General features: G+C 61.7%; 60 protein-coding genes and 3 pseudogenes (2 of these 63 cut by a window edge). 33 read left to right on the top strand and 30 right to left on the bottom strand.

Annotated features, from left to right (window positions below; translation table 11 throughout):
• The 4 genes in view from ACCO56_RS16885 to ACCO56_RS16870 are tightly spaced (at most 47 nt apart) and all read right to left on the bottom strand, a layout consistent with a single transcriptional unit that may run on beyond the window.
• Positions 1–350, bottom strand: partial view of an arginase family protein gene (locus ACCO56_RS16885; RefSeq protein WP_433641942.1) — the start only. Its footprint begins 721 nt before the window's first position; only the first 350 of its 1,071 coding nucleotides appear in the window; its start codon is at positions 348–350; its stop codon lies beyond the left edge, outside the window.
• 31 nt (positions 351–381) lie between these two features.
• Complete coding sequence (locus ACCO56_RS16880) at positions 382–1,320, bottom strand: hypothetical protein (RefSeq protein WP_433641941.1); 939 nt, start codon at positions 1,318–1,320, stop codon at positions 382–384.
• Entirely contained in the window at positions 1,317–2,558 is a 1,242-nt protein-coding gene (locus ACCO56_RS16875; protein WP_433641940.1) for a Zn-dependent hydrolase, read from the bottom strand. The genes ACCO56_RS16880 and ACCO56_RS16875 overlap by 4 nt, the downstream gene beginning before the upstream one ends.
• A gap of 47 nt (positions 2,559–2,605) precedes the next feature.
• A complete protein-coding gene (locus tag ACCO56_RS16870) occupies positions 2,606–3,517 on the bottom strand; it encodes a polysaccharide deacetylase family protein (RefSeq protein ID WP_433641939.1) in 912 nt (303 codons plus the stop codon).
• 290 nt (positions 3,518–3,807) lie between these two features.
• Here ACCO56_RS16870 and ACCO56_RS16865 point away from each other — a divergent pair, with 290 nt between their 5' ends.
• Positions 3,808–4,389: a cupin domain-containing protein gene (locus ACCO56_RS16865; RefSeq protein WP_433641938.1), complete on the top strand. Its 582-nt coding sequence runs from the start codon at positions 3,808–3,810 to the stop codon at positions 4,387–4,389.
• A 204-nt stretch (positions 4,390–4,593) separates the two neighbouring features.
• Here the strand turns inward: ACCO56_RS16865 and ACCO56_RS16860 are convergent, their stop codons facing one another.
• Positions 4,594–4,845 carry a GlsB/YeaQ/YmgE family stress response membrane protein gene (locus ACCO56_RS16860; RefSeq protein WP_433641937.1) on the bottom strand — a complete coding sequence of 84 codons (252 nt, stop codon included), beginning with the start codon at positions 4,843–4,845 and terminating at the stop codon, positions 4,594–4,596.
• A 657-nt stretch (positions 4,846–5,502) separates the two neighbouring features.
• Here ACCO56_RS16860 and ACCO56_RS16855 point away from each other — a divergent pair.
• The 3 genes from ACCO56_RS16855 (at position 5,503) to ACCO56_RS16845 (ending at position 6,828) form a co-directional block, all read left to right on the top strand.
• On the top strand, positions 5,503–6,012 hold the full coding sequence (locus tag ACCO56_RS16855) for a lipocalin family protein (RefSeq protein WP_433641936.1): 510 nt from the start codon (positions 5,503–5,505) through the stop codon (positions 6,010–6,012).
• Positions 6,013–6,253: 241 nt separating this feature from the next.
• Positions 6,254–6,478: a toxin-antitoxin system YwqK family antitoxin gene (locus ACCO56_RS16850; RefSeq protein WP_433641935.1), complete on the top strand. Its 225-nt coding sequence runs from the start codon at positions 6,254–6,256 to the stop codon at positions 6,476–6,478.
• 167 nt (positions 6,479–6,645) lie between these two features.
• Positions 6,646–6,828: a hypothetical protein gene (locus tag ACCO56_RS16845; RefSeq protein WP_433641934.1), complete on the top strand. Its 183-nt coding sequence runs from the start codon at positions 6,646–6,648 to the stop codon at positions 6,826–6,828.
• A gap of 76 nt (positions 6,829–6,904) precedes the next feature.
• Here the strand turns inward: ACCO56_RS16845 and ACCO56_RS16840 are convergent, their stop codons facing one another.
• On the bottom strand, positions 6,905–7,051 hold the full coding sequence (locus ACCO56_RS16840; RefSeq protein ID WP_433642028.1) for a hypothetical protein: 147 nt from the start codon (positions 7,049–7,051) through the stop codon (positions 6,905–6,907).
• Between the two features lie 171 nt (positions 7,052–7,222).
• On the opposite strand from ACCO56_RS16840, the gene ACCO56_RS16835 reads away from it, so the two are divergent.
• The 7 genes from ACCO56_RS16835 to ACCO56_RS16805 all read left to right on the top strand — a co-directional run bounded on the left by ACCO56_RS16835 (position 7,223) and on the right by ACCO56_RS16805 (position 10,138).
• Entirely contained in the window at positions 7,223–7,528 is a 306-nt protein-coding gene (locus ACCO56_RS16835) for a DUF982 domain-containing protein (protein WP_433641933.1), read from the top strand.
• A 21-nt stretch (positions 7,529–7,549) separates the two neighbouring features.
• Positions 7,550–7,834 (top strand): DUF982 domain-containing protein, encoded by a 285-nt coding sequence (locus ACCO56_RS16830; RefSeq protein WP_433641932.1) that lies wholly within the window; start codon positions 7,550–7,552, stop codon positions 7,832–7,834.
• A gap of 109 nt (positions 7,835–7,943) precedes the next feature.
• The gene (locus ACCO56_RS16825) at positions 7,944–8,189 is read left to right on the top strand and encodes a DUF982 domain-containing protein (RefSeq protein WP_433641930.1); all 246 of its coding nucleotides are present in this window, start codon (positions 7,944–7,946) and stop codon (positions 8,187–8,189) included.
• Positions 8,190–8,239: 50 nt separating this feature from the next.
• Positions 8,240–8,518, top strand: a complete 279-nt coding sequence (locus ACCO56_RS16820) for a DUF982 domain-containing protein (protein WP_433641929.1) — start codon at positions 8,240–8,242, stop codon at positions 8,516–8,518.
• A 49-nt stretch (positions 8,519–8,567) separates the two neighbouring features.
• Positions 8,568–9,098 (top strand): DUF982 domain-containing protein, encoded by a 531-nt coding sequence (locus ACCO56_RS16815; RefSeq protein ID WP_433641928.1) that lies wholly within the window; start codon positions 8,568–8,570, stop codon positions 9,096–9,098.
• 182 nt (positions 9,099–9,280) lie between these two features.
• Positions 9,281–9,631, top strand: coding sequence for an MbcA/ParS/Xre antitoxin family protein (locus ACCO56_RS16810; protein ID WP_433641927.1), 351 nt, complete (start codon positions 9,281–9,283; stop codon positions 9,629–9,631).
• Between the two features lie 9 nt (positions 9,632–9,640).
• Positions 9,641–10,138 carry an RES family NAD+ phosphorylase gene (locus tag ACCO56_RS16805; protein WP_433642027.1) on the top strand — a complete coding sequence of 166 codons (498 nt, stop codon included), beginning with the start codon at positions 9,641–9,643 and terminating at the stop codon, positions 10,136–10,138.
• Positions 10,139–10,424: 286 nt separating this feature from the next.
• Here the strand turns inward: ACCO56_RS16805 and ACCO56_RS16800 are convergent, their stop codons facing one another.
• A complete protein-coding gene (locus ACCO56_RS16800) occupies positions 10,425–11,099 on the bottom strand; it encodes a transposase (protein WP_433641926.1) in 675 nt (224 codons plus the stop codon).
• Positions 11,100–11,855: 756 nt separating this feature from the next.
• On the opposite strand from ACCO56_RS16800, the gene ACCO56_RS16795 reads away from it, so the two are divergent.
• From ACCO56_RS16795 to ACCO56_RS16770, 6 genes and pseudogenes are all read left to right on the top strand, one after another.
• Positions 11,856–12,275, top strand: a complete 420-nt coding sequence (locus ACCO56_RS16795; RefSeq protein ID WP_433642026.1) for a putative toxin-antitoxin system toxin component, PIN family — start codon at positions 11,856–11,858, stop codon at positions 12,273–12,275.
• Positions 12,272–12,532 (top strand): toxin-antitoxin system HicB family antitoxin, encoded by a 261-nt coding sequence (locus tag ACCO56_RS16790; protein ID WP_433641925.1) that lies wholly within the window; start codon positions 12,272–12,274, stop codon positions 12,530–12,532. Before ACCO56_RS16795 ends, ACCO56_RS16790 begins: the two co-directional genes overlap by 4 nt.
• A gap of 107 nt (positions 12,533–12,639) precedes the next feature.
• On the top strand, positions 12,640–12,900 hold the full coding sequence (locus ACCO56_RS16785) for a recombinase family protein (protein ID WP_433641924.1): 261 nt from the start codon (positions 12,640–12,642) through the stop codon (positions 12,898–12,900).
• Positions 12,816–13,080, top strand: a pseudogene (locus ACCO56_RS16780) (VapC toxin family PIN domain ribonuclease); the annotation flags it as partial. The gene ACCO56_RS16785 and the pseudogene ACCO56_RS16780, both read left to right, overlap by 85 nt.
• 341 nt (positions 13,081–13,421) lie before the next feature.
• On the top strand, positions 13,422–13,631 hold the full coding sequence (locus ACCO56_RS16775; protein WP_433641923.1) for a heavy-metal-associated domain-containing protein: 210 nt from the start codon (positions 13,422–13,424) through the stop codon (positions 13,629–13,631).
• Positions 13,632–13,846: 215 nt separating this feature from the next.
• Positions 13,847–14,848 carry a cation diffusion facilitator family transporter gene (locus ACCO56_RS16770; RefSeq protein WP_433641922.1) on the top strand — a complete coding sequence of 334 codons (1,002 nt, stop codon included), beginning with the start codon at positions 13,847–13,849 and terminating at the stop codon, positions 14,846–14,848.
• 367 nt (positions 14,849–15,215) lie between these two features.
• Here ACCO56_RS16770 and cueR read toward each other — a convergent pair whose 3' ends face one another.
• Both cueR and ACCO56_RS16760 read right to left on the bottom strand, forming a co-directional pair.
• Positions 15,216–15,665, bottom strand: a complete 450-nt coding sequence (gene cueR, locus ACCO56_RS16765) for a Cu(I)-responsive transcriptional regulator (protein WP_433641921.1) — start codon at positions 15,663–15,665, stop codon at positions 15,216–15,218.
• Between the two features lie 58 nt (positions 15,666–15,723).
• Complete coding sequence (locus ACCO56_RS16760; RefSeq protein WP_433641920.1) at positions 15,724–18,228, bottom strand: heavy metal translocating P-type ATPase; 2,505 nt, start codon at positions 18,226–18,228, stop codon at positions 15,724–15,726.
• A gap of 133 nt (positions 18,229–18,361) precedes the next feature.
• Between ACCO56_RS16760 and ACCO56_RS16755 the strand changes: the two genes are divergently transcribed.
• Entirely contained in the window at positions 18,362–18,520 is a 159-nt protein-coding gene (locus ACCO56_RS16755) for a heavy-metal-associated domain-containing protein (RefSeq protein WP_433642025.1), read from the top strand.
• Between the two features lie 73 nt (positions 18,521–18,593).
• Positions 18,594–18,764 (top strand): hypothetical protein, encoded by a 171-nt coding sequence (locus ACCO56_RS16750; protein WP_433641919.1) that lies wholly within the window; start codon positions 18,594–18,596, stop codon positions 18,762–18,764.
• Positions 18,765–19,094: 330 nt separating this feature from the next.
• Here ACCO56_RS16750 and ACCO56_RS16745 read toward each other — a convergent pair whose 3' ends face one another.
• Together ACCO56_RS16745 and ACCO56_RS16740 are read right to left on the bottom strand one after the other, a co-directional pair.
• Positions 19,095–20,111 (bottom strand): 2Fe-2S iron-sulfur cluster-binding protein, encoded by a 1,017-nt coding sequence (locus ACCO56_RS16745; protein WP_433641918.1) that lies wholly within the window; start codon positions 20,109–20,111, stop codon positions 19,095–19,097.
• A gap of 10 nt (positions 20,112–20,121) precedes the next feature.
• Positions 20,122–20,388 (bottom strand): glutaredoxin family protein, encoded by a 267-nt coding sequence (locus ACCO56_RS16740; RefSeq protein WP_433641917.1) that lies wholly within the window; start codon positions 20,386–20,388, stop codon positions 20,122–20,124.
• 277 nt (positions 20,389–20,665) lie between these two features.
• Between ACCO56_RS16740 and ACCO56_RS16735 the strand changes: the two genes are divergently transcribed.
• From ACCO56_RS16735 to ACCO56_RS16720, 4 genes are all read left to right on the top strand, one after another.
• A complete protein-coding gene (locus tag ACCO56_RS16735) occupies positions 20,666–21,115 on the top strand; it encodes an ArsR/SmtB family transcription factor (RefSeq protein ID WP_433641916.1) in 450 nt (149 codons plus the stop codon).
• Between the two features lie 363 nt (positions 21,116–21,478).
• Entirely contained in the window at positions 21,479–21,838 is a 360-nt protein-coding gene (locus tag ACCO56_RS16730; RefSeq protein ID WP_433641915.1) for a VOC family protein, read from the top strand.
• 200 nt (positions 21,839–22,038) lie between these two features.
• Positions 22,039–22,281 (top strand): hypothetical protein, encoded by a 243-nt coding sequence (locus tag ACCO56_RS16725; protein WP_433641914.1) that lies wholly within the window; start codon positions 22,039–22,041, stop codon positions 22,279–22,281.
• A 51-nt stretch (positions 22,282–22,332) separates the two neighbouring features.
• Positions 22,333–22,527, top strand: a complete 195-nt coding sequence (locus ACCO56_RS16720; protein ID WP_433641913.1) for a hypothetical protein — start codon at positions 22,333–22,335, stop codon at positions 22,525–22,527.
• 77 nt (positions 22,528–22,604) lie between these two features.
• On the opposite strand, the gene ACCO56_RS16715 is transcribed toward ACCO56_RS16720, so the two are convergent.
• The 5 genes and pseudogenes from ACCO56_RS16715 to ACCO56_RS16695 form a co-directional block, all read right to left on the bottom strand.
• Complete coding sequence (locus tag ACCO56_RS16715) at positions 22,605–22,973, bottom strand: hypothetical protein (protein ID WP_433641912.1); 369 nt, start codon at positions 22,971–22,973, stop codon at positions 22,605–22,607.
• 318 nt (positions 22,974–23,291) lie between these two features.
• On the bottom strand, positions 23,292–23,663 hold the full coding sequence (locus ACCO56_RS16710) for a PRC-barrel domain-containing protein (protein WP_433642024.1): 372 nt from the start codon (positions 23,661–23,663) through the stop codon (positions 23,292–23,294).
• A gap of 231 nt (positions 23,664–23,894) precedes the next feature.
• Positions 23,895–24,185: a hypothetical protein gene (locus ACCO56_RS16705; RefSeq protein WP_433641911.1), complete on the bottom strand. Its 291-nt coding sequence runs from the start codon at positions 24,183–24,185 to the stop codon at positions 23,895–23,897.
• A 758-nt stretch (positions 24,186–24,943) separates the two neighbouring features.
• Positions 24,944–26,131 carry an MFS transporter gene (locus ACCO56_RS16700; protein ID WP_433641910.1) on the bottom strand — a complete coding sequence of 396 codons (1,188 nt, stop codon included), beginning with the start codon at positions 26,129–26,131 and terminating at the stop codon, positions 24,944–24,946.
• A gap of 11 nt (positions 26,132–26,142) precedes the next feature.
• A pseudogene (locus ACCO56_RS16695) lies at positions 26,143–27,167 on the bottom strand (chemotaxis protein CheB).
• A 179-nt stretch (positions 27,168–27,346) separates the two neighbouring features.
• Here ACCO56_RS16695 and ACCO56_RS16690 point away from each other — a divergent pair.
• Together ACCO56_RS16690 and ACCO56_RS16685 are read left to right on the top strand one after the other, a co-directional pair.
• A pseudogene (locus tag ACCO56_RS16690) lies at positions 27,347–30,368 on the top strand (CheR family methyltransferase).
• Positions 30,343–30,738, top strand: a complete 396-nt coding sequence (locus ACCO56_RS16685) for a response regulator (protein WP_433641909.1) — start codon at positions 30,343–30,345, stop codon at positions 30,736–30,738. The pseudogene ACCO56_RS16690 and the gene ACCO56_RS16685 overlap by 26 nt, the downstream one beginning before the upstream one ends.
• A gap of 70 nt (positions 30,739–30,808) precedes the next feature.
• Here ACCO56_RS16685 and ACCO56_RS16680 read toward each other — a convergent pair whose 3' ends face one another.
• Complete coding sequence (locus ACCO56_RS16680) at positions 30,809–32,242, bottom strand: amidase (RefSeq protein WP_433641908.1); 1,434 nt, start codon at positions 32,240–32,242, stop codon at positions 30,809–30,811.
• A complete protein-coding gene (locus ACCO56_RS16675; protein WP_433641907.1) occupies positions 32,239–32,877 on the bottom strand; it encodes a helix-turn-helix domain-containing protein in 639 nt (212 codons plus the stop codon). Before ACCO56_RS16675 ends, ACCO56_RS16680 begins: the two co-directional genes overlap by 4 nt.
• 96 nt (positions 32,878–32,973) lie before the next feature.
• Between ACCO56_RS16675 and ACCO56_RS16670 the strand changes: the two genes are divergently transcribed.
• From ACCO56_RS16670 to ACCO56_RS16655, 4 genes are read left to right on the top strand one after another with little or no spacing between them, the layout of a single operon-like run.
• A complete protein-coding gene (locus tag ACCO56_RS16670; protein ID WP_433641906.1) occupies positions 32,974–34,296 on the top strand; it encodes a TRAP transporter large permease in 1,323 nt (440 codons plus the stop codon).
• Between the two features lie 38 nt (positions 34,297–34,334).
• Entirely contained in the window at positions 34,335–35,330 is a 996-nt protein-coding gene (locus tag ACCO56_RS16665) for a TRAP transporter substrate-binding protein (protein ID WP_433641905.1), read from the top strand.
• The gene (locus ACCO56_RS16660; RefSeq protein WP_433641904.1) at positions 35,327–35,869 is read left to right on the top strand and encodes a TRAP transporter small permease; all 543 of its coding nucleotides are present in this window, start codon (positions 35,327–35,329) and stop codon (positions 35,867–35,869) included. Before ACCO56_RS16665 ends, ACCO56_RS16660 begins: the two co-directional genes overlap by 4 nt.
• On the top strand, positions 35,850–36,803 hold the full coding sequence (locus tag ACCO56_RS16655) for an ornithine cyclodeaminase family protein (RefSeq protein WP_433641903.1): 954 nt from the start codon (positions 35,850–35,852) through the stop codon (positions 36,801–36,803). The genes ACCO56_RS16660 and ACCO56_RS16655 overlap by 20 nt, the downstream gene beginning before the upstream one ends.
• 28 nt (positions 36,804–36,831) lie before the next feature.
• On the opposite strand, the gene ACCO56_RS16650 is transcribed toward ACCO56_RS16655, so the two are convergent.
• Positions 36,832–37,755, bottom strand: a complete 924-nt coding sequence (locus tag ACCO56_RS16650) for a LysR substrate-binding domain-containing protein (RefSeq protein ID WP_433641902.1) — start codon at positions 37,753–37,755, stop codon at positions 36,832–36,834.
• A gap of 175 nt (positions 37,756–37,930) precedes the next feature.
• Here ACCO56_RS16650 and katG point away from each other — a divergent pair, with 175 nt between their 5' ends.
• Positions 37,931–40,105 (top strand): catalase/peroxidase HPI, encoded by a 2,175-nt coding sequence (katG, locus tag ACCO56_RS16645; RefSeq protein ID WP_433641901.1) that lies wholly within the window; start codon positions 37,931–37,933, stop codon positions 40,103–40,105.
• A gap of 80 nt (positions 40,106–40,185) precedes the next feature.
• On the opposite strand, the gene ACCO56_RS16640 is transcribed toward katG, so the two are convergent.
• Positions 40,186–40,362: a hypothetical protein gene (locus tag ACCO56_RS16640; protein WP_433641900.1), complete on the bottom strand. Its 177-nt coding sequence runs from the start codon at positions 40,360–40,362 to the stop codon at positions 40,186–40,188.
• A 280-nt stretch (positions 40,363–40,642) separates the two neighbouring features.
• Here ACCO56_RS16640 and ACCO56_RS16635 point away from each other — a divergent pair, with 280 nt between their 5' ends.
• A complete protein-coding gene (locus ACCO56_RS16635) occupies positions 40,643–41,665 on the top strand; it encodes a LacI family DNA-binding transcriptional regulator (protein WP_433641899.1) in 1,023 nt (340 codons plus the stop codon).
• 29 nt (positions 41,666–41,694) lie between these two features.
• Here ACCO56_RS16635 and ACCO56_RS16630 read toward each other — a convergent pair whose 3' ends face one another.
• The 9 genes from ACCO56_RS16630 to ACCO56_RS16590 all read right to left on the bottom strand — a co-directional run bounded on the left by ACCO56_RS16630 (position 41,695) and on the right by ACCO56_RS16590 (position 51,026).
• Positions 41,695–42,513: an ABC transporter ATP-binding protein gene (locus ACCO56_RS16630; protein WP_433641898.1), complete on the bottom strand. Its 819-nt coding sequence runs from the start codon at positions 42,511–42,513 to the stop codon at positions 41,695–41,697.
• On the bottom strand, positions 42,510–44,300 hold the full coding sequence (locus ACCO56_RS16625; protein ID WP_433641897.1) for a dipeptide/oligopeptide/nickel ABC transporter permease/ATP-binding protein: 1,791 nt from the start codon (positions 44,298–44,300) through the stop codon (positions 42,510–42,512). The genes ACCO56_RS16630 and ACCO56_RS16625 overlap by 4 nt, the downstream gene beginning before the upstream one ends.
• A gap of 36 nt (positions 44,301–44,336) precedes the next feature.
• On the bottom strand, positions 44,337–45,281 hold the full coding sequence (locus tag ACCO56_RS16620) for an ABC transporter permease (RefSeq protein WP_433641896.1): 945 nt from the start codon (positions 45,279–45,281) through the stop codon (positions 44,337–44,339).
• 100 nt (positions 45,282–45,381) lie between these two features.
• Complete coding sequence (locus ACCO56_RS16615; protein ID WP_433641895.1) at positions 45,382–46,884, bottom strand: ABC transporter substrate-binding protein; 1,503 nt, start codon at positions 46,882–46,884, stop codon at positions 45,382–45,384.
• A 188-nt stretch (positions 46,885–47,072) separates the two neighbouring features.
• The gene (locus tag ACCO56_RS16610) at positions 47,073–47,420 is read right to left on the bottom strand and encodes a cupin domain-containing protein (RefSeq protein ID WP_433641894.1); all 348 of its coding nucleotides are present in this window, start codon (positions 47,418–47,420) and stop codon (positions 47,073–47,075) included.
• On the bottom strand, positions 47,417–48,448 hold the full coding sequence (locus ACCO56_RS16605; protein ID WP_433641893.1) for a quinone oxidoreductase family protein: 1,032 nt from the start codon (positions 48,446–48,448) through the stop codon (positions 47,417–47,419). Before ACCO56_RS16605 ends, ACCO56_RS16610 begins: the two co-directional genes overlap by 4 nt.
• Before the next feature lie 37 nt (positions 48,449–48,485).
• A complete protein-coding gene (locus tag ACCO56_RS16600; RefSeq protein WP_433642023.1) occupies positions 48,486–49,379 on the bottom strand; it encodes a 3-keto-5-aminohexanoate cleavage protein in 894 nt (297 codons plus the stop codon).
• Positions 49,380–49,390: 11 nt separating this feature from the next.
• Positions 49,391–50,143: an SDR family NAD(P)-dependent oxidoreductase gene (locus ACCO56_RS16595; RefSeq protein ID WP_433641892.1), complete on the bottom strand. Its 753-nt coding sequence runs from the start codon at positions 50,141–50,143 to the stop codon at positions 49,391–49,393.
• 7 nt (positions 50,144–50,150) lie between these two features.
• Complete coding sequence (locus tag ACCO56_RS16590; RefSeq protein WP_433641891.1) at positions 50,151–51,026, bottom strand: dioxygenase; 876 nt, start codon at positions 51,024–51,026, stop codon at positions 50,151–50,153.
• Between the two features lie 316 nt (positions 51,027–51,342).
• On the opposite strand from ACCO56_RS16590, the gene ACCO56_RS16585 reads away from it, so the two are divergent.
• Entirely contained in the window at positions 51,343–52,716 is a 1,374-nt protein-coding gene (locus ACCO56_RS16585) for an amidohydrolase family protein (RefSeq protein ID WP_433641890.1), read from the top strand.
• A 21-nt stretch (positions 52,717–52,737) separates the two neighbouring features.
• A complete protein-coding gene (locus tag ACCO56_RS16580; RefSeq protein ID WP_433641889.1) occupies positions 52,738–54,105 on the top strand; it encodes an amidohydrolase family protein in 1,368 nt (455 codons plus the stop codon).
• A 255-nt stretch (positions 54,106–54,360) separates the two neighbouring features.
• Here the strand turns inward: ACCO56_RS16580 and ACCO56_RS16575 are convergent, their stop codons facing one another.
• A protein-coding gene (locus ACCO56_RS16575) for a peptidoglycan-binding protein (protein ID WP_433641887.1) crosses the window boundary here: on the bottom strand, positions 54,361–55,411 show its 3' portion. It continues 122 nt past the right edge of the window; only the last 1,051 of its 1,173 coding nucleotides appear in the window; its start codon lies off the right edge, out of view; it ends in the stop codon at positions 54,361–54,363.

Genomic DNA, 55,411 nt, shown 5'->3' with positions numbered 1-55,411 from the left:
TAGCTTGTCTCGACAGGAATATCGGCATCACCGAAATCGACGACCTTGAGATGTTCGAAGACATCGAGATCGAAATCCTGGATGTAGCCTGACCGGTAGCGGATCGACTGCTGCCGCACACGGCGCGTCGCGGAAATCCACTCCTTCTTGTCGACCCCGCTGTATTTCTGTCCCCAGCCGGCAACGAAAGGCGCGCCTATGATGACAACATCCGCGCCCTGTATATCCTCTTCCGTAAGTGCGTGACGCACTCCCAGAAAAGTCGGCATGTCTTCCTCGATCCGAGGAAAATGCGTCGTCCGCCAGACCTTGCCTCGAAATGTTTCGTCCCACGTCGGATAGTGCGGCATCGCGCGTTCCCTTTCTTGCATGACCGAGCCGCTAACGGCGCTCGCTTCGTCCAGAAAATATGTCGATAAGGTCCGGCGCCTTGCCGAGCCCTTCGCCGATCAACCGGTCAACGTGACGTTTGGTGCCCGCCGCCGCCGCGGTGCGCAAACCGGACAGCACGGAAGATGGAAGCCGGTCGAGACTATGCCCTTTCCCCTGGGCAAGGGCCCGGCCAGGAGCAGACCACGATCTCCAGAACGCGCCAAATCGTCTGGTCAAATCGGCGCCGGAATGGCCGTGTAGCGCTTGCCGCTCCTCATCGGTCAGCCGGGCGTGGCTGTCCGGGTTGATCACCAGATAGAGCGGCGAGACATAGAAGATATCTTCGTAATGATGCCGGAAAATATCTTGCGTCTGGGTATAGGCGAGGACGTCCCATGCCATGATGGCGCCATCGATCTCGCCGGCCCGCGCCGCCTTGCCTATGGCAGGCGGAAGCAGGTGTACGGGCTCGGCGCCAATTACAGAAATGGCATCGGCGATCGCGCCCGCGGGAGTGCGGATACGCTTGCCCGCAAGATCGTCGAGCGACCTGATCTCCGTGTCACGCATGTGAAGAACGCCGCCGCTGTCGGCATGCAGCGCAAGAACGCGGAGCGGCCTGAACTCTTCTTCGAGATAGAGGGGGTGGGCCGCCCACAGGCGGTCGCTCGCCTGCTGCGAATCTTCGACGAGGAACGGCATGTTCATCAGATTCGTCAGCGGAAAACGGCCTGCGGGCAGAGCCGCCGGTGAATGCGCGATATCGACGACACCGGTCGAAACCTGGCTGAACTGATTCTCGAGCAGTCCGTATTCGTGCCCTTCGCAATGCAGCTCGAATTCGAGCGACGGACAGGCGGCTTGCACCCTTAGCGTCCAGGGGACAATGAAATCCACATGCGTACCGTGATCGGCGGGCATGTAGTGGCTGACGACGAGGCGAGTCATTGACCCGGCTCTCCGGCCAGAGCCATCACTGTTTCAACAAGGACCTGTGTGCCGTGGATGATATGATCCGGCGCACAATATTCGTTCTCGTTGTGGCTGATGCCCCCCCGACACGGGACAAAAATCATTCCGGCGGGGCAGAGAGCCGCGACATGAGCCGCGTCATGGGTCGCGCCGGAAACGATCCGGCGTGAACCAAGCCCCCGATGCTGCGCGACAGTCTCGATGGTCCTGACGATCTCCGGATCGAATGGGATGGGTGCCTGGTAGATAAGCCGTGTGAATTGCGCTCGACCACGAAAGCGTTCGATCTGCTCCGCAGACCTCGTCAGCACGTCGGATTCCGGATGCCGCACATCCAGTGTGAATTCGGCCCTGGCGGGGATTGTGTTGATCGACCCCGGCGCCACGTCAATGCGGCCGATCGTGAAGCGCAAACCATCGATAGCCGCTAGTTCCTTGTCGATATCGGCCATGAGGGCGCGTGCACGCGTGAGAGCGTCCTGGCGTCCTTCCATCGGAACGGCGCCGGCGTGACCGGCCATGCCGGACACTTCGACCCTATACTGAACCAGCCCCTGGATATCGGTGACGACGCCGATGGCGGAGCCTTCATTCTCAAGAACCGGCCCCTGCTCGATATGAAGCTCCACATATGCCCTGTACTTCGCCGCAAGTTCGCGGGGCGCCAGGCTGATGCCCGCTGCACGCAAGCTGGCGGTGGCCTGCCGCAGCGCTGCCTCTACCGATTGGCCGCCCGCATCAGTGATCGCCAGCGCGTCCGCCAGCGGGAAATGCCCCGCATGCACCGCGGATCCCATAGTGGTCGGATTAAACCGCGCCCCCTCCTCGTTGCACCAGATGGCAATCTCGACAGGTAAGAACGCGCGGTCGGACTGACTGGACAGGACCTCGACGCATTCGAGCGCTGCGATGACGCCCAGCACGCCATCGAAATTCCCGCCTACCGGCTGCGTATCGAGGTGAGAGCCGACCAGCACAGGGGCCTCATTAGAACCGACATTCCCGAAACGAAGGAACAGGTTGCCGATGGCGTCGGCGTAGGCGACACAGCCCAAGGCTTGAGCCCAGCCGATCAGTCTGGCCCGCGACTCCGTTTCCTCCGGTGCAAGCGCGAGCCGGCAGACGCCACCATTCTCCAGCGCGCCAATCCGGGAGATTTCCTCCAGTCGACCCAATACCCGGGCGCGGTTGACCGCGCATTCTTGATTTGACATTTCGTGAATGGAATCCTGCGAGCTAAATCGGTGAAGCGACCGTGGGATCAGCCCGGCGTTCCGGGAGGCAGCGGGCCGGCGCTAAACGGGATGCGGTCTGTTCTCGGGTTCCAGGTTCCAGCGTCGATCAATCCACGGCAATGCCGTGCGATTTCAGACAGCGTCGCGAACCATACGCCGCCCTTTTGCTGCATGTAGCCCAGCAGTTCGTCGATGATCTCGGCACGGGCCAGCCTGCCCGACAAGAACGGATGCCAGACGGTGACCATCATGCCATGATGACGCCACGCAGCATCGAACTCCGCCTTGTACATCTCAAGGGCTGCGCTCGGCGAGGCAATCGGCATCATGTAGCCGAAGTCAGGCAGGCATGCGAACTTGGTCCAGTCGTCAAGCGTGATGTCAGTCGGCAATTCGATCAGCGCGCCCGTATCATCGCCGATGAGGTAGGGCACGTCATCGCCGAAGAGCGAGGAGTCGTACTCGAACCCTTCGTCGAGGAGATAGGACACCGTATGGCGCGAGTGCTGGAACGCCGGCGCGCGATACCCCACGGGACGCGCGCCAGTCGCCCGCTTGATCGCATCAATTCCGGCCTGGAGACTCTCCCTTTCCGCCTCAGGTGTCTGCATGTTCGGCCGCGCATGGGCATAGCCATGATGGGCAATCTCATGCCCACCTGCGAGTATCTGCTCGATAGTCGCCGGGTAGCGGTCAATGCACCAACCTGGAACGAAAAAGGTTTGGCGGATTCCGTGCGCGGCGAAGATTCTGAGCAGCCTCGGCATCGCCACCGCAGGCTCGTAGCGAAACTGCGCGGCCAGCGCCACCTGATTTGGCGCGACATCCGGAAACCGGCGATGCACCAGTGTTTCGCCATCCATGTCGAATGATATGCACACCGCGCAGCGTGCGCCGTTCGGCCATTGCGGAGCCGACTCGATCAGTTTCAATGTCATGCCCGGCAACGCTCCTGCACGTATGAGCCACTAAAAGAGCCCCGTCCCCAAATGCCTCTCGCCCCCTCGGCCCGCCGGCGATCGCCGAGGCGCTCTGTGGACTGCGAGAGATACCTGCCGCGGCAGGCCCGAGCTGCAACGCCTCCCGAACGTGGTCTTGGCTCCACAGCGATGACAGACAGAACCGACAATTGCACTGTTGTCAAGTGACTTTACTCTCAGTACAGCTCGTGTACATATGCGACCGCGGACGCGATTCATCTGCGTCGGCAACCAGGAGATCGTTAGACGTGGGCCAAGACGTTGATCAGATTCGCATCGGCGGACGGTTGCGACATGCGCGCAAAATCAAGGGCTTGAGCATGAAGCAGGTTGCCGAACAGGTCGATTGTTCGGAAAGCTTCATTTCGAAGCTCGAGCGCGACAAGGTCCAACCCTCCCTCACGCTGCTGCACCGGCTGGTTGCGGTATTGGGCATCAATGTGTCGAACCTGTTCGACACGGATCAGGGGAATGAAGAGCCCGTCTTCATCGTGCGCAGCGGGAGCCGTCCTCGTATCCAGATGAATACGCGACCGAACTCAAGCGGGGTATTGCTGGAGCAGGTCGTACCCCTCGGGCCGAAATCACTGCTGCAAGCCAATATTCACATTGTCGCCCCGCAAGGCGGAGGCCACGACGCGATCAGTCATGTCGGTGAGGAAATGGGGTTTGTCCTCGAAGGGACGATCGATCTGCACGTCGGGGATAAGACGTACCGCCTGACGGCAGGCGACTCCTTTCTCTTCCACTCCGAACTGCCGCACGCTTACAACAATCCAGGCGATACAGCCGCCCGCGTGCTCTGGGTAAACACGCCACCTACATTTTGAGAGGCTACTGGATATCCCCTATTTCCCTTGTGTATCCAGGGGTATCCGCTTTCCGCCAACCAACTGCAGGCATCAGCTCAAGTTGCATCTGCCGAGCATTCGGCCTGCGTCGTCGGTCCAGCAGCTTAGGCTGTGATATCTCAGGCGATCACGGTGTTCAGCGGCGGCCTTCTGGCTGTGGCTGGTTGAGGTTACCGCCTTGGATTAGCGCCTCACGGCGCGGCCAATGGCGATGAGCAGGCAAGCGCCAATGAACCCGGCGATAAGGTAACCCAGCCAGCCACCCAGACCGATACCCACAAGACCCAAAAGAAAATTGGCCACAACGGCACCAACGATGCCGAGAACGATGTTCATGAGCACGCCCATGTTGCTCTTCATGAACATTTCTGCCAGCCAACCGGCGATACCGCCAATGATGATCGCGGCGATCCAACCTATCTGTGCGTCTTCCATTTCATACCCTCTCGCTTAGCAGTATTTCGCCTCGGCAGAATGCACGCGCTGGGCGATTTGTTCCCGTCATACTCACGACGGCAGCAGGGGCAGAGCGGCCGCGATCGTTCGCCGGCAGACGTCGCGCCGCTGTCGACCACCGCACAGGCACCGACGTTCCGGCCCTTACCGGCTCCTGGCTTTTGCTCAGCGCGGTCATGGGTCTTGATGCATGCCCATCATTTGCCGTGGAGCTCGCCCGGCTGACGACACGGCTAACGGTCTCGATAGGGATTGGTTTACCGTCTCGGATGACAAATGTGATCGTCCGATCGAAACACCTATCTCGCCGTGCTCACGCCAGATAGCTTCGCGACCGATCGGGCTCGCCGGACAACAGCTCTCGCCGGGCTCGGGCAACGTATTGGGCTTGAGCTGCGGTGGGCCCGATCACCCCGCGTGCTGCGGATTCCCTCCCGACGGCTGCCACCACGCAGTACGAAGGCGTTCGGCGTGGGTAGCTAACAGGTCCTCGATGATATGGGGGTTGAGCAGGTTATAGAGGTTACATCCTCTCGCCGTATCTGAGCGTTGGGAATCTTCGTTCAGCGCGACGGATTGCTGCCGGAACTTCAGTCGCTAGCGTCACGTTGATGTCGTTCAACGGAAACCCAGGGCATGACCGATGTAGCCGCCGTACCTAGTCTTGATCTCGATCGTTATCTGGGCTGCTGGTACGAGATCTGCCGACTCCCTCTGAAGTGGGAGGATGAAACCGCGACCGATATCACGGCCAACTACTCCCTCGCTGATGATGGAAAAGTCCGAGTTGATAACCGCTGCTTCGACGCGGAAGGCAAACCGACACAGGCGGTCGGTGAAGCCACCCCTGTCGATGAAGCAAACTCCCGGCTGAAGGTCACGTTTCTGCCCAGAGGTTTGCGCTGGTTACCCTTTACTGAAGGCGACTATTGGGTCCTCAAGATCGATCCCGACTATCAGACGTCTCTCGTCGGAACTCCCGACCGAAAGAACCTCTGGGTCCTCTCCCGCGAGCCGAGCTTGGCGGACGAGATGCTCCAGGATTATTTGGCGGAGGCCCGCAGGCAGGGCTTTGATCTCGCCGAACTGATCACCCCTCGACATACGGGCCGAGAGGTGACGGATTCGATGGTCGAAGAGGAATAGTCATTCCGCCCCAATTGGTGAGGACGGGCGGCCTTTTTTACAGGGCTGGCGGAGCCGCTCGACTGTGGCTGATATTGGTCAGGTCTGCGGAACCGCTGTCGACCGTCCAAGGCTAGGGACCGGGAGCGAGGCGAGGCGCTTCAACTTGACGTTGCCCTGCCTGCTCTTGCCGAGCAGCGTCGTGGCGCCATCCTACATTTCAGGGTAGAAATCCCTCGGTATGATCACCTTGGAGTTAGCGATGAAACCCACTCCTTACGAACATCATCACAAAGACGGCTCCCTTTGGGCTAAGGGTCAGATGCTCGATGGCGTTGCAACAGGCTACTGGGAATGGTTTCGAAGGGACGGCACTAAATTACGTTCGGGCTACTTCGAGAATGGCGAACAAGTCGGTGAGTGGACGACCTACAACGCTCAAGGGGACATTCACAAAGTGACGACCAAGCGGCGGAAGAAGAAATAGCCGATCTGGCCACGCAGATCACACCCGATGACCGCGGCCGCACGGCGCCGCACTTCGGCTGAGCGACAACCCGCGCCGATGATCGACGCGAGCGGAGTCCACTCCGCCCGATTGACGCGCCGGCGAACTGGCTTGCATGCGAGAACAGTCGTGATATGAGCCGCCATATGACGGATGACGATCGCGAAGCTCTTCAGAACCTATGCAGCCGTTTGCGCGCCGAGCAGGCTGAGTTGCTACTCTCCACGGCGAAATCCGGCGCTCTGCCGACCAACAGCACCTTACAGCGGGTTGCCCAGCTTGAACTAAACATAGCAGCGATCGAAAACACGCTGTCTGACCACGAGTAGCGGCCATAGCACGCGGCAACCCTGCGAGCGACTTTCCATGACCATGATCGGCGAGCGACGCCATCCGATGCCTTTATCAGCCACCATACGCGCCTCCGGCTGAAGTGAAGCGGCCGGCATTCAAACGCCCGCTGAAATCCTCTGCGCCTATCTTCCGATCGATCGTCACAAAGGCGGTCACGTTTATCATGACGGCGCCGACCAGGGATTGCTCCGCCTCAATAACGTCAGGCGGCGCCGAACGGATGCCGCGGGGGACAAACGCTTCCGCAATGTCCTAATCCGTCTGATCTTGAAGACGAAAACGACCGATCACATATCGATTGCGGGCCGTTGCCGCTGTGGGCTGTGGCCCGCTCCGAAACTCAAGAATTCGTTCGACCTGGAGGATCTGATGAGCGATCGGATGTTCGAAAGCCCCGTTTTTGTGAAGGCGGGAAAGAACCTTATCGAGGAGATTGCGTGCCTGGAGGACGCCCTCGAATTTCTCTACGAATGGCCGAAAAACCGGCGTGGAGTGATCTATGAAACGGCGCGCCGTGCCTGCCAGAAAGCGTTCGAAGGCGATTATCCGCTGTCTGCTGCCAGGCAGGCGTTTTGCGGCTTCGCCCAGACGGTCAACATCCTTGAGGATATCGCGACGCCGCTGCCCTGGATGACGGGCACCAAGCCCGGACAAGGCGGCGGGGTGACCGCTTAGCAGGAAGCCAGGGAGGTCACGATGCTTGCCAAACCTTTTGAAAAGCCAGTCCGCGTGTGGGTCGGATTGGGCTTCCCTCGCCAGATGAATACGGTCGTTGATGCCTATCAGTTCCTTTTGGACTGGTGTGGCAACAGCCCGGAACAAAAGGCGGCGATGCGCGCCTGCAAGGCCGCGTTGGCCGGTGACATTGATGCAGGCACTGCTCGAGGTGTTTTCGTTGCCTTTGCCCGCAGGAAGAACATTCTGGTGGAAGACGGAACGATGCCACCTCCCATGGCCGGGGAAAGCCCACGGCACGTGTGATCGTCATGGGGCATTCGGGGCGGTAGTCATGCTGCCGCCCTCCATCATCTTGAATGCAACCGCTGTGGGCGAGGCGCGTTGACCGTGGGCGAATTGACGGAACCCGGTCATGAGTGACAAGCCTTTTGCTATTCCCGTTCGGATTCGGTTCGGACCTGGTGGCGTCTGCCAAGTGTCGACGACCATGGAGGCCGCCGAACTGTTGGCGAACGTTGATTGGCCCGGTGAGCGTGGTCGCAAGCACGAGGACGCGGTCGAGGCTTGCCTTAAAGTTTTGGACGGCCATCGTTCGACGATTGATGCTCGCGATGCCTTCGCAGAGGTCGCGCGAGAGGCCGGCATCCTTCTTGAGTAAGTTCATGCCGCTTCGCGCCGAGCAAGGCCTGCTCAGCCTCGACAGTACGGATGTCGGGGTCTGCAACCCTCTCCGCCCTGCGCACGTTGGTTCTGATGGAACTCACCCCGACCATATGGATCAAGGAGACCGACTTTCCACGACGGGAGATCACGACGGTTCTTGATGCCGTGCAGTTCCTCGAAACCTGGCCCGACGACAAGCGCGATCCGTTCTTCGATCTGGCCAAGAACGCGCTGCAGGGCGCTATAGACGGGGCTATTCCGATAATAGAAGCACGAAGCGCATTCGAGACGTTTTGTCGGGGAGCGGGCATATTGGCTGACTGAACGGCATGCCTCACGCAAAGTTGGCCGTCACACGACCGCCCTCGCCTTTATGTTCTTGAACGACTGCGTGGCCTTGCATGCCATTGGCGATGCCGACCGGGTCGGCCGGGCCCGCGTGCCTGCCGACCTCGATACCCCGTGCCGCAGCCGCACTCATACCAGGTCAAACCTCCGGCGGTGGCAATATGGAATCCCAAAGCGATCATCCGCCGGAACATTGGGTCCGCCTAAAGGTTCAGTTGACCCAAACAAGGAAAGGGCGAGCATGCCAGACAAACGATTGGTGGAGCCCGTCGAGGTCGAACTCGGAGTGATCCGGTCGGTCAACAGCGCAAGAAGCGCGGCACAAGCCTTGCTGGACGTCCGCTGGCCGCGCCGAGGCCGACACCACCGAATAGCAGTTGAAACGTGCCTAAGAATCCTGAACGGGCAACGCCCGTTGATCGACGCACGTTTTGCTTTCGTTGCAGCCGCGCGAGAAGCGGGCATTCTGCTTGACCAAGCTCCCGCTGCCCGGGACCATAATTCGGCGGGCCGAAGGAAGCTGCTTGAACGGAGACCAGCGGGTGCCAGCAACTGATTGACCGAGGGGAAGATGATCCTGCTGCCACCCAATCTATTTTGGCTGGAGACTGAAGCATCAAGACGGTCCGACGACCCTTCTGCATCCTTATTCCAACTGGCGACTTGATATCTTGAATGTCGCGCCAGAAGACGCTATTTTCCGTCAGAATTTGCGGCAAATTGCGAACGGGAATTGAGATGGCGCTGGTTCAGTATGCAGACAACGGCTTTTTCGCACCGCGCAAGATCGCGGAGGCTTTGCGCACGACCAGCGAGGAAGTGGCCCGTACGGCCGGACTTGGCCGCGACGCGATCCAGCGCAAGGACCGGGTCCGTTCCGCAAGGACCCAGAAACGGTTGCGAGAGATGCTCGAGATCATCAACAAGGTCGAGCCGCGTTTTGGGTCGGACTTGATGGCCTATGCGTGGTACCGCTCCGAGCCGCTGTCGGGGTTTTCGGGTCAAACCGCCATGCAGCTGGTGCGCAGTGGCCGGGCCGACGAAGTGCTTGACTATGTCGATGCCGTGGACGCCGGCGTGCATGCATAGCCCATGTCGATCCGATATGTGGGGAAGCTCTATCGAGCGCTCAATCCTATCTATGCGCGCGAGCAGCTCTCCGGCCGCGGCGCGCAACTCTATGGCGGACGCTTTAACCCGAAAGGCGTGCACGCCCTCTATACGTCGCTGTCCGTAATCACAGCGCTCCGCGAAGCCAACCAGGTCGGCAATCTCCAGCCAACGACCCTTGTATCCTATGATGCCGAGGTCGAGCGCGTCTTCGATTCCCGCGACGTGGATGCGCTCGGAGCCGAGGAGATGGACGCCGCCGCGCTCGCCAGTTCAACTTGGCGGGACGAAGTGAAGGTCCGCGGCGAGGCTCGAACGCAAGGTTTTGCACTCCGGTTGATTGCCGCTGGCTACCACGGCCTGCTTGTGCATAGCTTCGCCCCGGGCGCGACGAACAACGATATGAATCTTGTGCTTTGGAAATGGAGCAATAGGGGGCCTGCACGCCTCATCCTGATCGATGACGAGAAGAGGTTGTCGCGATAACCTCTCCCGCCCGGCTCGCAAACGAAGAGAACAAGGGCCGCCCTCCCCTTGCGGAGATGAATGAGGCCTGCACAATCCGGCCGTTCCAAGCGGCTGATCCGGGTGCGTTCCAATGAACGGGCTCCGCGGGCCATGATCGCCGGTTATCGCAACCGGCACGGCAAGCGGCCTGACGAGATCCGCGCCCAGAGGCGGATCGCGCCACGATTTATCCTAAGCGACCGGCGACGGATGCCGGGGTGTGGTGCGTGTCGGTCGTCAATCCGAATAGAGTGACAGCGGTGGCCTAGCCTAACCCAAGCTTTTTCTTCAGCTCCGCATTCTCCTTGCGGAGGCGCTCGGCCAGCAAGCTCTTGAGCCGGGCATTCTCTTCCTCAAGAGCGAGAAGATCCTTCAAGTCGCCGCTTTTTGATGTCGATGCGGCAGCCTTCTTCCACTGATAGTACGTCTGTTCTGAGATACCAGCCTGTTTTGTGGCGGTCTTTATACTATCGCCGCGACCGATCGACTGTTCGATCTGGCCGAGCTTCTGCACGCGCTCCTGGTCGGAATAGATCTTTCGCGCCGTCCGAGCAGGAGTACGCGATATAGCCTCGGAGACTTTCGGGTTGCCGGCTTCCTTCGCGGGCGGCCGCTTTGGTTGCGGCTTCGCCCTTTTCGGCCGCGAGGCTTTCTTCTTGGTTTCAGGTGCTTCCACCGTCACAGTGGATTCGGTGGGAGCCTGCAACAATTCAGCTTCCTTAGGGTCGGCCATAAGATGCTCCGTTTGCGATATATGCGCATCTTCAGCATCAACGGGTATTCCATTGGAGTCAATAAGTTGAGGCTTTGACAGATCCAACTCCTCGACTTCGGCGGCAACAGCCGACAGGTCGAGATCGCCCCAGATCGAGCGGCCTCGCTTGAGATTTCCACGCTTCTGTTTGACCTCCACGACAAATGGCCGAGCCTGTCGTCTCATAAACTTTTCCTTGATGAGAGCGACTTGCACAATAAGTCGCTGTTTGTGTCATCTGGCGAGAAACCGACCTCTTGATCGTCTCGCTCCCCGCTGAGCATTATCGGACAAGCCGGTCTATGAGCAAGGATGTTTCAGCCTTTTTGAGTTCGGACGAACGGCAAGCATCGCCGCGGCTGCGAAGGGGCGGCAGGAAGCGGCACGAGTCCTCGCGCTTTGCCGGTCCGACATGATCGTCTTCGTCGTGGCGCCGCAAAATGCTACGCGGCATCGCCGCCCATGACCAACCATTTCGTCGATCCTGAGGCGACACTTTATCCCCGGCGCTCTCCGCTTCGCCAAGCGTAAAAACCTTCGTTGGAGCTTGGGGTCGACGATACGTCGGCCCCACCGCGCATTCGTCCAGATCGCAAACCAGGCGGCGGCGGGGAGGAACAAGCCTAGCGTATATGTCCCGATAGCAATCACACGACTGGCTGACTTTCGATATAGTCGACAAGGACCCGGGATAGACTGCTCAACCGTCTACAACTACGGCGTTGCCTCCGCATCTTGCCTGCGAGGTTGGCAGATTGCGCGACGTGGCGCTTTGATTGTAGGGCGCACGCGACCATTCCGAGGTGTTGCAGGCCGTCAACGATAACAGGCCCGCGAGAGAATGGTGCCGGAAGCCGAAGCTGAGGATTGACCAGATAGCGATAGGCGCTTCCGTAATGCGAAACAATTGACATCTTATGAGATATCTTTACGTTGCTCGCCATGAGGCTGGTTCTGGACACCAACGTGATCGTGGCTGCGTTCCGCAGCCGCAACGGAGCGAGCAATCTGCTCCTCCGGTTGGTTGATCGAGGTGTGGTGACGCCACTTTGTTCGACGGCACTGTTTCTCGAATATGAAGCAGTGCTGAGCCGGGAGGACACCCGGAAGGTGACGGGGCACAGTCTGGAGGATGTCGCTTCGCTTATGAGTGCGCTCGCCGCTGTGTCCGAGGGTGTCGATATCTCGTTTCGGACGCGGCCCATGTTGTCCGATGTCGCCGATGAGATGGTGCTGGAGGCAGCGCTGAATGGACAAGCCGATGCTATCGTGACGCATAACGTCAGAGACTTCCGCCTGGCGCTCAAGCTGGGCGTCACCATTGCAACACCGGGAGAGATCGTCAGGAGGCTGAACAAATGACCCAGACCCAACGCTACAAATACCCGCTGCAACTGCCGCAATCGCTCAAGGAGACGGCGGCGCGTCTTGCCATGGAGGACGGTGTGTCGCTCAATCAGTGGATTGTCTCGGCGGTCGCGCAGAAGATCGGCGCAGTGGAGACAGCCGCCGATTTCCTCAAGGCACGCGCAGGCACGGCGAAGCGCGGCGAGCTGACGCGGCTTTTGGATCGAGCGCCGGACGTGCCGCCTATGCCGAAGGATGCCATCAAGGACTGACCGAACCAAGGCCATCGCCATGACCCGCGCAGCCCTTTCCGCCCGCTATTCCTCCGACAACCAGCGCGAAGCGTCGATCGAGGACCAGTTCCGGCTTTGCCGGGAACATGCGCAGCAGGAGTAGTGGAAGTTTGTCGGTCCTTACGAGGGACGCGGCCATATCAGGATCGAGCACGATTCTACGTCAGGACATCCAGGGGCTGATGCGCGATGCGCAGCATGGCGAGTTCAACATCCTGCTGGCCGAGGCGCTGGACCGGATCAGCCGTGACCAGGCAGATGTCTCGACGCGTGGTTTACCGGACCGGAGCGGCCGCAGGCACTGTTCACGGGTCGTATCCTCGCCTTCGATGACAGGGCTGGGTTGATTTGGGCGCGGTTGATGGCAGAGGGAAAGATCGCTGGCCGTCTGCGCAGTGCGCTCCGATACGATCATTGTTGCTGGTGCTGGAGCGAATGACTGCGTAGTGGTGACGGATAACGAAAAAAACTTCACCGGGCTCCAGATCATCAATCGATTGTGTGGCGGCTTGGAAGGGAGAGAATGATGGGTGCGCCGCCTGTACCTATCGAGTATCAGCTCATGGGTTGACCGAAAGCGGCAACGTCGGCGATTTCTGTTTGGTCTGGACCAGAAACGAGGGCGTGTTCGCCTCCAAGCCCTGAGTTCCGAATGGTTTGCGGGTGGAAAGCCTTGTCGTTCTGACGAGTTCCGACACGTTGCTCTCGAAGGCGGCAAGACCATGGCGAATCTTGAGACCACTGTCTTTACGACAATCGAAGCTCTTCCTGATTGCCCACCTCAAAGTGCGAAATTTTTGCCTTCGTGCCTTGACCTTACAACGATGGAAAGCTCCATTTGTCATGGAAGCCAACCAAGGAGGCTTCCATGTATCTCTTTACTGTTCCCAACATGACGTGCGGCGGTTGCGCCAAATCGGTTACCAAGGCGCTGCAGAGCGTCGATGCCGGTGCGAAGATCGAAACGGATCCGCCGAAGCGTGAGGTGCGCATTCAGTCTTCCGCGACCGAAGCCGACCTCCGTGCAGTTCTGTCCGAAGCAGGTTATCCGGTCGAGGATAAGCCAGCTGCCGCCTGACATTCGCTCGTTTCACGGCAACCTTGCGCAGCTAATTTAACCCAGGCGGCGGGTCGTCACGCCCGCTCCGCCAATCCGAGAGACCACGATCTGGCCGGATAGATTATCGGCGCACTCAGACGAGGCGCCGATTTTTCCTTGCGCAGACGGTTGACGCACAACATATGAATATTTATTCAACTGTTTGATTTAAAGTCAGCCGACTGGACCACCCCATGGCACACCGCTCTCCCTCCCACAGCGACCATCACAATCACGCCCGTGGGCACGATCATGGCCACGACCACGATCACTCGCATGTTCCGACGGTCACGAAGGACAATGAGCGCAAGATCCTCATTTCCTTTCTGATCATCTTCTCCTTCATGGTCGTCGAAGCCATCGGCGGTGTTATCTCCGGCTCACTCGCCTTGCTTGCGGATGCCGGCCATATGCTGACCGATGGGATCGCGCTCGGTCTCGCTTATGTTGCCTTCCGTCTTGGACGACGGGCCGCAGATGGACAGCGCACCTTCGGCTACGCTCGCGTCGAGGTGATCGCGGGCCTCGTCAATGCTCTAACGCTGTTCGGAATCGTCGGCTGGATCGTCTATGAGGCCATCGAGCGGTTCCAGAAGCCCCATCCAGTCTTGGCCGGTTCGATGTTTGTCGTTGCCGTCATCGGCATGTTCGTGAACCTCTTCGTGCTCTGGTATCTGACGCGGGGCGATTCCGATCACGTCAATGTCAAGGGCGCGGTACTGCATGTGATGGGCGACCTGCTCGGGTCGGTCGGCGCGATTGTCGCCGCCATCGTGATCTGGCACACGGGCTGGGCTCCCATCGATCCGATCCTGTCGGTGTTCGTGTCCCTGCTGATCCTGCGCAGCGCTTGGAGCTTGCTGAAAAACACGCTGCATATCCTGCTCGAAGGTGCTCCCGACAACGCCCGCAGCCCGCAGATATCCGAACATCTTCGCAAGACCGTTCCGGGCATTCAGAACGTTAGTCACATCCACGTCTGGTCACTGACCTCCGGCCGCGTGCTGGCAACTCTCCAGGTGCAGCCGATCGATGGCGCCGAACTTCGTAATGTTGTCAGGCAAGTCGAGCACGAACTGAAGACGACGTTCAATATCGAGCACCCGACAGTCGGCATCGATTGGGATGCAGACACCGTTTGCAGTCTGGAGCAGCCCAGCAACGCGACGGTTTCCCATGCCGGCCACTCACATTGAACACCGCTCCTCATGGAGCATTCGGCAAATTGGGAAGTTTGAACGTTGTACCAGGTAGACACCCTTCACCGGTAGCCAGAACGAGCTTAAAGGATCGATGACAATCAGCGGCGGCAGGAACAGGGTCGGTGGTTTAGGGGACCGGCCAAGAAATCTGCCTGAAAGGAGTCCTGCCGTTCCCCTGGCCATCGAGCGAGCAGAATATCCTCACTACGCCACACCGCCCTATCGTCATCAGAACACGACGTTCCGCAAGCCCGAAGCCTTGAAAACCAGGAGCCCCTGCCTCCCTCTGGCAGGGGCAAAACACGCGCCAAATTGCATCGCTTTGCCACAAGCTCAGCCGTGCTGGCTGCGGGATCTGCTCTCACTGCATGGCACGCTCTATAGCACCGGCGCGCGGTTGGACCGAAAGGTCTTCCCCTTCCTGATCCGTCTCGAGCCGCTGCAGGATCGGGCAATGCGGGCGATGGTCACCGTGGCAGGCATTGACCAGCATCGTGAGCGAAGCGGACATGTCCTGAAGATCCTTGATCTTCTTTGCCAACGCGTTGATATGGCCTTGCGCCAAGCGTTTGACCTCCGCACTTTGTCGCGTTTCGTCACGCCAAAGGCCGAGAAGTTCCCCGATCTCGGCAACGGAAAAGCCGAGGTCGCGCGCGCGGCGGATGAAGCGCAGCATATGGACATCCGTGTCCGAATAGTCGCGGTAGCCGGACGACCTTCGATCGGCAGCCGGAATGAGGCCGGTCTGCTCGTAGTAACGGATCATCTTGGCCGACACGCCAGATGCTTTGGACGCACGTCCGATGTTCATGCATTCTCTCCGTAAGAACGACAGCCGACCCTGAATATAGGATCGGCTGTCCTGTTTATCAGCTCTGGACCTTGAAGGTCTTGAGCCTGAGAGCATTGCCGAGCACGAAGACGCTCGACAGGGCCATGGCGCCGGCAGCGAAGACGGGCGACAGCAAGACGCCGTAGGCTGGATAGAGCAGACCCGCGGCAACCGGGATCAGAGCCGTGTTGTAGGCGAAAGCCCAAAACAGGTTCTGCCTTATGTTGCTGATCGTCGCCTTGGAAAGCGCGATCGCGTTGGGCACTCCTTGCAGGCTGCCCGACATCAGGACGACGTCGGCCGCCTCGATCGCAATGTCCGTACCCGTGCCGATGGCGAGGCCCACATCCGCTTCGGCCAGAGCCGGGGCGTCGTTGATTCCATCGCCCACGAAAGCGACCTTGCCATGCTCGGCCTTGAGGCGGCGAACCGCATCGACCTTGCCGTCCGGCAGCACTTCCGCCACCACCTCGTCGATTCCCAGACGTGCCGCAATGGCTTTGGCCGTGCGTTTGTTGTCGCCGGTGATCATCGCGACCTTGAGGCCGAGATCGTGCAGCGCCTTGATCGCGGCGGGCGTGGTCTCCTTGATCGGGTCAGCCACGGCGATGATCGCCGACAGCTTGCCGTCGATCGCAGCATAAAGGGGCGACTTGCCCTCGTTTCCGAGACGTTCGGCGATCTTCGAGAAGGCTGCTACGTCATGGCCAAGTTCGACCATGTAGCGGTCCGCGCCAATCTCGACATGCTCGCCGTCGACCACGGCTTTGACGCCGAAACCCGTCACCGATTCGAAGTCAGACACGGCCGGCAGAGAGATGTTCTCCTTGGCCGCAGCGTCCACGATCGCACGGGCGATCGGATGTTCCGACTTGGCCTCGACAGCAGCGACAAGGCCGAGCACGTTCGCCCGTTCAAATCCGGCGGCCAGTTCCAGGTCGGTCAAGGCCGGCTTTCCTTCGGTCAGCGTGCCTGTCTTGTCGACCGCGACGACCTTGGCGTCCTTCAGCAACTGGAGCGCTTCACCCTTGCGGAAGAGCACGCCCAATTCGGCGCCCCGGCCGGTGCCCACCATGATCGAGGTAGGCGTCGCCAGGCCCATGGCGCACGGGCAAGCGATGATCAGGACGGCGACGGCATTGACCAGCGCGAAGGTGAGCGCAGGCGACGGCCCGAAATAGAACCAGGCGCTGAAGGTGAGAGCCGCCAACGCGAAGACTGCCGGCACGAACCACATGGTCACCTTGTCCACGATCGCCTGGATCGGCAGCTTGGACCCCTGCGCTTCCTCGACCATGCGGATGATCTGCGAAAGCACGGTGTTGCCGCCGACCGCCGTAGCGCGGATTGCGAAAGCGCCCTTCTGGTTCACGGTTCCGGCCACGACCTCGCTGCCGTTCTTCTTGGAAACCGGAATCGGCTCGCCGGTGATCATAGATTCGTCGACATAGCTCTCGCCTTCGACGACTTCGCCGTCTACCGGGATGCGTTCGCCAGGGCGAACGTCGACGACGTCCCCCGAGAGCACCGAGTCGATCGGCAGTTCGACCGTCTTACCACTCCTGCGCACGCGCGCCATCTTGGCCTGAAGGCCGACCAGGCGCTTGATCGCTTCGGACGTGCGTCCCTTCGCGCGGGCCTCAAGCAGGCGGCCGAGCAGGATCAGCGTCACGATAACCGCGGCTGCCTCATAATAGACGTTGATCGTTCCGGGCGGCAGGAAGCCGGGCGCGAAGGTCGCGACCAGCGAGTACCCGTAGGCAGCGAGCGTACCGACAGCGACAAGCGAGTTCATGTCGGGAGCAAGACGCCAGAGCGCTGGGAGCCCTTTGTCATAAAAACGAATGCCCGGAATGAAGAGCAAAAGCGTTGTCAGTGCAAACTGAATGTACCAGTTCCACTGCATGCCAATCGTCGACTCGATGAGGCCGTGCACGCCCGGAATGAGATGCGATCCCATTTCCATGAGGAAGACCGGCGCGGTGAGCACGGCCGCGATGGTGAAATCGCGAGTCAGTTCCCGGCGCTCGGCTTCCTTCTTCTCGGCGCGATCGTCCGTCTCCGCCTGGGTGGGCCCGGCTGCCGCTGCGATCACCTTGGCGTCGTAGCCCGCGTTCTCGATTGCCGCCACCACGGCGGCCGCATCGGCAGTTCCCTGGACAGTAGCCTTCTCGGTAGCGAGATTGACGACGGCGTTGGTGACGCCGGGTATGGCTTTGAGGGCCTTTTCGACACGACCCACGCAGGAAGCGCAGGTCATGCCCTCGATCGCGACCTCCAGCGGGGCCGCCGCCGGCGCGGTGAAGCTTGCCGAAACCGTATAGCCTACATCCTCCACGACCTTGATGAGCGTGGCGCGATCGACCGGAGCGTTTGTGGTGATGCTTGCCTTTTCGGTCGCCAGATTGACGACCGCGTCCGCAACGCCGGGCAAGGCCTTGAGGGCCCTTTCGACACGACCGACGCACGACGCGCAGGTCATGCCCTCGATGGGTAGCGACAGTGTTCCAGACAGGTCTGTTGCTCGAACGGGGGCATTCATAGCCGCCTCCTTTCTCGTTCCAAAAATCAGCTTCGGACGAAAATGGGGTTTCCAACGATGGGAAGGTCAATAGCAGGAATTCCTTTTGGCGCCACTTGACCTTCCCATCGTTGGAAACCCCACCTTCAGCGTCATGAGATCAACGAGGAGAAATCCCATGAAACTCAAGATCGAAGGCATGACGTGCGGCGGTTGCGCCAAATCGGTCACAGAAGCAATCCAATCCGTCGATCCGAATCCAGGATCGAGGTCAATCTGGCCGCACGCACGGCCAAGCTCGAGACGACCGTGACGCCGCCGGCCCTTCAGCAGCTTCTTGAAGAAGCCGGCTATCCGGCGACCGCGAATTAAATGAGAGCACGATCATGAACAAGCTGACCCCAATCTTCATCGCAGGCGCCCTCGCTATCAGCGCGGGCTTGGCGATTGCACAGAGTCGGATGAACACGAACAACACGATGCCCGGCCACGACATGCAGGACCACTCGATGCCGGCCACCGACAATCCGTCGAAGTCTACGTTCAAACCGGCATGATTTACCGAGTTCAACGTCTCGGCATGATGGTTCAACCGGCGCCGCTACAATAGCGGCGCCGGTCTCGTCGGTAACCGGTTCAGATGCCTGCGGCAGCGCTCTTGGTTTCGCTTGCCCACTCAAACGATCAAGCAGCGCTCGCAATTGGCCTTCGTCCACCGCATCCGCGACCATCAGGGCGCGGACCAAGGGATCGGAGAGCAGCTCTTGAACGGTCGGTTCCGAATCCCAGTCGGTACTTTTGCACATGTGACTCTCTCATGACCTGTCGGACCAGCGTTGATTTCTGCCGGCGATCCCGTCGCGCCGGATTCGTCGATCCCGAGCGTTTCAATCCTCCTGACCTTCGGACGTGAAGAACACGTCGGCATGCATGTCGCCGCTACGCAGCCCGCGTGCAAACGCCACCTCCATTGCCGCATCGACCATGGGCGGCGGACCGGCGACGTATGCTTTCCATCCGTCGAGATCCACGAGATCCTCGGCCACCGCCTGGGTCACGAAGCCATGTCGGTACTCAGCGGCCCTTGCCTCGGACAGCACGACCGAGAAGGTGAGATTGGCATTGCGTTGGGCCAAGGCTTGAAAATGCTCGACAAGGTAGAGGTCGCGCTCGCCGCGTGCGCCGAAGTAAACACGAATAGGCTGCTTCATGCCGTGGGCGAGTGCGGTTTCAACGATGGATTTGATCGGCGCAAGCCCGGAGCCGCCAGCAACACACAGGATCGGTCCGGAATGATGCTGGCGCAGATAAGAAGAACCCAATGGAAATTCGAGCGTAACCTTGTCGCCGGCCTTCAGCACGTCATGAACATGCTCCGAGGTCACGCCACCCGGAATGCGGCGAATATGGAATTCCAAGCTGTCATCGCCATGCCGGTTAGCCATGGAGTAGCTACGGGCGGGCGCTCCAAGGAACTCGATCTGCGCATATTGCCCCGCCGTGAACGGCAAGGGAGCAGCGTCCGCAGGCGCAACCCGCACCAGCTTGATATCGCGGGTGAGATCATCGAGCCCGATCACGATTGCGTCCAGGCGTCGTGGAGGCTCGACGCCGGCGTCGTCGTCGCTGCCCAGCCAGGCGACAGCCGCCTTCGTCTGAGGCAGCGCGCGGCACGCCAGGATCAAGCCGTCGGCTTTCTCTTCCTCGGTGAGCGCAAAGCGCGAGTGCTGGAGCAATTCCACCTTGCCCTCGATCAGCCGGGACTTGCAGGAACCGCAGCGACCGGACCGGCAACCGTGGGGATAAGGAATGCCGGCGGCAAGCGCGGCTTCGAGAATGGCCTGCCCCTCCTGGACTTCGATACTGGTCCGCGCCTGGCGGACATCGACGAATTTGGCTGTCATGTCCGCTTCCTCACGCACCCTCTGTCAGCCCAAGCGCTTTGATCAGGCCCGGCTTCTGGCTCGGGAATGTTCCGTAGAAGACCTCTGACCCGACGATGGTGATGGGGGCCACCCGAACGCCGGTGCGCGCCTTGGCCTCCTCGGCGATTTCTGGGTCGGTCAGGTCGCGCTCCTCGTAGGCGAGCCCTTGCTGGGAGAGCCAACGCTTGAGGGCATGACAGTCCTGGCAGGTCGGCGTCGTGTAGATGAGGATGTGCGGCACGCTTGTTTGCGTCATGTCCTTGCCTTTCGCTGATGCGGCGTGGTTTCGCTCCCGGCCGGCCGTCAAATGGTCCCTGCAATGAGCGAGATTGTCGTCAGCGTGCCGCTTCCAACGCTTGTAAGGTCAAGGCTGTTGTTGCACGGAAAAGAACATTATCGGCCAGGGAAGCAGAGCCGGCCACGACATACGGGGATGTTGCCGGTTTCAGCGGCGCCAAGGCTGTCAATCGACAGTGACCGCGTCGCACATTGTGATTGCTTGCTCATTCGGTAGATTGGACATGATTAACAATGTGGACAGCATCTCGCCGGCAAACGAGGCGGGCCCCGTCCCCGGTACAGGTATTTTATGCATGACTGCTCTCAAGCCGAAAACGAAGGTCGACAAACAAGCAGCGGCAAAGCCGGCCGATGTGGAGACGCACCACCATCTGGACTATTCCTCGCTCTCGCAAAACGAGATCACGATTCTGGCGGAAACCTTTCGCCTGCTCGGCGATCCTTCACGGCTGAAGATTCTCCTGAGTTGCGTGTCAGGTCCCATATCCGTCGGCGACATTGCTGAAAAGCTTGATCTGTCACTGTCGCTCGTCAGCCATCATCTGCGTCTCCTGCGTGGAGCGCGTCTCGTGAAAGGCGAGCGCCAGGCCAAGCAGGTATTCTACGCGATCGCTGACCAGCACGTCAGCCAGGTCCTGCAGGATATGGCGACGCATATCTCGGAAGATCATTCGGATGAGTGATCTTCCGGCATCGACTGGCTGCGAGCGCCTGGCTACACTGATCCGTCTCAAGGCCACGGAACCCTATGGGCGGCCTTGAGAACGCCGCCGAGCCGCCGAATATATGGACAACCTATGAGGCCAGTTCTCGTCCAGAAGACGGCGTGTATCAAATCGCTTCCGACTTCATGGCTGCGTTGGGCCGTTAGCAGTCATTGGTGGCACTTGCCACATAAGACCGGATGATTTCACGGTAAAATTCACCGATCCGGCTCTGCGGATCTCGATACCGGATGGCGGGACGGCATCAGATTGAGCGCGCTCGGCCCCCGGAACCTTAGCGGTCAAGCAGGCGTTCATTCCGGTCGGCTGGAGGAGAGACAAATGAACCTGCAGAAGATCTATACAGCATTGCTGACCGCAGATCTTGCGGCGGCCGAAGACTGGTATTCAAAGGTGCTCGGTCGAGGCCCGGATTACCGGCCGATGGACACGATGGTGCAATGGGAGCTCTCCGAGCAGGGCGGACTCGTGCTCTCAACCGACAACGAGATCGCCGGCAGAGGCATGATGTTTCTTGTCGTCGGCGATGTCGCGGCCGAGCGCTACAGGTTGCAGGGACAAGGGATCGTGCTCGGGGATGACATTGAAGGCGACTACTCGACGCTGGCGCAAGTGCCTGATCCCGACGGCAATCTGCTCACGTTGGCTACGCCGCCCTCGCGACCCTATCCGCCAGCATGACCACGGGAGGCTCCCATGTCCAAAACAGCGAAACCGGATAAGCCCCCCAAACCGACACCGCCCTGTCCCAGCGACAAACCGCCCAGGGACACCCACGACAGCCCAGCGCCGAATCCGGACGGAAACAACACGCAGGAAAAGGTGGAGAGGGTTCGGCCCAACCTGAAGCGTTAGGTCACACGCCAAGCTCGAGACTATCGATGATGAGCGTGTCGGTGAGTACGGGCTCGACCTCGGGGCACCGCGAAGGTGACAATGTCTCGGGTCTCGACGAGGACGACGCCATTCTCATGGCGCTGGTGCAGCTTCTTGACCGTGGCCGACACCGGCCAGGTTTGTTCCGTCTCCGTCGGCGGGGCCCCTGGGCTCTGGCCCGGTACCGAGGCGATGCGCTTCAGGCCAACCTGCCCCTGCTTGAACTTGCCGCCGCACGCCATGTTTGATTACCTTGATCATTTTCATAACCGAGCCATCAAACTCTGGGAGGGTAGGCCGTGATCATAGACTATATCGATCAGATCATCATGTTTTGCGCGGGCGTTTGGGTCACCGCAGTCGGTTTCGGATATTTACCCCTACCAGGGAAAGCTGCCGCCCAGCCGCCTTGGGTTACGGTGGCCGCCGGGCATTTCAAGTGGATGGGTCCACTACTGTTGGTAATTGCCGTCGCGTTGGCGATAGCCAGATGAAGTGCGGCGCTACGCGTTGAGGAGAATTGGCATATGTCTCAGGAGCACTTCGGCACGATAAGGTGAAGCCGGCCGTTTCATTCGGGGAAACCAGGCAATCCGTGGCTCCAAGATTTGGTGTACTGTCGAAATTCGATCTCCCGACTCCCAACTAACAACCGCTGCTCTTTCAGGAAACGCCGCCATGTCACGGCCGATGCGGTGAGGATCAGGCCATGCCGCGTCCGCTCCGGCCTCACAACGCGCAGGCCATCTTGCGCATATTTCTCGACAGCACGTATCACCGCTGCCTCAGCATCGTTCCACGCTTGCGCTCGGACTGCCTCAGCGGCGCGGCCCCGATCCCCCAGATAATCAAGTGCAGGCTCAACTAGCCGTACTGACAGTTCAATCTGCCGGCGGCTCCGGGCCGTATCGATAAACTTCAGAGTCTCCGTATCCAGCATAGGCGCAATTCTCACGCGGGATGCGCAACCGTCAACCCGGTGCAGCAGCGCGAGATTCGTCAAACAGAAGAAATAGCCCAGTCCGGCGGACCGCTCGCTTCCCACCTCGGCTTGGCGATGGCTTCGGGCAGCGACTTGTGTGAAAAATCTCGCGACGTGCGTTTGGGAGGGGCGCAACCTATGACTTGGCCAATGCACGAGTCAAAATCAAACCGTCCTATTAGGCAGGAGGCAATCCCGGATAAGGGATCGGCTCGAGCGTCGGGTGCCCGCCGGTTAAGGGCAAGCAACCCGATAATATTGTCCGCCACTGTTGGCCTAGACCCAGTACGGCGGCACGCCGTAGTAGTCGTAGATGCGCCGGCCGTTGTCGGCATTCCAGTCGTATTGCTGATCAGGCGCGTAGTGAGGTGCACCTTCAACTTGTTCTTTGGTGACATCGACCCGGAAGCCTTCCAGGGTCGTGTCGTATGTCAGCTTCTGCCACGGCAGCGGATAGTGGTCGTGCCCAATGCCGAGAAAGCCGCCGAAGCTAAGAACGGCGTAGGATACACGCCCGCTGCGCTTCTCCAGGATCAGCCTCTCAACCTTGCCGATGTGGTCTCCATCCCTACCATAGACGTTCGTCCCTACGACCATGTCGCTGGCAATGAGGTCGTGGGTTTCTTTCACGTCGGGGTCTTTGTTCATCATGTCGTGGCTCCATGCGTTTTGCATGGCATCAACGCTGTCAGAGCCTTGGCGTTCCAAGCTGGTCCGCGCCCTTCGGTGGCGAGAAGGCCCCTTCTCCACACCGGCAAAACTGCTGCGAGGCTCGGGAAAGCGCGTGTACCCCGTCGACCACAGCCGCACAGGGCCGGACCAGACGCTACATGGTCCGCTTACGGTCAATCCTCTTTCTGCCTCGCCCGCCTGATTATCCTAGTATAAGCCAACCGCGAGATGCGCCCAGGTGGCGACGACTGCAGCAGCAATCATCAATATCGCGATCACCTTGTTTGCTGCACCACTCACGAAGCGCAAGACGAACTCAACTGCCAGCCACACGCCGCCGAGGAGGACAGCCGCAGCGCTGAAATCTTCTGCGCCCCAAGCCACTTCATCCGTGAACTGCATCGCGACGGCCGGCATAAGCATGACCGCTGCCGCGAAACCGGCAAACATCGAGCGCCATTTGAGCGTGAGCTGATGACTATCGCCTTGCTTGAACATCCGAGTTTTTCCGACCATTTCAAGACCGTCGCCGGGGAATGCGGCGACACTATGCCGTTCCCGCCCGATCTGGGTGCAGGCCAGGCAAGTCGAACGCTGCCGCCGGTTTGTGAAACCGGGCGGGCTCCGAAGCCTGCCAGAAAATATTGAGCTTGCTAGACCAGCTTAAGGACTGAAGGTTCTTTTCGGCTGCCGTCTGTGGTCCGGAAGCCGCCGAAATCCCTCCATCGCGCCGATGCCGTATCGGATAGGATCGTTGAAAGGCAAGAATCGTTTAGTGCTATCGTCCGTCCTCCCGGTCCGCGACGGCCGCATTTCGAGGCGGATTTGCCAAGACTGTGAGGGGTGACGCCGGAACAGAAAAATGGCCGAACCCAAAGGCCCGGCCAAAATGTGAAGGTCAAAACCTTCAGAGGGGAACGCGTCGGGCGCAATGGGAGGAGAACGTCCGACGCATCTTGGAGATAGGAGCGAATTGGCACAGTTTCAATTGCTACACAGCGACTTCATTCGACCATGAAGAGGAATCCATTGCGCCAGCCACTTTGTGCCAGTTGGCCGTCCTCAAAAGCCAGCATGCTGGGAGGACACTCTGCTGATCGGTGTGCAACTTACTTCATGAATGCATCCCTGGTCGACAAGACGCGCTATTCAAGACTGCTCGCCAACGATCAGTTCGTGGCACTGGTTGGATGACGCAGCTGTCGTTCGGCTGTCGCAACACACGCACAGGCGACGACCACCGTCTTACAAAGGTTTCAAACGGATGTCGTCGACCTGTCTCGCAGTCTCACAGCCAGCGGCAATGACAAGGCACACAGCGCCGCCATGATGAGGAAGCCGCGCGGGCCATAGGCTCCGTAGAGCCGACCCGAGATCCAGACGAGGCTCGCGGTCGCCAGCCCGGGCCCGACCGCATAAAGGGCCTGCGCGGTGGCCGTCAGATGCGCCGGCACCCTGTCGGCGATCAACCGCATGCAGGCGAGATGCATCAGCGCGAAGGTGAAGCCGTGGAGCGGCTGCACGGTCGCGAGCATCCAGATCGCCGTGGTTTGTGCTTCCACCATCCAGCGCAGGATTCCGGCCCCCGCTGCCAAAGCGGCGGCCCCGGCGACACCGAGCCGGCGCAGCAGGATCGGCCCGACGAGGACGAACACCACCACCTCGGCGGCGACGGCTTCCGACCACAACAAGCTGCTCGCCGCCGTGCCGACCCCGGCCGCCGTCCAGCGGATTACCGAAAACGTGTCGTGCATCGCATGGCTGCCATAGACCAGCGCTGCGATCACGATCACGCGCCGGAAGGTCGCAAGGCCGAGCAGCTCGCGCACACCGCCGATCATGCTTTCCCCGATCGGGTCTGCGGCCCGCTCGGCGCGGGTGTCGGATTCGGGCACCAGCACAGCGCCGAGCAAGGCGCCGGCGAGCAGTGCCGCATGCATCCACACGATCGCACTCAGGTCAAAATGGCCGACCACCTGGCCGGCCGCCAGCGTGCCGGCAATAAAAGCCGCCGACGCCGCGCCACGCACCCAACCATATTCGAAGCCGGGTCTTCGCACTGACGCGCGCACCGCAAGCGCATCGGCCAGTGTCGGGATCGGGGCCAGCGCAGCTGCCTGCACTAGGTGCACGATCAACAGGAGCCAGAAGCCTTGCGCGCCGATAAGTCCAAGCGCCGCCATCACAGCAATCACGATGCAGGCCGCCAGGATGGCTCGGAGAGCGCCGAGAATATCGGCAGCGCGATTGGCGAACGGTCCCGCGATCAGCCGTATCGCGGTGCCTAGCCCGAACAGCAAGCCCAGCTCTTCGGGCGTCAGGCCACGCGCTTCGAAATACCGCGGCCAGAACGGCGACGCTGCCCCGAATGCCGCATACATCGCGGCATAGAGGCCCAGGAAGGTCGATAGCGGGCCGATGCGAGACATGCGAAAGCTTGCCACGGAGCAGCTCCTTACTCCGCAGCTGTCGCGGCGATGGCCTCCATGCGCAGGATCGCATCACGCACGACATTCAGCTCGTGCTGATATTCGCGCACCCTTTCGGCCCAGGTGTCCTGTACCAGATTATGGCCGCGTTCGGCTGCCTGCTGCTGGAGCTTGCGCGCCAGCACGACCTTCTCTTCAAGGGCACGGACCGCGCTGGCGAGAGCGCGGCGGAGGTTCTCGTCGACCGCGACATCCATCAATACGGCCGTGTAGGTATGGCCGACGTGGCAGCGATAGCGGGTGAGACCACCCTCGTCGAGCTCCCACATTACCCCGTGGCAGTCGGGGCAGGCCAGCACCGAACGCCGGCCGAAGCGATCCATCTCGTCCATATCGCTACGTCCCGTCTTGGCGATCTCCACCTCGAACCTGATCTGCTCCGGCACCGCGACCGGCTCTCCGGCGGGCTGGTGCACCAAGCTCTCCAGCAGGCGCGCCATGTCCTTGAGACAGACGACGTGATCCGGCTCCACCATGCGCAGTGCGTTTTCGGGCATGTCTGGAAAGGCCGCATCGTCGGGATGCTGAACCACACTCATTCCACCGCAGGAGCTGATCGCCCACAAGCCGGAGGCTCCGTTGCCCAACGTGCCGGTGAGGACGACGCCCACGGCTCGCGCCCCACAGCACGCCGCGACGGACGAAGCATCGGGTCGATCGCGGGGCGGGCATTGTTCTCGCGTGGGCCGGCGCCGAGCAGCAGCCGGTCCTCCTCGACCAGAAGATGCCGGTCGGGCGGAGCGATAAAGATTTGGCCCTTCCTGAGGCGCACGCCATCGGTGGCGAAGGCTGCGGGCAGCGGCCCTGCACGCGTGAGCAACTCGTCGAGCACCGAGCGGTGCTGGTTCGACAAGTGGATCGTGACCAGCAAGCAGGCGGGAAACTCGGGAGGCAATCTTTCAGTCAGATACTGCAGCGCCGCCACCCCCCCCCGGCAGAAGTACCGATCGCCACGATGTCCCTGTTGGCCATGTGCGCATCCGTCCAGCATCGCCCCGCACTGGGAAAACGTCCTCGGCCGGGCAATGTTCCTCCGAGTCCAAGGCGAAAAGAGGCGATCAGGCTGCTTCTGCTGTTTCGGAGTTGAAACCACACTGGACATTGAAAAGTTGAACGTCTTTGGGAGTCCTTAGATCATCAGATCCGCCGACATAGCCGGGGACGCGTGCCATGGATGAGTCCGAAGAACTACAACATAGCACGGAAGCTAATCCGATCATCGTGGGGATCGGCGCTTCGGCGGGCGGGATCAAGGCGCTTCAGGACTTTTCGCGGCCCTGCCGGAAACAACCGGTGCAGCATATATCGTCATCGTTCATCTGGCTCCCGATGTCCAGAGCGAGCTGGCCGCGGTGCTGGCAACGCGCACATCCGTGCCGGTTGTGCAGGTCAGCGGATCGGAAAAATTGCGGGCTAACCGTGTCTATGTGATCCCTCCGGACCGGCGACTCGAGCTTGACAATCACGAGGTTGCCTCCGCGGCCTTCGGTGAGCCTCGAGGCCGGCGTGCGCCGGTCGACCTGTTCTTCCGCTCGCTCAGCGAACTGGGGGACGGCTTTGCCGTCATCCTCTCGGGAGCGGGTTCGGACGGTTCTGTGGGTGAACGCAAGGTCAAGGAAGCGGGCGGGATCATCCTTGTCCAGGATCCGAACGAGGCAGACTATTCTTCCATGCCGCGCAATGTCATCGCAACGGGCGCCGCCGATTTCGTGCTTCCCGTCCGGGAATTGGCCCCGAAGCTGGCGGACCTGATCCGAACCAAGAGCGGCGGCGGGAGCGGCGAAGGCCGACACATGGACGAGGAGCTCCTGCGGCGGGTTCTTGCCCATGTGCGGGTGCGTACCGGCCACGATTTTTCGAAATACAAGCGATCCACGGTTCTTCGTCGGATCGCACGCCGGATGCAGGTGACCCGCGCCGATGATCTGCTGGCTTACTACGAATATCTGCGCGACAATGAGGAGGAAATCCAAGCGCTGCTCGGCGACCTCCTCATCTCGGTGACGAGCTTCTTCCGCGATCGAGACGCCTTCGAGACGCTCAGGACGCAGGTGCTTCCCCAGCTGTTCGAAACTAAGGGCGCGAAAAAAACGATTCGCGTCTGGGTCCCCGGCTGCGCGACGGGCGAGGAGGCCTATTCGGTCGCCATGCTGCTCTCGGAGGAAGCCGCGAGGCAGGACGAGCGGACAGCCATACAGGTCTTCGCCTCCGATATGGACAGTCGAGCCCTGAACATTGCGCGCGAAGGACAATTTCCGGCCGCAATCGAGCCGGACGTCAACGAGGATCGGCTGCGGCGCTTCTTCACGCGCGAGAAGGAAGGATACCGCATCCGGCAGGAAGTGCGGGATCTGGTCCTGTTCGCTAGCCATGATCTTTTGAAGGACCCACCCTTCTCCCGTGTGGACCTGATCTCGTGCCGCAACCTGCTCATCTACCTCGATCGTGAGTTGCAGGAGCAAGTCTGTACCACTTTCCAGTATGCGCTGAAGCCCGGCGGTTATCTGCTTCTCGGCTCGTCGGAGGCAGCCGATAACCCGCCAGGTTTGTTCCGCGTCGTCGACCGCAACGCCCGTATCTATCAATCCACCACCCTCAGAGGCGAACGGCCACGGCTCCTGCCACGATCGCTTGGCAATTACGCGCTGCGTGACAGCGGCGTGCCGGGGGTACGCAACCATTCCCCAGGGGCAGTGCTCGGCGATGCGGTCGTGCACCGGAGGGCAATCGAGAGGCTCGCTCCACCCAGCATCCTCGTTGATCAAGGTCACAAGGTCGTCCACCTTTCCGAGCATGCCGGCCGCTTCCTTCAGCCCTCCGGCGGCCCGATGAACACCGACATCGTGGAGCTTGTGCGACCGGAGCTCCGGTTCGAGCTTCGGTCGGCGCTGCATAGGGCGTTCGACCAGCATCAATCCACCCTCAGCCTACCTATCCCGGTGCGTTTCAACGGCTCCGTGCATCGGGTCATACTCCATGTCCATCCGATCGCGGACGGGAATGGCGAAGAGTCCAACGCGGCCCTGGTGCTATTCATCGAAGGGCAAGCCGCAACCGGCCGTCAAGCGGGTGCGTCCGAGGATTCCTCCAGTGACGATACAGTGCGCCGCCTCACGGAGGAATTGGAGCTGACGCAAGCGCGGCTGAGAACGGTGCGCGAGGAATCGGAAGCCGCCAATGAGGAATTGCGGGCCGCCAACGAGGAATTGCAGTCGATCAACGAGGAATACCGTTCGACCTCGGAGGAGCTGGAGACCAGCAAGGAGGAGTTGCAGTCCATCAATGAAGAGCTTCAGACCGTCAACAGCGAGCTGAAGCTCAAGCTGGAGGCGATCTCCAGGGCGCATAGCGACCTTCAGAACCTGATGGCCGCGACGGATTTCGGCACGTTGTTCCTGACTCCAGACTCCGTATCAAGCGCTTCACGGAGCAGGTTACGCGGCTGTTCAGCGTCACCCCGAGCGACGAGGGCCGACCAATCACCGATTTCGCCCACCAGCTGGAATATGTCGGCCTGATCAAGGACGCTCGCGCGGTGTTGTCGGACCTCGCTCCGATCAGACGTGAAATCCGCAGCCAGGATGGGCGCTGGTACGACGTGCGCCTGCGTCCTTATCGCACCGTCGATGACAAGATCGACGGTGTCGTCATCACCTTTGTCGACGTCACCGAAAGACGCCAGGTCGAAGAGGCGCTGCGCGCCAGCGAACAAGAGCTCAGGCAGCAGAAGGCGCTGGTCGAAGTGTCGCGCGCTCCGATCTTCGTGTGGGATTTCGATGGCGGGATCATCGATTGGAACCGCGGAAGCGAGGAGCTGTACGGCTACAGCCGGAAGGAAGCGCTAGGGCCACCTGTTGCTCTGAAAGCCGACTTGGCGACGCCGGTCGGGCTGGTGCTTCACGAACTCGCCACCAACGCGGCCAAGTATGGATCTCTTTCCGTGGCTGGGGGGCGCGTGAGCGTGAGATGGGCAGTCGATCGCGGGAACAACCCCGCATTCAAAATGGTTTGGGAGGAGAAGAACGGTCCGCAAGTCGGCTCCCCAGAGAAGACGGGCTTCGGAACATTGCTCATCGAACGCGGCATTCCGGGGGCGATTATCAGGTGCGAGTTTGGTCCGGCGGGCTTTGCTTGTTCGATCGAGATACCGCTGGATCAGCTATCCAGTGACGGAGGCGGCAATAGGGGATGACCAATTTCCCTACCTGAAGGGCGCTCGAGTTCTTGTCGTCGAGGATGATCCGCTATTGCTGATGGAACTTGAGGCGATTCTCCTGGAAGCCGGTGCTGACGTCATTGGTCTTTGTCGTTCGGTAAACGAGGCAATGCCGATCTTGGATCGTGGCGGCATTGATGCCGCGGTGCTCGACTTCGGTCTCGGCACGGAAACAGCCGCGCCAATAGCGGAACGGCTGACGGCCGACGGGACCCCCTTCTGCTTCTACACCGGACAGGTCCCCACCGATCCGCGGCTTGCGGCCTGGAACACCTGCGTGATCCTGCAGAAACCGGCCCATCCGCAGACGATCGTCACCACAGTCGCCGCATTGATAGCGGGCTGAATGGAGCTTGTGCTGGCTGAACGTAGTTCGCGCCGACAGGTGACGCGCATTGAATGACCCGGAGCGCCCCTCACCCCAGCTGCGGACGCCGGTGTGCCCAAGGTTGAGCCTGCTCCATCTGTGCGGCGAGCGCCAGCAGGGCGGCGTCTTCGCCATAGCGGCCGGCAAGGTGCACGCCAACCGGCAGGCCATCGGCTGAACAGTGCAGGGGCAGGTTGATCGCCGGCTGGCCGGACGCGTTGAATGGGGCCGCGAAGGGGGCAAGCGCCAGGAGCTTGGCGAGGAAACGGTCGATGTCTCCGTCGTCGGTCGGAAGGTGGCCGAGCAGCGGCGGTGGCATTGTCATCGTCGGGGAGAGAAAGACGTCGAAGCTCTCAAAGAAGGCGGCCATCCGGCGCACCTCGAGCTGCATCCGCGTGAGATTGCCGAGATAATATTCAAGGCTCGCTTCGCGCCCGCGGGCAACAACCGCTGCGGTCTGCGGTTCGAGTTCGCCCTCAGCCAACGGCCGGCCGCGTTGGCGTTCCAGCATTGCCACCATCGGTCCGAGGCTCGTCATCAGCACATTGAATTGCGAATGAACGACGGCGCTCCAATCGAAATCCGGTCGCGACTCCTCAACCCTATGACCGAGGCCCTCCAACAGTCGGGCCGCCTTCTCGACCGCGATCACGCATTCCTCGTGGATCGGCTCGTCCTGAAGCGATTTCTTCCAGAAGCCGATGCGAAGTCGCTTCGGCGGACGTTTGATTGCCGCGACGAAACCGCCTTCCGGCGGCCGCACGAAATAGGGCGCTCCGACGTCCGGACCCGCAGTGATGTCGAGGATCGCCGCGGTGTCGCGGACCGTGCGGGTGACGGCGTGCTCGTGGCTAATGCCGTGCGCGGCATCGCCGCGATGCGGCCCATAGGGGTTCAGCCCACGGGTCGGCTTCAAACCCACCAGTCCGTTGCACGATGCCGGTATCCGGATCGAACCACCGCTGTCGGTGGCGTGGGCCGCCGGCAGCATGCCGCTCGCCACCGCCGCACCGGCGCCGCCGCTCGAGCCGCCGGCGATATGTTTAGTATTCCAGGGGTTGCGCGTCGCGCCGTATCGATGGGGCTCGGTCGACGCGCTCAGGCCGAACTCCGGCGAATTGGTACGGCCGAGCATGACGAACCCGGCGGCCCGAAGCCGGGCGATCAACGTTGAATCGAAGGGTGCTGGCGGATCGACGAACATGCGGCTGCCGTTGGTCAGCGGCAGCCCTCGCACCGGCGCATGGAGGTCCTTGACGAGGTAAGGCACGCCCAGGAACGCCGGCCGGTCAGTGCGGTTTTCCACTTCGTCCAGCGCCTGCTCATAGGCCTTCAGGATCACCGCATTGACCAGCGGGTTCAGTACCTCGATGCGGTCGATCGCCGTCTCGACAAGCTCGCGTGGACTGATCTCGCCGTCGCGGACCAACTCGGCGAGGCCTGTCGCGTCGTACGACTCGTAGTCGGATCGGGAGAGTGTCATCGCTGCGCTCCAGGAAGTTCGACGGGCGGCACGCCACCCGTTCCGCAAACAATGTTGAGAATCGTCGCGTCTTCGGGGCTGACCGAGATGTAGGCATGGCCCATCGTCGCGTCGTAATAGGCGCTGTCGCCGGCTTCCAGACGGATCGGCGCGTAGAACTCGGCGTGCAGCTCCACCGTGCCCGATATGACGAAGACCAGCTCCTCGCCGGGGTGTCGGATCAGGTCGGGAAACTCGTCGATGCTGCGGGCGGTGACCCGGACGACCGTGGGGTCCATTCCCTTGCGGGTCAGACCGGTAGCGAACGGCTCGTAGACATAGGTCCCGGTCGGGTGCTTCCGGCGCTCGGCCGCTCGCGTCACGTCGAGCCGGCCGCTCGCTTGCACGGTCGCAGGGCCCTCCAACAACGACGACAGGTCGATTGCGAGGCCGGCGGCAAGCTTCAGCAGCACGTCATAGGTCGGCGACATGCGGTCGTTTTCGATCTTGGAGATCGTCGAGGTTGCGAGCCCGGCCCGGTCGCTCAGTTCCTTCAAGGTCAGCCCCGTAATCTTCCGCAGGCGGCGCAGGCGCGGCCCAAAAGCTGCCGCCTCGCGCGCATCTTCGGGGGAAACAGACTTCACCGCCGACAACATCGACCACTCCGTAATCATCCTGCCATGCGTAACATCGGAAAATTCGTTTGACAAATTTTCCTAAAGGAAAACACTAGGGCGAAAAATGGGTGATTAATGGCCTGGTTGCTCGTCATCCTCATCACCGCGGCCTCGCTCGCCGGCGGCGTAGCTATTGCCTACGTGACCGGCGCGGCGGCCGTGCTGAGCTTCATTGCGGCCGACCAGACGCGCCACCTCGCGATCCTGCCGCAACGCGTATTGTCCCAGCTCGACGTCTTCACCTTCCTCGCCATGCCACTGTTCATCCTGGCCGGCGAACTGATGACCCGGGGCGGCATCACGCGCGCGCTGATCGATCTGGCCATGCTCATCGTCGGCAGACTCAAGGGCGGTCTCGGGCATGTCAACGTCGCCACGGCGATCTTCCTGTCCTCGATGTCGGGCTCCGCAGTCGCCGATGCCGCGGCGATTACAAGCGCGCTCGTGCCGGAGATGGAGCGGCGGGGCTATAAACGAGAATATTCGTCGGCGCTGACGGTCGCCTCTTCGGTGCTGGGTCCTCTCATACCACCCTCGATCGTGATGATCTTCTACGGCGCGTTGATGAACGTCTCGGTAGCGGCATTGTTCGCAGGTGGCGTGCTGCCCGGCCTGCTGCTGGCAGGCGGTTTGTTCGCTTATAATGGCTGGGCCGCCAGGCGCTACGACCATCCCGGGGGGCGCGGCGCCGAGATGCCTCCGCTGCTGCCGACGATGTTTCGCTCGATGCCGGCGCTCACTGTACCCGCGATCCTGCTGGCCGGGATCATCTTCGGCGTGGTGACCCCGACCGAGGCGGCTACGTTGGCGGTCATCGCAGCGCTTGCCATCGGCTTCGTCTATTCCTGGTTGGAGCCCGGCGCAACGCCGGCTAGTGCGATCGCAAGCCTCGGACGGCATCTGAACGGCGCCTTGGAGCGCGCCGCAATGCTGACCGGAGCAATCTTCGTCATCCTGTTCGCGGCGGCGATCTTCGGCTACCTGGTCGCGATCGAGGGTCTGCCTGACGTGGTGCTGCACTTGGTCGAGACCGCCGGCCTGTCGGGCCTCGAGTACATGCTGCTGATCACGGTCGTCTTCCTGCTCGTCGGCATGGTTATGGACAACACGATGGCGCTGGTGCTGCTGGTACCGTTGCTGGTGCCGGCCGCAATCGCCGGGGGCGCCGATCCGGTCCATGTCGGCGTCGTCACCTGCCTCAACCTGACGATCGGCTTGATCTCGCCGCCCGTGGGAGGCTCGCTGATGGTGGTCTCGGCGATGAGCGGCGTGCCCTACCTGAAGCTGGCGCGCGCGGTGCTGCCGTTCTTCGCCATTGAGATAGCCGTTCTCCTGGTGCTCGTCATCTTTCCGGAGATCACGCTCTACCTTCCGCGCCAGGCCGGCCTAGTTCCATGAATCAAATGCCTGCAGAACAACGAGGAAAGGGGAATAACATGGTGAGGAAACATCTGACGGCCTGTGCTGCCGCGCTTCTAGCATCGGCCGCGCTGTTCGCCGCCAAGGCCGCATCGGCAGAGGAGATCCGCCTCGCGGTGGGCTGCCCGGCGGTTCCGCAATGCGCCGACTGGGTCTGGGCCGAAGACGTCGCAAAGCAGCTCAACGAGGCGGGGCTGGAAGCCAAGGTTTATGTCGGCGGCGCACTGGGCAAGGACCCGGAGCTGGTCGACCAGCTTTCGCAGGGTCTGCTGCAATTCGCCCTGACCAACTTCGTCATGATCAACGAAGTCGATCCTCGCGTGCAGGGTTTCATCACGCCCTACATGTTCGACGACATGCCGCACATGTTCCGCGCCTTGGAAGAGACCGACCTGCTGGCCCCGATCTCGGCAAAAATGGAAGAGCAGGGCGTGAAGATCGCTGCACTGACTGGTCTCGGCGGCACAGTCGGGTTCTTCAACACCAAGAAGCCAATCGAAAAGCCGGCGGACTTCGAGGGCCTCCGGATGCGCGCGATCGATTCCTCGCAGATGGAACTTTTGAAGAACTGGGGGGCATCCGGCGTCGTGGTCGACATGCCCGAATTCACCACAAGCGTTCAGCAGGGAATGGTCGACGGCTATGTGAACCCGCCTGCCGTCGCCTTCATCTTCAAGCACACCGATTTCCTGAAATACTACACCGACGCCGGTGCGGGCACGCCCTTTCGCTCGGCGCTGATGTCGAAGGATTGGTATGACGGCCTATCGGCCGAGGACCGTGCCAAGGTCGACGAAGCCGTCAGGCAGGCCAACCTCCGCAATCGCGAGTGGACCGAGAAGGCTGCCGCGCAGGAACTGACGCAGCTCGAGAAGCTGGGTGTCACCGTAACCGAACTTACGCCGGAAGCGCGCGCCGAATTCGTTGAGCGCGCCAGGAAAACCTGGCCGCTGCTGATGCCGGCAGACTCCGTCGACGCCTTCGTGGCGGCCGCGGAGAAGACCCGGAAATGAACCGTGCCGGTCGCGCGATCGTCGCTGCCAGCAACGCCGTCGACCGCCTCTGCCTGACGCTGGCGAAGGCGGCGTTGGTCGGCATAGTCGGGTCAATCGCTCTGCAGGTCGTGGCGCGCTATGGCTTACGTTCACCGCCGAGCTGGACCGAGGAGCTCGCCCGATACCTCATGGTGTGGGGTGGGCTTCTCGGCGCCACCGCAGCCTTCCGGCGCGGCATCGACCCAGCGGTCACGCAGCGTCCCGAGACAGGCAGAGGCTGGTCCGTACAGTTCGCCAGAGCGACCCTGACCTCATGCGTGCTGCTTTTCCTCGTGCCTATCCTCTACTTCTCTTTCTTCGGGCCGGGCTTCGATCCTTCCCGCAGCTTTCTCATGCGCAACCTTGCTCGCACCTCATCGGGGCTGGGGATGAACCTCATTGTCATCGCGGCTGCGATCCCAACCTTTTGCATCGTCGTCATCATCCATCTCGCGGCGCGGATCGTCGGTGGTCCGGCGAAAACACAGGTAGCCGAGCATGCAGCTGATATCGTCTGACCAGGTCTATGCGTTGCTGCCGACGGTGGACTGCATCGACATCATCGAGGCGACGATGATTGCCGTTTCGCGGGGTGAGGCCAATCTGCCGCCGCGGTCGATCATGCCGCTTGGAAATGGCAACGCCATGGGCATCATGCCGGGTGGGCTTGCGGAGCCCCATATCCACGGCATCAAGCTGGTCAGCCTTTACCCGGAAAACCCGAAGCTTGGCTTGTCCAGCCACCAGGGCATCATCCTGCTGTTCAATACGCGTGACGGCCGCCCCATAGCCGCTATAGATGGAGCGAGCGTGACCGCACTACGAACGGCGGCCGCCAGCGCCGCTGCGACGCGTGCGCTGTCGCGCGCCAATTCGCGCGTGCTGGCGATCCTCGGCGCCGGCGAGCAGGCCGACCATCATTTGCCGGCCCATCTCACGGTGAGGCCGTTCGAGGAGGTTCGCGTATGGACGAGGACGTTCGCCAATGCAGAGGCGTTCGTGGCCCGGCATGCACCGTCCGCAGCGTCGATCCGTGCGGTTGCGAGCGCGCAGGAAGCGGCGCGCGGCGCCGATGTCGTGGTGACAGCCACTGCTTCACCTACTGCGATACTGCAGGGCGAATGGCTTGAGGCCGGCCAGCACATCAATCTTGTCGGCGCGAGCGTCGCGTCGGCGCGCGAAATCGACGATGAAGGCATAGCGCGAGGACGGTACTTCGTGGACACGCTAGCCGGGGCCAAGGCGCAGGCGGGCGAATATATCGATGCCCTGAAGGCCGGCGCGATCGCCGGGGATCATATTCTCGGCGAGATCGGCCGCGTCTATGACGGCACACTGCCCGGCCGCCTCGATGATCGCGATGTCACGATTTACAAGTCTCTCGGGGTCGCTGCGCAGGATTTAGCGGCCGCATACGAGGTTCTCGATCGCGTCGGTCGAAACGTGACTTAGGATTCCCAGGCGAGGGAATGGGGCAAACTCAACCCTTAAGAAGATCCTGCACTTGACGCTGCTTTCCCAGCCCAACCTCGCGAACGATCTCGGCAATTTGAGTGAACTGCGACGACAGTGGATTTGTCTTGCGCCACACTATTCCTATGGTTCTGGAAGGTCGGGGCTCAGGCAGGCGAACCATGCAGACGTTGGAGGACCGGCTCTCGGTGTAAACCGCGATTTGCGGCACGAGAGTAACGCCGATCCCGGCACCAACCATCTGGACAAGAGTGGACAAGGAGCTCCCCTCCATCAGTTCGCGCGGAGGAGAAGCCGCGATGTTGCAGAATGAGAGGGCCTGATCCCTGAAGCAGTGGCCTTCTTCGAGGAGCAGCAATTTCATTTCGTGAAGTTTGTCTGCGCTGGGGACCGGTTTGCCGGCATCTTCAAGTGGCCGCGCCAAGATGAATTCCTCATCGAAGAGCGGCGTCTCTGCAAGAGCGGGCTCGGAAACCGGTAACGCGACGATGGCGGCATCGAGCCGGGCTTCGAGCAAGTCCGCGATCAGCTTCTGTGTCACCGCTTCCCGCGGCCGCACGTCCAACCCCGGATAGCGCCGGGTGAGCGTCGTGATGACATCCGCCAGCAGATAAGGAGCGACAGTAGGAATGATGCCGATGCGAAGATGGCCAGCCAACGGCCCATCTGCCGCGCGGGCCACTTCCTGCAATTCGTCGATCGAGCGTAGAATCTCGCGAACCCTTTGCGCGAATTGCTCGCCGAGGCTGGTCAATCGGATTTGCCGCCCTCCTCTTTCTACGAGAGGCGCCCCGATCAGCTCTTCCAAATCCTTGATCTGCACGGACAATGCCGGCTGGGATACTGCGCAGGCCTCCGCCGCGCGCCCGAAGTGGCCCAATCGCGCCAAGGCATCGAAATAGCGCAGGTGCTTTATGGTCATTCCAATCATAAGCATTTCATATCGGACTCTTTAGAAGATACAATTGGAAATTATGGCAGCGATTGGCTATTGCGGATAAACTGCTGGTGGATCTCGATGGTTACGACCGCTTGGGAAGGGCGGTCCTTGCTATGGCCACTTTCAGTTGCGCCTTTCTATCTTGGGGATCCATCTGGAGAGCAACATGGACGCAAAATTGGAATCGGCCGGCAAGTGTCCGGTCATGCATGGCGGCAACACCGCCTTTGGCCAATCTGTCATGGAATGGTGGCCCAACGCGCTGAACCTGGACATCCTGCACCAGCACGACACCAAGACCAATCCGCTGGGCAAGGACTTCAACTATCGCGAGCAACTGAAAAAGCTCGACGTCGAAGCTCTCAAAGCAGACCTTCGCGCGCTGATGACCGACAGCCAGGACTGGTGGCCTGCGGATTGGGGCAGCTATGTGGGCATGATGGCCCGCGTCACCTGGCACGCTGCAGGGTCCTACCGCACCTCAGACGGCCGCGGCGGCGCCAATACCGGCAACCAGCGTTTCGCTCCGCTCAATTCCTGGCCCGACAACGTCAATACCGACAAGGGCCGCCGCCTGCTGTGGCCGATCAAGAAGAAATACGGCAACAATATCTCCTGGGCCGACCTGATCGCGCTGGCTGGAACGATCGCCTATGAGGTTGCGGGCCTGAAAACCTTCGGTTTCGCGTTCGGCCGCGAGGATATCTGGCATCCGGAAAAAGACACCTATTGGGGTGACGAGAAGGAGTGGCTGGCCCCGAGCGACACCCGCTATGGCGACGTCACCAGGCCCGACACGCTGGATAACCCGCTTGCCGCCGTGCAGATGGGCCTGATCTACGTGAACCCCGAGGGTGTGAACGGGAAGTCCGATCCGCTGGCGACCGCCGCACAAATGCGCGAGACTTTCGCCCGCATGGGGATGAACGATGAAGAAACAGTGGCGCTGACCGCCGGGGGCCACACCATCGGCAAGACCCACGGCAACGGCAATCCGTCCGATCTCAGCCCCGACCCCGAGGCTGCCGGGCCCGAATATCAGGGCCTTGGCTGGATGAACACCAAGGGCCGGGGCATCGGCCGCAACACGGTGGTTTCGGGCCTTGAAGGCGCCTGGACCAGCGAGCCGACCAAATGGGACAATGGTTTCTTCAAGATGCTGTTCGAACACGACTGGCATCTGGTGAAGAGCCCGGCTGGTGCGACCCAGTGGGAGCCGGTATCTATTGCCGAAGAGGATAAGCCGGTCGACGTGGAAGATCCTTCGATCCGCCATAACCCCATGATGACCGATGCGGACATGGCGCTGAAGGTGGACCCGATCTACCGCGAGATCTCCCTGCGCTTCATGAACGACTTTGAAGCGTTCTCGGACGTCTTTGCCCGCGCCTGGTTCAAGCTGACGCACCGCGACATGGGACCAAAGACCCGCTATCTTGGTCCCGACGCGCCCACCGAAGACCTTGTCTGGCAGGATCCGGTACCCGCTGGCCCCAGGGACTACGACGTCAACGCCGTCAAGGCCAAGATCGCTACTTCGGGCCTTTCAGTGTCCGATCTGGTCACCACCGCCTGGGACAGCGCGCGCACCTTCCGCGGTTCGGATTTCCGCGGCGGCGCGAACGGCGCCCGCATCCGCCTTGCCCCGCAAAAAGACTGGGAAGGCAATGAGCCGGCGCGCCTGGCCCGCGTTCTGTCGGTGCTCGAGCCCATCGCGGCCCAATCCGGCGCAAGCCTCGCGGACGTGATCGTGCTGGCGGGCAACTACGGCGTAGAGCAGGCGGCCAAGGCTGCGGGCTTCGACGTTGAAGTGCCCTTTTCCCCCGGCCGTGGTGATGCGAGCCAGGAGCAGACCGAGGCGGAAAGCTTTGCGCCGCTGGAGCCGCTCGCTGACGGCTTCCGCAACTGGCAGAAGCAGGATTATCTGGTCAGTCCGGAAGAGCTGCTGCTGGACCGCGCCCAGCTCATGGGCCTGACCGCGCCCGAGATGACCGCGCTGATCGGCGGCATGCGGGTGATCGGCACCAACCATGGCGGAACATCCCACGGCGTCTTCACCGACCACGTGGGTGCGCTGACGGCGGACTTCTTCGTCACGCTGACAGACATGGGTTATTCCTGGGTGCCGACAGGCAACAATCTCTACGAGATCCGGGATCGTAAGACAGGAACGCCGAAGTTTACGGCTACGCGCGTAGATCTCGTCTTCGGCTCCAACTCCATCCTGCGGGCCTATGCCGAAGTCTATGCCCAGGACGACAACAAGAAAAAGTTCGTCGAGGATTTCGTCGCCGCGTGGACAAAGGTTATGAACGCCGACCGTTTCGATCTGCTTTCATAAACCAGCTTACCAACCTCATGACCCCCTTCCTCGGTTTCAACCGAGGAAGGGGGTGCTTGTTTTTTGCCAACGGCCTGTTTCTAATCGTTGGCCGGATCGTTCGCCGGGTTGCCCTTCTGCTTGTCGTGGCGCTCTGAAGGTGCTGTCCCGCTGCGTTCCCGTGCATGAGCGTCTGGACCGGCCACGATGGTGCCGGGCTTGGTGCTGTCCCGCCGCTCACCTTCCTTGCGATCAGAGTGTCGAGCCTCTTTTGCCATTATGTGCAACCTCCTTGGACTGTCGTGGTAAACGGGGTCGGCATTGCATTGTTCCGGCGGCGGTCCTGGAAGGCATCGCGTCTTCGGATGTGATTGCTGGCTCCCGGATGATCGATGTATGACGCCTGTGAACATCGACAAGCTCCCCGTAACGAAGGAGCATTCATGCTAATCCCTGTTAACGCACGGTCTGCACGCACTTCCCGGTTCCGGCTTCACGCTACTTGTGCTTAAAAATGCCAGACAAGTTATGAGCGTTTTTCGCTATGAAGGAATGCGCATGCAGCGGGCAGCCGGAACGACAATAAAGAAGATTGCGGAGGAACTCGGCGTTCATCCGTCAACCGTATCTCGCGCATTGAATCCTTCGACACGTGCCTTGATCGGCAAGGAAACCAGTGAGCGGATAACGCGGGCCGCCAAGAAGCTTGGTTATTATCCCAACGCTGCTGCGGCCAGTCTGCGTACGGGACGCTCCAAGTTGATTGGCGTGTTTTTGCCCGACATCAGCAACCCGGTTTTTTCTCCAATCCTCAGCGGGATCGCGGAAGTGACATCCGATGCCGGCTTCGCGACGATCGTCGCCGATGTCAGCGCTGAGTCGCGCAGGCAGACGGAGATGATGTTCGAACTCGTCGCACGACGCGTGGAGGGATTGGTGCTCGCGACGGTGAGCCGTAACGACAATCTGGTGCAACAGTGTATTAACGAAGGACTTCCCGTCGTTCTGGTGAACCGTGCCGAGAGCCTGATGCGGGTGTCTTCAGTGACTTCGGATGACGCTCACGGAATGCGGCTGGCGATCGAGCATCTCCATTCCCTCGGTCATCGCAAGATCGGCCATCTCGCGGGTCCGCAGCACCTGTCTACGGGCTTCCTGCGCAGCAACGGCTTCAAGGAAGCCGTGGCAACACTTGGGATCGACCCGATCGATGCGCCGATCGTCGAAAGCGAGGCCTATACTCGTCCGGCTGGCGCGGCGGCAATGCGCGCCTTGCGCGAGCTGAAGCCGCACCTGACCGCGGTGGTCGCTTCCAACGACCTCGTTGCGCTCGGCGCGTACGACGCGCTCCATGCCGCGGGCCTGAGCGTCCCGGACGACATATCTGTCGTGGGGCACAACGACATGCCGCTGGTCGACATGGTGCATCCACCGCTCACCACGATCCGCATCAGCCATCGCGAACTCGGTCGCGAGGCGGCGCGATTGCTGATGAGCGAGATCAATCATGACGGTGGCGCAAGGCGAAGCATCGTGCTGGCGCCCGAACTGGTGGTGCGCGGCTCGACGCGCAAGGCGTAGTCAAGCGGGGTGGCGGTCTCTACGGTGCTTCAGGCCGCGGTCTTGCCCGGAAACCGCGGGATGGCGTCTAGCAGGGCGCGGGTGTAGTCGTTGCGCGGCCGTTCGAAGACGTCTTCCACGCTGCCGAGATCGGTGAACCGGCCATGCTGGAGCACGCCGACGTGATGGCACAGATTCCGCACCACTCCCAGGTCGTGTGAAATGAACACGTAGCTCAAGCCGCGCTCCTCCTGCAGGCGACGCAGCAGCCCGATGACCTGCGCCTGGGTAGAGACGTCCAGCGCACTGACGGCCTCGTCGCAGATGACCAGGCGTGGATCGCACGCCAAAGCGCGGGCGATCGCCACGCGCTGCTGCTGGCCGCCGGAGAGCTCGTCGGGATAACGATCGCCGAGATGGCGGGGCAATCCGACATCGTCGAACAGCCGGGCGACGCGGTCGTCCAGTTCGCGGCCCTGCAGTCCCAGATGGAACCCGACGGCTTCTCCCACCGTGTCGCGCGCCAACATGCGGGCATTGAGCGACAGGCGCGGGCTCTGGAACACCACCTGCACGGCGCGCCGATAGGAGAGCGGCGTCTTGCCTTGCGGCCAGTCTGTGATCTTCTGCCCCTCGAAGGTGATGCTGCCCGAGAGCACCGGAATCTGTCGTAGCACCGCCTTGCCAATGGTGCTCTTGCCGGAGCCGGATTCCCCGACCAGCCCGAAGGTCTCACCCCGCCTGACGGAGAAGGAGACGCCATGGACGACCTGGCCGTAGCGCGGCGTGCCCCAGATGGAGCGCCCCTTCTCGTAGCGGATGGTGAGGTCCTCTACCTGCAGAATGACGTCGTCGACCAAAGCGCTCATCGCATCGTCACCATGGGGCCGTCCAGCATCTCTCTCGCGCGCAGCAACTGGCGGGTATAGGCGTGCTGCGGATCGGCAAAAATATCCGCGGTGGTTCCCTCCTCGACGAGTTCGCCGAGCTTCATGACGCCGACTCGGTCGCAGAGCTGGGCGACGACAGCGAGATCGTGCGTGATGAAAAGAACCGACATGCCCATCGTCTCGCGCAGCCGTAGCAACAGGTCGAGCACCTGTTTCTGCACGGTGGCGTCGAGTGCGGTCGTCGGCTCGTCGGCGATCAGCAGTCTGGGCTTGCAGATCAGTGCCGCGGCGATCATCGCGCGCTGCGCCATGCCGCCGGAGAACTGGTGTGGATAGTCATTGAGACGGTTGCGGGCATCGACGACCCCGACGAGATCGAGCAGCTCGGCCGCCCTCTCGAGCGCCTGCTTGCGCGAGATGCCTTCGTGGCGGACGAGTCCCTCGATCATCTGGTCACCGACCTTGTGGACGGGCGACAGCGCCATCATCGGGTCCTGGAACACCGCGCCGATGTCGCGGCCCCGGATCGCCCGCATCTGAGGTTCCGGCAGACCGATCAGTTCCCGCCCGCCGAGAAGGATGGAGCCGTCGGCCACGCGGCCCGGTCGCGGCACTTGGCCCAGGATCGCGGCTGTGGTCATCGACTTGCCCGAACCGGATTCGCCGACCAGGCCGTAGATCTCGCCCGGCGCGATCGAGAAGGAAACGTCGTTGACCACCTTCTGGAACGCGCCCATATGGCCGGGGAATTCGACGTTGACATGCGACAGACGAAGCACGCTTTCGGGCTTGCGTACCTCCGTATCGGCCGAGTCCTGGGGGGCGTTCACGACTGGCGCGGCCGCAGGCGCGGGCTTGTTACGCCTGCTGATGACGAGATCGCTGTTGAACGCGTCGCGGAACCCGTCGCCGAGCAGATTGAAGGCGAGCACGGTGATAGTGATCGCCGCACCCGGCACGAGAGACAGAAGCGGCTGCTGGATCTGGAAACGGCGCGCATCGTCCAGCATCGCCCCCCAGCTCGGGCTGCCCGTGGCAACGCCCAGCCCAAGGAAGCTCAGCATCGCTTCCAGCAGGATCGCCACGCCGGCGAGGATCGACGTCTGAACCGCGATGGGGCCGATGGCATTGGGCAGGATATGACGGAACAGGATACGCGGCACCGAGTAGCCCTGGATCTCGGCCGCCTGCACATAGGGCTTCGGGCGCTCGGCAAGGACCACGGCGCGGGTCAGGCGCAGATACGACATCGCGAAGCCGAGGCTGACCGCGAGCATCGCGATGGTCAGGCCGCGTCCGAAGATGGCAATGAAGGTAAAGGCGAAGAGCAGCATCGGGATCGCCTGCTCGACCTCGACGAGGCGCATGACGACGCGATCCCACCATCCGCCGCGATAGGCAACGAAAAGGCCGATCGGCACGCCGACCAGCAAAGCCGGCCCGACCGCCATGGCCACGGCATGCAGCGCCACGCGTCCGCCCCACATTGCCCGCGACAGGAGATCGCGACCGAGATCGTCCGTTCCCAGCCAGTTCTGGGCCGAGAAGCCCTGCAGGCGGCGCATCACGCTCGACGCATTCGGATCGTGCGGGGCCAGATAGGTGGCGAAGATCGCGACGATCACCAGCAGGATGACCCAGCACAACGCGAACACCGTAGCAGGCTGGGCAAGCAGCCGCGCGAAGAAGCCCGGTCGCCGGTCGCTTGTCTCTGCAAGCGCCGCCTCGAGCGGCGCCTCCAGCGAGTTGGCTGCTAGGTCGCTCATCTCAGGATGCCTCCATCATGGATGCCGTGGCCGCGATCATTCCGGCCTCACCTTTGGATCGATAAGCCCGTAGCCGATGTCGACGATCAGGTTAACCGAGATGATGAAGACGGCGACCACGACCACCACGGCTTGGAGAACAGGCGTGTCACCGCGGTTGATCGAGTCGAGGATCAGCGAACCGAGGCCAGGCACCGAGAATACCTTCTCAATCACGAAGGAGCCGCTCAGCATCAGGGCCGTGAGCATGCCGATGATTGCGAGCACAGGCATCATCGCGTTCTTGAGGCAGTAGCGCATCACCAGCCGTCCGCGCGGGCAGCCGCGCGCCGTCAATGCGCGCGCATATTGCGAGTCGAGCTGTGCGAGCATCGACGATCGGGTATGCCGGGCGATGTTGGCCGTCGCCCCGAGACCGAGCGCCAGACACGGCAGGATGAAACCTCTGATCCAGGGCCAGATGCCGGCGGAGGGCGGCCTGTAGCCGGCGGCCGGCAACAGCCGCATCTGTACGGCGAAGAACAGCACCAGGAGCAGCGCGAGCCAGAAGCCGGGCATGGCGAGCAGCACCGAGACCATGCCGGTGAGCGCGCGATCAATCAACGAGTTGCGGTTGAGAGCCGCGATCACGCCGGTCGGCACGCCGAGCAGCACCGCGATGAAAATGCCGCCGAGAGCCAGCGTCAGCGTTATCGGCAGGCGGTGCGCAATCTCCGCGGACACATCCAGCCCGGTGACGTAGGAGCGGCCGAGATCGCCGCGCAGGGCATTGCCGAGCCACTCGAAGAACAGGACCGGCGCCGGCCGGTCGAGCCCCATCTCCGCGGTCAGGCGGGCTACGGCTTCCGGTGTGGCGCCGTCGCCGAGGATTGCGGCCGGCGCCTGCACCGGAACGAAGCGGAAGAGGATGAATGCGACCAGCGCCACAAGGACGACGACCGGAACCGCGGCGACGGTTCTAGCGAATGTCAGTTTCCACATCCCAGCCTCGCTCGATGATCATGGAAGAAATCGCCTGTCCTCTTGCTGACGGACAGGCGAGCGGCAGAGCCGCTACACCCGTATCGTCACCTGGCCATCGTCACCTGGCCATCTTCACGTCCTTGTAGCGCAGGGCCGAAGGCTCCCAGGTGGTCGTGGCGATTTCGGCAATGGTCTCGCCGTTGTAGTGGACCACACCCGCAGTATCAAAATAGCCGCAATCGAGCGCCTCGTCATGGATGATCTGCGTCATTTCCTGAAGCAGCGCAGGCTGCTCTTCGGCCGGCGCCTTCAGGGCAAGTTGATAGAGCTCCTCCAGCCGCGCCGGGGGCTCGACTTTGAACGTGTTCGCCGGGCCGTCCTTGGCGAAGCGGAACGGGTAGTAGTTGAACATGCCACCGTTCTCGGGCGTCATCGTGTTGACGATGAAGGGGTAGCGGCCTGAGTAGAAGCTCTGGAAATATTCCGGCGTCGGCATCATGACGATCTCCGCGTCGACCCCGATCATGCCGAAGCTCTCTTTGGTCAATTCAGAGATGATGCGCATGAAGTCGGGGCTGGGGAACTGCATCGACAGCTCCGAGACGCCGGCTTCCGCGAGCAGCGCCTTGGCGCCTTCGATGTCGTATTCATAGGCTTTCAGGCCGGGCACGTGCGCGGGATCGCCCTCGTCGAAACGCTGGCTCGGAAATTTGAGCAGGCCGTCGTAGCGCGCGGCATTGATGTGTTCCAGCGGCATCGCCATGCACAGCGCCTTGCGCACGCGCACGTCGCCGAGCTTGCCGCTGCGGTCGAACATAAGCAGGTGATAGCGCAGCGTGCTCCAGACATGGTTGGAGAAGCCCTGCGCCTCGGCGGTCGGCATCTGCGTCGGGTCCCCGTCGACCGCATCTACCTGGCCGGCCAGCAGCGCGTTGTAGCGCGAGGCTGCATCAGGCAGGTAGGAGAGCTCGACGCGCTTCGGACCAACTGATTCCGGATCGTAATAATCCTCGAAATAGTCGAAGACATAAGTCGAGCCGGAGACGGTCTCGGACTGGTTGAAGACGTAGGGGCCGGTGCCAACAGGTTCGCGCTCCCAGATGCCGTCAGCCAGCGCCTTCGGGCTGATCATGTTCAGACCGCGCTGCGTCAAGATATAGGGAAGCGACGGGCTCGGGCGCAGCAGGTCGAAGCGAACGGTGTAGTCGTCGACCTTGACCACCTTGTCGATGCCGCCGATAGCTTCGCGCCAGCGGTTGGACGCCTTCTTCACGTTCTCGATATTGGCGATCACGGCATCGGCATTAAAGGGCGTGCCGTCATGGAAGACCACGTTCTCGCGCAGCTTGAAGGTGATATCCGTCGAGGTCACGGTCCATTCGGTGGCGAGCGCCGGCTGGATCGTCGCGCCGTCGGGCGCTATACGCATCAGGCCTTCATAAACGAGCTGCGTATAGGTGGTGTTCGGAGGAAGCTGGGGATTCCAGCCTTGGGGTTCGAAACCGATACCCCAGCGCAAGGTCCCGTGGGGTTCCGCATAGGCGGCACCGCCGAAGCATGCGATGGCGATGCAGCTTGCAGCAACGGCATATTTAGCGCAATCGATTGCTTTCCTGAGCATTTGGCACTTTCCCCTTCAGAGCAGCGAATTTCCTCAGTTAACTTGAGGATTCGCTCATTTTGTGTTCCCGAGATGCAATGGCATTTGCAGCTGTTTTCCGAAATCCGTAAGTCAAGGTGCGAACGATTGCAAGCCTGACATGGGCGATCTGGAAGTCCGGACAAGCTCGCCGTTTTGAGCCATTCCGATCACGTCTTTTCCTTCGCCAGCGGCATGCAGAGAACGATCCGCGCCGGAAGCTTGCCGCGGTTCTCGAGGAGACGCGCCTCCCCCGGCGCGATACGGCAACTATCGAGCTTGCGAAGCACGGCTTCCTCATCCTCGGTGCTGACGACAACCTCGCCTTCGACTACCAGATAGAGCTTCTCATAGGGCGAGGCCGAGAGCGACGTATGGCCGCCCGGCGCGATCTCGGACATGCCCATCCAAAGAGTTTCGGACGGTCCGGCCTCCATGCCCTGAAGGCGCAGGCAACGCATGTCGAAATGTCCTGACGGGTGGTATTGCGGTGCAGCCTCGATCGGGGTCACGTTCATTGCGCCGTCTCCGGCATGATGAAGACGCGGTCGCGGCTCGAGGACATGACGGCCCTGTAAGCGTCGGCTATCCGGTCCAGCGCGAACTGAGCGCCCGGCGTCACCGCGAACGGCTTCAGCGCTCCGCTTTCGAAGCCCGGCAGCAGTTCCCGCAGGACGTTGCCCGTCTCCGCGCAGGACAGCGCCAGCGTGTCGATCCCGTGATAGCTGTGGCGTCCACGATAAAACTCGAAGATGTTGAAGTCGACCACGGGATTGATCGCGGCGATCAGGATCTGCCGGCCGAGCTTGGCAAGGCTCCTGTGGGCGGCGGCGAAATACGGGTCGCCGACCGTATTGAAGACGATGGACGCGCCGCGTCCGCCGGTCAGCGCCATCACGCGTTCGGCCACGTCCTCGCTGCTCGCGTCAACGATTTCGACGGGAGACACGGAGTGACCGGCATAGTCTTCCGGCCGGCGGACCACGCCGATCACCCGCCCGCCGCGCCAGGTCGCGATCTGCGTGGCGGCCTGCCCGACCTTGCCATTGACGCCCATGATCACCACGACGTCCCCGGCAGCAGGCAGGCCCGCGCGGCGAAAACCCTCGATGGCGGTCACGAAAGGCACCCCGATGCCGGCAGCCTCGGCAAAGCCCATGCCTGCCGGCTTGGTCACAAGCCCTTCCCGGGGCACAATCACATGCGTGCCGTGGCTTCCGTCGCGGCGGATGCCGAGATCGCCGGATGAGCCGAAAACCTCTTTGCCGATAAGATCGAACGGCCCGGCGACCACCGTTCCCGCGAAGTCGCGTCCCGGCGTGCGCGGAAACACGGCATAGGGCATGAGGCCCATCGCCGCCTTTACGTCGGAAGGATTTACGGCCGCCGCATGAACCCGGATAACGGCCTCATCGCCGGCCTTTAGGGTGAGCGGGCCGGTCTCGATTTCGGGATTAAGGGCATGGACGTCGGCCGTCTTCGCGAGGAGGCGCGCGCGCGTGGCCGGTGTTTCGAAGGGTACGCCCGCGGAGGCTGCAAAGTTCAAGACAAGACTCCCGAATGAACTGAAAGAATGATGTGCGTCAAGACGTCGGCGCCGGCGGCAACGACAGCATGGCGCGCGCCTCTGCGGTGCTCGCGAGCTCGCCGCCCAGATCCTCGATGATGCGCCTGCCCTTTCTGACCAGCGCCGCGTTCGAGCGCGCCAGCTCACCGCGCGAAAGATAAACGCCGTCTTCGAGGCCAACGCGCGCGTGTCCACCGGCCAGAAAGGACTGCGCCACCATGGGAAAAGCGGCGCGACCGATGCCGATCGCCGTAAAGCGCGCGCCGCCCGGCAGCAGATCGCGGGCATAGAGCACCGTCTCCGGCGAGGGCTGGAAGCCGTATTTCACGCCGAGCACAAAAGAGCAGAGCACGGGGCCGGCGAGCGTGCCGTCGGCCAGCAGGTCGTGCATAAAGGCAATGTCGCCGCTGTCGAACAGCTCGATCTCGGGCAAGGCGCCGGCGTCCCGGATCACTTTCGCCATGCGGCGCACGTTACGCGGCGTGTTGATGACGACCTCTCCGCCGGAATTCATCGTGTTGAGGTCGAGCGTGGCGATCTCCGGCTTGAGCGCCGCGATGTGGCTGACGCGCCGCTCCGGCGCCATTAGCGTGGTGCCAGGTCCAGCCACCTTGGGGTCTTCTTCCGAGGGCACGAAACGTCCGCCGGGCCCGGTCGTCAGGTTCAGGATCAGATCCGGCCGCGCCTTGCGCAATGCGCCGACGACCTGTGCATAATAGTCAAGTTCCATCGATGGACGCCCGGTTTCGGGGTCACGCACATGGATATGCACCACAGCCGCGCCCGCTTCCGCCGCCTCCAGCGAGGAATCAATAATCTGCGCGGGCGAGATCGGCAGATAGGGGGTCTGGTCCGGCTTCGTCAGGTTGCCGGTGATGGCGCAGGTGAAGATCACCTTACCCTTGTTCATTGCGGCGCCCGTCACAAAAGCCTCCCGCCGTCCACCACCAGCGTGGTTCCCGTGGCGTAATGCAGATGCGTGGCGCAGGCCACGATCGCGTCAGCAATGTCTTCCGCGGCGGCGACACGCTTCAGCGGGATCGTCTGGCCGATCTTGCGATTGAACTCCGCGTCGCGGCCCGGCACGAAGCCGGTGTCGACCACGCCGGGCGAGACACCCATCACACGGATCGACGGGGCCAGCGCCCGCGCCAGCGACCTTACCAGCGTCTCGGTTCCGGCTTTTGCCGCGCAATAGGCGATGTTGGACCCGGCACCGTTGCTCGCGGCAATAGACGATACAAACACCGCCAGCGCGTCGGTACTGTCTTTCAGCAGCGGCATCAACTCGCGCATCGTGGCAAACTGTCCGCGCCAGTTGACGGCGAACATGCGATCGATGAAGTCGTCGTCCAGCGCATCGAGATCGGCATGGGGGATGGCCTTGGTGAAGCCTGACGCATGCACCAGGGTGTCTATGCGGTCGAACCGCGCCTCCAACTCCCCCCGCAAGGTCCTAAGCGACGCGGTGTCTGCCACGTCGGCCTCGAACGCGGCGTATCCCCTGCCCTCGAGCTCCGCCTTTAGCGCGGCGATCTCGCCCGCATTGCGTTCGCCGCGGCGAAACGTGACGGCAACGGTCGCGCCGGCCCGCGCAAATGCCGCCGCGGTTGCCGCGCCAATGCCTCCATTACCGCCGACAACCAGAACGATCCTGCCCGCAACGCTACGCATGGTGAACCTACTTTATCGGAGGAACGGGCAGCCGGGCCTCGCCGGGCTGCATGACGAATTCGTAATCGAGCACGCAGCACTCGTCGGCTGCGCCCTCGTTCTGCATCTCGTAGCGTCCGACCAAAGCCGGCGTGACGCCGAAGACGGGATCGTATTCGAGGTGAGGATCGTCCCCGGGGAAGACCTGGGTGACGAGCGTTTTATAGCCTTCGCGAAACACCAGAAAATGCAGATGGGCTGGCCGCAGCGGCTGACGGCGCTGGGCACGCAGCATGTCTCCGGTTGGGCCGTCCATCGGCACCGGGTAACCCGCAGGCCGGACGCTGGTGAAATGGAAGCGGCCGTCAGAGTCGGCGGTGAAGACCCCCCGCAGGTTCATCTCGGCCTGCCGCTGGTCCTGGTTCTCGTAGAGCCCGGTCGGCGAAGCCTGCCAGACATCGACGCGCGCGCCCGCAATCGGATTGCCCGCGCGGTCGCGAACCAGTCCGCGCATCAGCAGGGGCGTTCCCGGCGTCGGGCAGCGCAGCAGACTGGCGCCGCTTTCCAGCTCCGGCGCGTTGAGCCGCCAGAACGGCCCGAGCAGGGCCGACGCGGTCTCGGTCGCCCCGCCGGCGCCGTTGTTCATGAGGCACACCAGCGTCGAGACGCCGAGCGCGTCGGAGAACAGCGCGGCCTCGTTGTGGCGGTCGTTGCTCGCCTGCCCGATCCGGTTGAGGAAATCGAACGCGAATTCGAGCTCTTCCTCCGTGACGCGCACCTCGCGGACGAACGCATGGAGATGCCGCACCAGCGCCGACAGGATTTGGGAGTGGCGGGCATCGGGCGCTTGGCCGATGGCCTTCAGCACCGCTTCTGTAACATCGCTCTGATCCTGAATAAGCATCGATCCGCCTCGCTGACTGTGCTCAGGCTAACAGCAATCGATTGCACGATGTCAACCGCAAAATTCGATTATTGGCAGGCATCTCGTTGACCCTGGTCCATTTCGACAACATTTCTGGCGGCATTGACGCGGCAGAGGTCAATACCTAAGCTGCAATCGATTGCGGTCCTTACTGGGATTTGGCGGTCTGGACCTGCATTCCGGCGGACGGGTTCGTGCGCGGAAAAATGACCGGAGGGCGGCGAGTTCTCGCCGCCTTGTCGTAATTGGCGCCGTATGGCATCGGCTGGCGCGGACAATAGTTGGAGCTGACATCTTGAAGAAGACGCTTATAAAATGTGGCTGGCTGATCACTCAGGACCCGGCGGTCGGGGATTTCAACGACGGCGAGCTGCTCATCCAGGGCGACCGCGTTTTGGCTGCGGGGAAGGCGCTCGACGCCGCGCATGACGAGGTCATCGACGCGTCGGAAATGATCGTCATGCCGGGCCTGATCAATGGCCACATCCATGTGTGGCAGTGCGGCCTTCGTGGCATCGGCTCGGAGTGGATGGGGCCGGACTATCACGCCAACATCCATGCCAACATTGCCACCAAATACGGTCCGCGCGACAATTATCTCGGCAATTTGGTCGGTTCGCTCGCTCAGATCGACAGCGGCGTCACCACGGTCGTCGATTTCTGCCATAACCTGAAATCGCTTGAGATGGCCGAAGCGGCGATCGACGGGCTGGAGGAATCCGGCATTCGCGCAGTGTTCGCGCACGGAACCGCCAAGCCGCCTGCCGCTCCCGGCGAGACTCCCTTCACCCATGTGCCGCATCCGCGCGACCGCATAGAGGCGCTGCGCAACGGCCGCATGGCGTCCGACGAACAGCGTGTGACGCTGGCAATGGCGATCCTCGGACCGCATTACGGCACGCAGGAGGTGTTCGAGAAAGACGTTCAACTCGCCCGCGAGTTCGGGCTGATCTCGACCTCCCATGCGACCAAGCCGAACGACAAGTGTATCTCGCCGCGCGGCTATCTCGCGCTCGCCAAGGCAGGACTTCTTGGACCCGACCACAATATCGTCCACGGCAACTATATCGATGACGAAGAGCTGAAGGCGATCGCCGATTGCGGGGCGACCGTCACGGCCACCGTGCTCGTCGAGCTGCATGGCCACGCGCCCGACCCGCTCGTCATGCGCATGCGCGCGCTGGGCTCGATGCCCTCCATCGGCATCGACGTCGAGCCGATCGTCACCGGTGACATGTTCCGCGAGATGCAGGCCGCACTCTCGCATGCACGCTGGTCGGCCCACCGGGACAACGCGGCCGAGGGCAAGCCATCGCTTTCCACCATGCCCGTGCGCTCGCGCGAGGCGCTCGAATGGGCGACGATCGGGAACGCGAAGGCGATGGGCATCGACAACAGGGTCGGCACGCTGGCGCCCGGCATGAAAGCCGACATCACCATGCTGCGCGCGCGCGACCTCAACATCTTTCCCGTTCACGACCCGATCTACACGATCGTGGAGCAGGCCGGGGCAAAGAACGTAGACACCGTCATCATCGACGGCGTGGTGCGCAAGCGCGCGGGCAAGCTCCTCTTCGAAGAGGCGTTGCTTGCACGGCGCATGGACGAGATGCGCGCATCCGCACTGCGGGCGATGGACGAAGCCAATTTCAAGCTCAAGGCCGCCTGAACGGACGGGGAGGGAAAGAAAATGAAGAAGACACTCATTCGGTGTGGCTGGATCGTCTCGCTGGACAATGCGATCGGCGATGTCGCGGCGCAGGACATTCTGATCGGCGACGACAAGATCCTGGCGATCGGCGCCGATCTCGGCGAGGCCGACGAGATCGTCGATGCGCGCGAGATGATCGCCATTCCCGGCATGGTCGACGCGCATCTGCACACATGGGAAACGGGTCTCAAGGCGATCGGCTGTGACTGGCGCCAAGGCGAGTACCTGCGCGACGTCTTCGCCGGCATGAGCACCTATTTCGAGCCGGACGACAACCATATCGCGACGCTTGCCGGCGCGCTCAGCCGGCTCGATGCCGGCGTCACCACCCTTCTCGATTATTGCCACAACGTGCGCTCGACCGAACAGGCGGAGCGCTCGGTGGACGCGCTGGAGGAATCGGGCATCCGTTCCGTCTTCTGCCTCGGCACCGGCGTCTACCGTCCCGACCAGCAGCCGACAGAGGCCGAGTTGCAGCGAATCCATCCGCGCGACCGGGTCGAGCAGATCCGGAACCGGCTCTCCAATGACGAGCGCCTCGTCACCATGTCGCTGGCGATCCCGGGGCCGCACTGGGCTGAAGAGCCTTCCATCAGGGCCAATCTGGCGCTGGCACGGGAACTGGGCCTGCGTACCTCCTCCCATGCGACGATGCGCAAGCATCAGGAACTGATGCCGGACGGCTACACGATCTTGACGAAGGAGGGCCTGCTCGGTCCCGACCACAATATCGTGCACGCCAACTATCTGCCGGACGACGAATTGAAGCTGCTGGTCGAGGCGGGAATCACCGTGACCTCGACCGTGCAGACCGAAATCCGCGGCTATGGCCGTCCACCGGCGGTCAGCCGGGTTGTGAATTTCGGCGGCCTGCCTTCGCTCGGTGTCGACGTCGAGCCAAAGATACCTGGCGACATGTTCCGCGAGATGCAGCTTGCGCTCGCTTATGCCCTCAATGAGCGCGTGCGCGAGGATATCGTGAAGCCGGAGAGGCCGGTCGAGAACAAGCCGATCTTCGCTCGCGACGCGCTGAGATGGGCAACGATCGGCGGCGCCGAAGCGCTCGGCCTGGGCCATCGGATCGGCACGCTGACGCCCGGCAAGCAGGCCGACATCGTGCTGCTGCGCGCCAATGACCTCAACCTGTTCCCGGTGCGCAACCCGCTTTTTTCGGTCGTCGAATTTGCTCACGCCGGCAATGTGGATACGGTGCTGGTGGGCGGCGCATTCCGCAAACGTGACGGCAAGCTGCTTTATGGCGAGGACCAGGTCCGCAGGGTACGCGCGCGCCTGTGGGACTCATCCGACCGCATCATCCGCGAAGCAGGTTTTCAAGTTTCTCGGTGAAATCCTGTGGTACCGCCTGATCCACAGTTCGCCTTCGACCTGTGGATCAGGCGAGAGCTATCGTGCCTTTCGGCCTCTCGGCGTATTGCGAGGTGTCCACCACTTTCGACAGGAAGGGGCGTTCTTACCTGGAAGGGTACTCAAGTGTCAGTAGCAGGCGTGTCGCTGGCAATCGGATTCGGGTGACACGCTTTAGGTCTTTGTTTTTGCCGCATTCCCGCGACGCCGACCGAATCCGGTCGGCGACGAAATGCTCTAATCTCGGAATTCCACAACGGTCTTGCCTGGCTCCGCCGAAGAAGCAAGCGTCCTGACATCCCAGTTCGTCAACTCGACACCGCCCTGCTCCGGGCTCTTGCCGATCGCTTCCGGAACGGCCGTACCATGAATAGCGAAGGCTGGATCCGACAACTCGATCCACATGCTACCATCCGGTCCGTTCGGGCCGACCGCCTGCTTCTTGCTTGGCGCCTGGGGAGAGGTCGGCGTCGGCGAAGTTGCCACGACCGTGAGGCTGGCGCCGGGAAACCGCGTGTCGCCAACGCTAGCCGGACTGAAAAGGACGATATTGTTCTCGGCGTCGTAGGCGCGAAGCTCACCCTCTGACATGTCGACTTCCATCCGAGCGATTTTCGCCGTCGGCTCCGGGCCGAGGGCCGGCACGAGCAACTTGCTTCCTGCGGCCGTGAAATCTGCCTTTGGGTTCAGACGCCGGAGAAGATCGTCATCGATATGAAATTTTTCAGACAGCTTTTCGACTGCGTCGCGATAGCCGCGCCCTTGCGCTTTGGCAGGTTCGGCATCCGGAATTGCCTGGCCATACCGGCCGTTGATGTCATCTGCGGCAATTTCATATGTCCGTGTAGGCTTTTCCCCATCCTTGGCCAGTGTTGCCCAGGTCTGTGCATCGGGCTCGCCATCAACCGGCAAGCCTCGCAGCTCTTCATAGGCGGCGATGGCCTTGCGCGTATTCTGGCCCAGGAACCCGTCGATCACGCCCGGAGAAACGTGGGCACGATCCAGCAGGATCTGAAGACGAACCAGGAAGGGATCGGGATCCCCCTGCGCTTGCTCTGCCTTCTTTTCGGCTTCTTCCAGCACATTCGGGTCAGCCTTGATCTGGGCCTGGGCTTCGTCCGGCACATCGGTGGACTCCTGAGGTGTCTCGACCACGACATCGGGCTGCCCCGGAACTGGAACCTGTGCGTCTTCCGCCGAGCCCGGTTTCTCGTCCAACGGATTGTCCGACACCTCGACTTCACCCGTCTGGGGATCGATTTCAAGGACAGCCGATCCAATCTGCCTA

The organism is Mesorhizobium sp. 1B3 (assembly GCF_050958605.1).
GTDB lineage: Bacteria > Pseudomonadota > Alphaproteobacteria > Rhizobiales > Rhizobiaceae.
The sequence above is the reverse complement of the archived record's forward strand: the minus strand, read 5'-3'. Positions and strand labels throughout refer to the sequence as shown.

Coding starts and splice junctions, on each gene's coding strand:
- ACCO56_RS16880 (WP_433641941.1), bottom strand. CDS start 1,320: ATGACTCGCCTCGTCGTCAGCCACTACATGCCCGCCGATCACGGTACG.
- ACCO56_RS16875 (WP_433641940.1), bottom strand. CDS start 2,558: ATGTCAAATCAAGAATGCGCGGTCAACCGCGCCCGGGTATTGGGTCGA.
- ACCO56_RS16870 (WP_433641939.1), bottom strand. CDS start 3,517: ATGACATTGAAACTGATCGAGTCGGCTCCGCAATGGCCGAACGGCGCA.
- ACCO56_RS16860 (WP_433641937.1), bottom strand. CDS start 4,845: ATGGAAGACGCACAGATAGGTTGGATCGCCGCGATCATCATTGGCGGT.
- ACCO56_RS16855 (WP_433641936.1), top strand. CDS start 5,503: ATGACCGATGTAGCCGCCGTACCTAGTCTTGATCTCGATCGTTATCTG.
- ACCO56_RS16850 (WP_433641935.1), top strand. CDS start 6,254: ATGAAACCCACTCCTTACGAACATCATCACAAAGACGGCTCCCTTTGG.
- ACCO56_RS16845 (WP_433641934.1), top strand. CDS start 6,646: ATGACGGATGACGATCGCGAAGCTCTTCAGAACCTATGCAGCCGTTTG.
- ACCO56_RS16835 (WP_433641933.1), top strand. CDS start 7,223: ATGAGCGATCGGATGTTCGAAAGCCCCGTTTTTGTGAAGGCGGGAAAG.
- ACCO56_RS16830 (WP_433641932.1), top strand. CDS start 7,550: ATGCTTGCCAAACCTTTTGAAAAGCCAGTCCGCGTGTGGGTCGGATTG.
- ACCO56_RS16825 (WP_433641930.1), top strand. CDS start 7,944: ATGAGTGACAAGCCTTTTGCTATTCCCGTTCGGATTCGGTTCGGACCT.
- ACCO56_RS16820 (WP_433641929.1), top strand. CDS start 8,240: ATGTCGGGGTCTGCAACCCTCTCCGCCCTGCGCACGTTGGTTCTGATG.
- ACCO56_RS16815 (WP_433641928.1), top strand. CDS start 8,568: ATGTTCTTGAACGACTGCGTGGCCTTGCATGCCATTGGCGATGCCGAC.
- ACCO56_RS16810 (WP_433641927.1), top strand. CDS start 9,281: ATGGCGCTGGTTCAGTATGCAGACAACGGCTTTTTCGCACCGCGCAAG.
- ACCO56_RS16800 (WP_433641926.1), bottom strand. CDS start 11,099: ATGAGACGACAGGCTCGGCCATTTGTCGTGGAGGTCAAACAGAAGCGT.
- ACCO56_RS16795 (WP_433642026.1), top strand. CDS start 11,856: ATGAGGCTGGTTCTGGACACCAACGTGATCGTGGCTGCGTTCCGCAGC.
- ACCO56_RS16790 (WP_433641925.1), top strand. CDS start 12,272: ATGACCCAGACCCAACGCTACAAATACCCGCTGCAACTGCCGCAATCG.
- ACCO56_RS16785 (WP_433641924.1), top strand. CDS start 12,640: ATGCGCAGCAGGAGTAGTGGAAGTTTGTCGGTCCTTACGAGGGACGCG.
- ACCO56_RS16775 (WP_433641923.1), top strand. CDS start 13,422: ATGTATCTCTTTACTGTTCCCAACATGACGTGCGGCGGTTGCGCCAAA.
- ACCO56_RS16770 (WP_433641922.1), top strand. CDS start 13,847: ATGGCACACCGCTCTCCCTCCCACAGCGACCATCACAATCACGCCCGT.
- cueR (WP_433641921.1), bottom strand. CDS start 15,665: ATGAACATCGGACGTGCGTCCAAAGCATCTGGCGTGTCGGCCAAGATG.
- ACCO56_RS16760 (WP_433641920.1), bottom strand. CDS start 18,228: ATGAATGCCCCCGTTCGAGCAACAGACCTGTCTGGAACACTGTCGCTA.
- ACCO56_RS16755 (WP_433642025.1), top strand. CDS start 18,362: ATGAGATCAACGAGGAGAAATCCCATGAAACTCAAGATCGAAGGCATG.
- ACCO56_RS16750 (WP_433641919.1), top strand. CDS start 18,594: ATGAACAAGCTGACCCCAATCTTCATCGCAGGCGCCCTCGCTATCAGC.
- ACCO56_RS16745 (WP_433641918.1), bottom strand. CDS start 20,111: ATGACAGCCAAATTCGTCGATGTCCGCCAGGCGCGGACCAGTATCGAA.
- ACCO56_RS16740 (WP_433641917.1), bottom strand. CDS start 20,388: ATGACGCAAACAAGCGTGCCGCACATCCTCATCTACACGACGCCGACC.
- ACCO56_RS16730 (WP_433641915.1), top strand. CDS start 21,479: ATGAACCTGCAGAAGATCTATACAGCATTGCTGACCGCAGATCTTGCG.
- ACCO56_RS16725 (WP_433641914.1), top strand. CDS start 22,039: ATGATGAGCGTGTCGGTGAGTACGGGCTCGACCTCGGGGCACCGCGAA.
- ACCO56_RS16715 (WP_433641912.1), bottom strand. CDS start 22,973: ATGCTGGATACGGAGACTCTGAAGTTTATCGATACGGCCCGGAGCCGC.
- ACCO56_RS16710 (WP_433642024.1), bottom strand. CDS start 23,663: ATGAACAAAGACCCCGACGTGAAAGAAACCCACGACCTCATTGCCAGC.
- ACCO56_RS16705 (WP_433641911.1), bottom strand. CDS start 24,185: ATGTTCAAGCAAGGCGATAGTCATCAGCTCACGCTCAAATGGCGCTCG.
- ACCO56_RS16680 (WP_433641908.1), bottom strand. CDS start 32,242: ATGACACTCTCCCGATCCGACTACGAGTCGTACGACGCGACAGGCCTC.
- ACCO56_RS16675 (WP_433641907.1), bottom strand. CDS start 32,877: ATGTTGTCGGCGGTGAAGTCTGTTTCCCCCGAAGATGCGCGCGAGGCG.
- ACCO56_RS16670 (WP_433641906.1), top strand. CDS start 32,974: ATGGCCTGGTTGCTCGTCATCCTCATCACCGCGGCCTCGCTCGCCGGC.
- ACCO56_RS16665 (WP_433641905.1), top strand. CDS start 34,335: ATGGTGAGGAAACATCTGACGGCCTGTGCTGCCGCGCTTCTAGCATCG.
- ACCO56_RS16660 (WP_433641904.1), top strand. CDS start 35,327: ATGAACCGTGCCGGTCGCGCGATCGTCGCTGCCAGCAACGCCGTCGAC.
- ACCO56_RS16655 (WP_433641903.1), top strand. CDS start 35,850: ATGCAGCTGATATCGTCTGACCAGGTCTATGCGTTGCTGCCGACGGTG.
- ACCO56_RS16650 (WP_433641902.1), bottom strand. CDS start 37,755: ATGATTGGAATGACCATAAAGCACCTGCGCTATTTCGATGCCTTGGCG.
- katG (WP_433641901.1), top strand. CDS start 37,931: ATGGACGCAAAATTGGAATCGGCCGGCAAGTGTCCGGTCATGCATGGC.
- ACCO56_RS16640 (WP_433641900.1), bottom strand. CDS start 40,362: ATGGCAAAAGAGGCTCGACACTCTGATCGCAAGGAAGGTGAGCGGCGG.
- ACCO56_RS16635 (WP_433641899.1), top strand. CDS start 40,643: ATGCAGCGGGCAGCCGGAACGACAATAAAGAAGATTGCGGAGGAACTC.
- ACCO56_RS16630 (WP_433641898.1), bottom strand. CDS start 42,513: ATGAGCGCTTTGGTCGACGACGTCATTCTGCAGGTAGAGGACCTCACC.
- ACCO56_RS16625 (WP_433641897.1), bottom strand. CDS start 44,300: ATGAGCGACCTAGCAGCCAACTCGCTGGAGGCGCCGCTCGAGGCGGCG.
- ACCO56_RS16620 (WP_433641896.1), bottom strand. CDS start 45,281: ATGTGGAAACTGACATTCGCTAGAACCGTCGCCGCGGTTCCGGTCGTC.
- ACCO56_RS16615 (WP_433641895.1), bottom strand. CDS start 46,884: ATGCTCAGGAAAGCAATCGATTGCGCTAAATATGCCGTTGCTGCAAGC.
- ACCO56_RS16610 (WP_433641894.1), bottom strand. CDS start 47,420: ATGAACGTGACCCCGATCGAGGCTGCACCGCAATACCACCCGTCAGGA.
- ACCO56_RS16600 (WP_433642023.1), bottom strand. CDS start 49,379: ATGAACAAGGGTAAGGTGATCTTCACCTGCGCCATCACCGGCAACCTG.
- ACCO56_RS16595 (WP_433641892.1), bottom strand. CDS start 50,143: ATGCGTAGCGTTGCGGGCAGGATCGTTCTGGTTGTCGGCGGTAATGGA.
- ACCO56_RS16590 (WP_433641891.1), bottom strand. CDS start 51,026: ATGCTTATTCAGGATCAGAGCGATGTTACAGAAGCGGTGCTGAAGGCC.
- ACCO56_RS16580 (WP_433641889.1), top strand. CDS start 52,738: ATGAAGAAGACACTCATTCGGTGTGGCTGGATCGTCTCGCTGGACAAT.